Source organism: Citrobacter sp. Cm046, from assembly GCF_030333065.1.
In the GTDB taxonomy this organism is placed as follows: domain Bacteria; phylum Pseudomonadota; class Gammaproteobacteria; order Enterobacterales; family Enterobacteriaceae; genus Citrobacter; species Citrobacter murliniae.
Genome location: NZ_JAOWGP010000034.1, coordinates 173,015 through 230,685 on the forward strand (window position 1 = coordinate 173,015; position 57,671 = coordinate 230,685).

The 57,671-nt window shown below is 51.1% G+C and carries 45 protein-coding genes and 1 pseudogene (1 of these 46 cut by a window edge); 30 read left to right on the forward strand and 16 right to left on the reverse strand.

The genetic code is table 11. The annotated features are described in order from the left end of the window. The first annotated feature begins 122 nt into the window (after positions 1 to 122). From serC to OGX98_RS05700, 12 genes are all read left to right on the forward strand, one after another. Positions 123 to 1,211, forward strand: a complete 1,089-nt coding sequence (gene serC, locus OGX98_RS05645; protein WP_045441259.1) for a 3-phosphoserine/phosphohydroxythreonine transaminase — start codon at positions 123 to 125, stop codon at positions 1,209 to 1,211. Positions 1,212 to 1,281: 70 nt separating this feature from the next. Beyond that, complete coding sequence (aroA, locus tag OGX98_RS05650; RefSeq protein ID WP_284096523.1) at positions 1,282 to 2,565, forward strand: 3-phosphoshikimate 1-carboxyvinyltransferase; 1,284 nt, start codon at positions 1,282 to 1,284, stop codon at positions 2,563 to 2,565. A 182-nt stretch (positions 2,566 to 2,747) separates the two neighbouring features. Further along, positions 2,748 to 3,431 carry a (d)CMP kinase gene (gene cmk, locus OGX98_RS05655; protein ID WP_045441261.1) on the forward strand — a complete coding sequence of 228 codons (684 nt, stop codon included), beginning with the start codon at positions 2,748 to 2,750 and terminating at the stop codon, positions 3,429 to 3,431. 113 nt (positions 3,432 to 3,544) lie between these two features. Then, positions 3,545 to 5,218, forward strand: a complete 1,674-nt coding sequence (rpsA, locus tag OGX98_RS05660) for a 30S ribosomal protein S1 (protein ID WP_045441262.1) — start codon at positions 3,545 to 3,547, stop codon at positions 5,216 to 5,218. 161 nt (positions 5,219 to 5,379) lie between these two features. Then, positions 5,380 to 5,664, forward strand: a complete 285-nt coding sequence (gene ihfB / locus OGX98_RS05665; protein WP_003035780.1) for an integration host factor subunit beta — start codon at positions 5,380 to 5,382, stop codon at positions 5,662 to 5,664. A gap of 204 nt (positions 5,665 to 5,868) precedes the next feature. Then, a complete protein-coding gene (locus OGX98_RS05670) occupies positions 5,869 to 8,133 on the forward strand; it encodes a ComEC family protein (protein ID WP_286594947.1) in 2,265 nt (754 codons plus the stop codon). A gap of 36 nt (positions 8,134 to 8,169) precedes the next feature. Next, entirely contained in the window at positions 8,170 to 9,918 is a 1,749-nt protein-coding gene (msbA, locus tag OGX98_RS05675) for a lipid A ABC transporter ATP-binding protein/permease MsbA (RefSeq protein ID WP_048221756.1), read from the forward strand. Continuing rightward, a complete protein-coding gene (gene lpxK, locus OGX98_RS05680; RefSeq protein ID WP_200010749.1) occupies positions 9,915 to 10,892 on the forward strand; it encodes a tetraacyldisaccharide 4'-kinase in 978 nt (325 codons plus the stop codon). The genes msbA and lpxK overlap by 4 nt, the downstream gene beginning before the upstream one ends. 41 nt (positions 10,893 to 10,933) lie before the next feature. Then, positions 10,934 to 12,166 carry a winged helix-turn-helix domain-containing protein gene (locus OGX98_RS05685; RefSeq protein ID WP_286594948.1) on the forward strand — a complete coding sequence of 411 codons (1,233 nt, stop codon included), beginning with the start codon at positions 10,934 to 10,936 and terminating at the stop codon, positions 12,164 to 12,166. A gap of 51 nt (positions 12,167 to 12,217) precedes the next feature. Further along, positions 12,218 to 12,400, forward strand: a complete 183-nt coding sequence (gene ycaR, locus OGX98_RS05690) for a protein YcaR (RefSeq protein WP_045441267.1) — start codon at positions 12,218 to 12,220, stop codon at positions 12,398 to 12,400. Beyond that, positions 12,397 to 13,143 carry a 3-deoxy-manno-octulosonate cytidylyltransferase gene (gene kdsB / locus OGX98_RS05695; protein WP_284096520.1) on the forward strand — a complete coding sequence of 249 codons (747 nt, stop codon included), beginning with the start codon at positions 12,397 to 12,399 and terminating at the stop codon, positions 13,141 to 13,143. Before ycaR ends, kdsB begins: the two co-directional genes overlap by 4 nt. 153 nt (positions 13,144 to 13,296) lie before the next feature. After that, on the forward strand, positions 13,297 to 14,190 hold the full coding sequence (locus OGX98_RS05700; RefSeq protein WP_286594949.1) for a YcbJ family phosphotransferase: 894 nt from the start codon (positions 13,297 to 13,299) through the stop codon (positions 14,188 to 14,190). Here OGX98_RS05700 and elyC read toward each other — a convergent pair. Further along, positions 14,167 to 14,946: an envelope biogenesis factor ElyC gene (gene elyC / locus OGX98_RS05705; protein ID WP_286594950.1), complete on the reverse strand. Its 780-nt coding sequence runs from the start codon at positions 14,944 to 14,946 to the stop codon at positions 14,167 to 14,169. The two genes, OGX98_RS05700 and elyC, sit on opposite strands and share 24 nt — an antisense overlap. A 135-nt stretch (positions 14,947 to 15,081) precedes the next feature. Between elyC and cmoM the strand changes: the two are divergent. From cmoM to OGX98_RS05740, 7 genes and pseudogenes are all read left to right on the forward strand, one after another. Beyond that, positions 15,082 to 15,872, forward strand: a pseudogene (gene cmoM, locus OGX98_RS05710) (tRNA uridine 5-oxyacetic acid(34) methyltransferase CmoM). Beyond that, positions 15,865 to 17,187, forward strand: coding sequence for a chromosome partition protein MukF (gene mukF / locus OGX98_RS05715; protein WP_045441272.1), 1,323 nt, complete (start codon positions 15,865 to 15,867; stop codon positions 17,185 to 17,187). The pseudogene cmoM and the gene mukF overlap by 8 nt, the downstream one beginning before the upstream one ends. Next, a complete protein-coding gene (gene mukE / locus OGX98_RS05720) occupies positions 17,168 to 17,872 on the forward strand; it encodes a chromosome partition protein MukE (protein ID WP_045441273.1) in 705 nt (234 codons plus the stop codon). Before mukF ends, mukE begins: the two co-directional genes overlap by 20 nt. Further along, positions 17,872 to 22,332 (forward strand): chromosome partition protein MukB, encoded by a 4,461-nt coding sequence (gene mukB, locus OGX98_RS05725; protein WP_286594951.1) that lies wholly within the window; start codon positions 17,872 to 17,874, stop codon positions 22,330 to 22,332. Before mukE ends, mukB begins: the two co-directional genes overlap by 1 nt. Positions 22,333 to 22,597: 265 nt before the next feature. Beyond that, positions 22,598 to 24,349, forward strand: coding sequence for a L,D-transpeptidase (ldtD, locus tag OGX98_RS05730; RefSeq protein WP_286594952.1), 1,752 nt, complete (start codon positions 22,598 to 22,600; stop codon positions 24,347 to 24,349). 175 nt (positions 24,350 to 24,524) lie between these two features. Next, positions 24,525 to 25,073: a peptidoglycan L,D-endopeptidase MepK gene (gene mepK / locus OGX98_RS05735; RefSeq protein ID WP_016152461.1), complete on the forward strand. Its 549-nt coding sequence runs from the start codon at positions 24,525 to 24,527 to the stop codon at positions 25,071 to 25,073. A 28-nt stretch (positions 25,074 to 25,101) separates the two neighbouring features. Further along, complete coding sequence (locus tag OGX98_RS05740; protein WP_045441276.1) at positions 25,102 to 25,749, forward strand: MBL fold metallo-hydrolase; 648 nt, start codon at positions 25,102 to 25,104, stop codon at positions 25,747 to 25,749. A 55-nt stretch (positions 25,750 to 25,804) separates the two neighbouring features. Here the strand turns inward: OGX98_RS05740 and aspC are convergent, their stop codons facing one another. From aspC to pncB, 4 genes are all read right to left on the reverse strand, one after another. Continuing rightward, positions 25,805 to 26,995: an aspartate transaminase gene (aspC, locus tag OGX98_RS05745; RefSeq protein ID WP_045441277.1), complete on the reverse strand. Its 1,191-nt coding sequence runs from the start codon at positions 26,993 to 26,995 to the stop codon at positions 25,805 to 25,807. A 183-nt stretch (positions 26,996 to 27,178) separates the two neighbouring features. Further along, positions 27,179 to 28,252, reverse strand: a complete 1,074-nt coding sequence (gene ompF, locus OGX98_RS05750; protein WP_045441278.1) for a porin OmpF — start codon at positions 28,250 to 28,252, stop codon at positions 27,179 to 27,181. A 588-nt stretch (positions 28,253 to 28,840) separates the two neighbouring features. Then, entirely contained in the window at positions 28,841 to 30,241 is a 1,401-nt protein-coding gene (gene asnS, locus OGX98_RS05755; protein WP_048221751.1) for an asparagine--tRNA ligase, read from the reverse strand. A 166-nt stretch (positions 30,242 to 30,407) separates the two neighbouring features. Continuing rightward, positions 30,408 to 31,610 carry a nicotinate phosphoribosyltransferase gene (gene pncB, locus OGX98_RS05760; RefSeq protein WP_200013115.1) on the reverse strand — a complete coding sequence of 401 codons (1,203 nt, stop codon included), beginning with the start codon at positions 31,608 to 31,610 and terminating at the stop codon, positions 30,408 to 30,410. A gap of 265 nt (positions 31,611 to 31,875) precedes the next feature. Between pncB and pepN the strand changes: the two genes are divergently transcribed. Next, positions 31,876 to 34,488 carry an aminopeptidase N gene (gene pepN / locus OGX98_RS05765; protein WP_286594953.1) on the forward strand — a complete coding sequence of 871 codons (2,613 nt, stop codon included), beginning with the start codon at positions 31,876 to 31,878 and terminating at the stop codon, positions 34,486 to 34,488. Positions 34,489 to 34,525: 37 nt separating this feature from the next. Here the strand turns inward: pepN and ssuB are convergent, their stop codons facing one another. Genes ssuB through ssuE form a run of 5 tightly spaced genes read right to left on the reverse strand, consistent with a single transcriptional unit; the run spans position 34,526 to position 38,777 of the window. Beyond that, entirely contained in the window at positions 34,526 to 35,293 is a 768-nt protein-coding gene (gene ssuB, locus OGX98_RS05770; protein ID WP_045441335.1) for an aliphatic sulfonates ABC transporter ATP-binding protein, read from the reverse strand. After that, the gene (ssuC, locus tag OGX98_RS05775; protein ID WP_200013113.1) at positions 35,290 to 36,081 is read right to left on the reverse strand and encodes an aliphatic sulfonate ABC transporter permease SsuC; all 792 of its coding nucleotides are present in this window, start codon (positions 36,079 to 36,081) and stop codon (positions 35,290 to 35,292) included. The genes ssuB and ssuC overlap by 4 nt, the downstream gene beginning before the upstream one ends. Positions 36,082 to 36,092: 11 nt before the next feature. Further along, positions 36,093 to 37,238 (reverse strand): FMNH2-dependent alkanesulfonate monooxygenase, encoded by a 1,146-nt coding sequence (gene ssuD / locus OGX98_RS05780; protein WP_045441337.1) that lies wholly within the window; start codon positions 37,236 to 37,238, stop codon positions 36,093 to 36,095. Then, positions 37,235 to 38,209, reverse strand: coding sequence for a sulfonate ABC transporter substrate-binding protein (locus OGX98_RS05785; RefSeq protein WP_045441338.1), 975 nt, complete (start codon positions 38,207 to 38,209; stop codon positions 37,235 to 37,237). The genes ssuD and OGX98_RS05785 overlap by 4 nt, the downstream gene beginning before the upstream one ends. Beyond that, a complete protein-coding gene (gene ssuE, locus OGX98_RS05790) occupies positions 38,202 to 38,777 on the reverse strand; it encodes an NADPH-dependent FMN reductase (protein WP_045441339.1) in 576 nt (191 codons plus the stop codon). Before ssuE ends, OGX98_RS05785 begins: the two co-directional genes overlap by 8 nt. Before the next feature lie 244 nt (positions 38,778 to 39,021). On the opposite strand from ssuE, the gene pyrD reads away from it, so the two are divergent. Beyond that, positions 39,022 to 40,032, forward strand: a complete 1,011-nt coding sequence (gene pyrD / locus OGX98_RS05795) for a quinone-dependent dihydroorotate dehydrogenase (protein WP_045441340.1) — start codon at positions 39,022 to 39,024, stop codon at positions 40,030 to 40,032. Positions 40,033 to 40,198: 166 nt separating this feature from the next. Further along, complete coding sequence (zapC, locus tag OGX98_RS05800) at positions 40,199 to 40,741, forward strand: cell division protein ZapC (RefSeq protein WP_045441341.1); 543 nt, start codon at positions 40,199 to 40,201, stop codon at positions 40,739 to 40,741. On the opposite strand, the gene OGX98_RS05805 is transcribed toward zapC, so the two are convergent. Then, the gene (locus OGX98_RS05805) at positions 40,738 to 41,847 is read right to left on the reverse strand and encodes a YcbX family protein (protein WP_286594954.1); all 1,110 of its coding nucleotides are present in this window, start codon (positions 41,845 to 41,847) and stop codon (positions 40,738 to 40,740) included. The genes zapC and OGX98_RS05805 overlap by 4 nt on opposite strands. A gap of 98 nt (positions 41,848 to 41,945) precedes the next feature. Between OGX98_RS05805 and rlmKL the strand changes: the two genes are divergently transcribed. From rlmKL to rmf, 6 genes are all read left to right on the forward strand, one after another. Continuing rightward, complete coding sequence (rlmKL, locus tag OGX98_RS05810) at positions 41,946 to 44,054, forward strand: bifunctional 23S rRNA (guanine(2069)-N(7))-methyltransferase RlmK/23S rRNA (guanine(2445)-N(2))-methyltransferase RlmL (RefSeq protein ID WP_286594955.1); 2,109 nt, start codon at positions 41,946 to 41,948, stop codon at positions 44,052 to 44,054. Positions 44,055 to 44,066: 12 nt separating this feature from the next. Further along, the gene (locus tag OGX98_RS05815; protein ID WP_045441344.1) at positions 44,067 to 45,974 is read left to right on the forward strand and encodes an ABC transporter ATP-binding protein; all 1,908 of its coding nucleotides are present in this window, start codon (positions 44,067 to 44,069) and stop codon (positions 45,972 to 45,974) included. A 14-nt stretch (positions 45,975 to 45,988) separates the two neighbouring features. Beyond that, the gene (gene pqiA, locus OGX98_RS05820) at positions 45,989 to 47,242 is read left to right on the forward strand and encodes a membrane integrity-associated transporter subunit PqiA (RefSeq protein WP_045441345.1); all 1,254 of its coding nucleotides are present in this window, start codon (positions 45,989 to 45,991) and stop codon (positions 47,240 to 47,242) included. Between the two features lie 4 nt (positions 47,243 to 47,246). Continuing rightward, the gene (gene pqiB / locus OGX98_RS05825; RefSeq protein ID WP_045441346.1) at positions 47,247 to 48,887 is read left to right on the forward strand and encodes an intermembrane transport protein PqiB; all 1,641 of its coding nucleotides are present in this window, start codon (positions 47,247 to 47,249) and stop codon (positions 48,885 to 48,887) included. Beyond that, positions 48,884 to 49,447, forward strand: coding sequence for a membrane integrity-associated transporter subunit PqiC (pqiC, locus tag OGX98_RS05830; RefSeq protein ID WP_048221746.1), 564 nt, complete (start codon positions 48,884 to 48,886; stop codon positions 49,445 to 49,447). The genes pqiB and pqiC overlap by 4 nt, the downstream gene beginning before the upstream one ends. Positions 49,448 to 49,703: 256 nt before the next feature. Further along, on the forward strand, positions 49,704 to 49,871 hold the full coding sequence (rmf, locus tag OGX98_RS05835; RefSeq protein WP_003035871.1) for a ribosome modulation factor: 168 nt from the start codon (positions 49,704 to 49,706) through the stop codon (positions 49,869 to 49,871). Positions 49,872 to 49,978: 107 nt separating this feature from the next. Here the strand turns inward: rmf and fabA are convergent, their stop codons facing one another. Continuing rightward, complete coding sequence (gene fabA / locus OGX98_RS05840) at positions 49,979 to 50,497, reverse strand: bifunctional 3-hydroxydecanoyl-ACP dehydratase/trans-2-decenoyl-ACP isomerase (RefSeq protein ID WP_010429339.1); 519 nt, start codon at positions 50,495 to 50,497, stop codon at positions 49,979 to 49,981. Between the two features lie 68 nt (positions 50,498 to 50,565). Further along, entirely contained in the window at positions 50,566 to 52,326 is a 1,761-nt protein-coding gene (locus OGX98_RS05845) for an AAA family ATPase (protein WP_045441348.1), read from the reverse strand. Between the two features lie 185 nt (positions 52,327 to 52,511). On the opposite strand from OGX98_RS05845, the gene matP reads away from it, so the two are divergent. Then, positions 52,512 to 52,964: a macrodomain Ter protein MatP gene (gene matP / locus OGX98_RS05850; protein ID WP_045441349.1), complete on the forward strand. Its 453-nt coding sequence runs from the start codon at positions 52,512 to 52,514 to the stop codon at positions 52,962 to 52,964. 86 nt (positions 52,965 to 53,050) lie between these two features. Here matP and ompA read toward each other — a convergent pair whose 3' ends face one another. Both ompA and sulA read right to left on the reverse strand, forming a co-directional pair. Continuing rightward, on the reverse strand, positions 53,051 to 54,097 hold the full coding sequence (gene ompA, locus OGX98_RS05855; RefSeq protein WP_286594956.1) for a porin OmpA: 1,047 nt from the start codon (positions 54,095 to 54,097) through the stop codon (positions 53,051 to 53,053). A 355-nt stretch (positions 54,098 to 54,452) separates the two neighbouring features. After that, entirely contained in the window at positions 54,453 to 54,962 is a 510-nt protein-coding gene (gene sulA, locus OGX98_RS05860; protein ID WP_045441351.1) for an SOS-induced cell division inhibitor SulA, read from the reverse strand. Positions 54,963 to 55,178: 216 nt separating this feature from the next. Between sulA and OGX98_RS05865 the strand changes: the two genes are divergently transcribed. Then, positions 55,179 to 55,793: a TfoX/Sxy family DNA transformation protein gene (locus OGX98_RS05865; RefSeq protein ID WP_286594958.1), complete on the forward strand. Its 615-nt coding sequence runs from the start codon at positions 55,179 to 55,181 to the stop codon at positions 55,791 to 55,793. Here OGX98_RS05865 and yccS read toward each other — a convergent pair. After that, on the reverse strand, positions 55,771 to 57,671 hold the 3' portion of the coding sequence (gene yccS / locus OGX98_RS05870; protein WP_200013100.1) for a YccS family putative transporter. 253 nt of this gene lie beyond the right edge of the window; 1,901 of the gene's 2,154 nt are visible here — the last part of the coding sequence; its start codon lies off the right edge, out of view; it ends in the stop codon at positions 55,771 to 55,773. The genes OGX98_RS05865 and yccS overlap by 23 nt on opposite strands.

Consider the following 57,671-nt stretch of genomic DNA (forward strand, 5'->3'; position numbering starts at 1 on the left):
GGCGCGTGTCACTGAATGATAAAACCGATATCCACAGGAATAACTTATACCCAATGTCTGTCACAGGAATTATCGTAACGACAGGATGTTGATCGGATAACAACACAACGTGGTGAGGGGAAATGGCTCAGGTCTTCAATTTTAGTTCAGGTCCGGCAATGCTACCGGCAGAAGTACTTAAACTGGCTCAACAGGATCTTTGTGACTGGAATGGTCTTGGCACGTCGGTAATGGAAATTAGCCACCGGGGTAAAGAGTTTATTCAGGTCGCAGAGGAAGCCGAGCAGGATTTTCGCGATCTTCTCAGTATCCCCTCCAACTATAAAGTGTTGTTCTGCCATGGTGGTGGTCGTGGGCAGTTTGCCGGTATCCCATTAAATATTCTGGGTAATAAAACTACGGCGGATTACGTTGATGCCGGTTATTGGGCAGCCAGTGCTATTAAAGAAGCGAAAAAGTACTGCACGCCGAATGTTATTGATGCCAAAGTTACCGTTGACGGCCTGCGTGCTGTCAAGCCAATGAGCGAATGGCAGCTTTCTGATAACGCGGCGTACCTGCACTATTGTCCGAATGAAACCATCGATGGCATTGCGATCGATGAAACGCCGAAGTTTGCCAGCAATGTGGTGGTGACGGCGGATCTATCCTCCACCATTCTTTCCGGCCCGCTGGATGTTAGCCGCTATGGCGTTATCTATGCTGGTGCACAGAAGAATATCGGTCCGGCAGGGCTGACGATTGTTATCGTTCGTGAAGATTTACTGGGTAAAGCCCACGTGTCCTGTCCGTCGATCCTTGACTACACCGTACTGAACGACAATGACTCCATGTTCAATACACCACCGACTTTTGCCTGGTATCTTTCTGGTCTGGTCTTTAAATGGCTGAAAGAACAGGGTGGTGTTAATGCTATGGATAAAATTAACCAGCAAAAAGCAGAGCTACTGTATAGCGTGATTGATAACAGTGACTTCTACCGCAATGATGTCGCGAAGTCTAACCGCTCACGCATGAACGTACCGTTCCAGTTAGCTGACAGCTCGCTGGATAAACTCTTCCTGGAAGAGTCGTTCGCAGCGGGTTTGCATGCGCTGAAAGGACATCGGGTTGTCGGCGGTATGCGAGCGTCTATCTACAATGCCATGCCGCTTGAAGGTGTGAAAGCGCTGACCGATTTCATGATCGATTTCGAGCGTCGCCGCGGTTAATTTGTTGTTTCTTTTCATCCCCGCAGCCAGCCTGTGGGGTTTTTATGTCTGTTTTTGAGAGTTAAGTTTCATGGAATCCCTGACGTTACAACCCATTGCGCGGGTGGATGGCACCATCAATCTGCCTGGATCCAAAAGTGTTTCTAACCGCGCTTTGCTGCTGGCTGCATTAGCGAATGGTACTACTGTCCTGACAAACCTGCTGGACAGCGATGATGTTCGCCATATGCTCAATGCTCTGAACGCGTTAGGGATTAGCTATACCCTTTCAGCCGATCGCACTCGCTGTGAAATTACTGGCAATGGTGGCCCATTACATGCCGAAGGCGCTGTCGAACTGTTCCTCGGCAATGCCGGAACCGCGATGCGCCCTTTAGCTGCTGCGCTGTGTCTGGGAAATAATGATATCGTGCTGACGGGTGAACCGCGCATGAAAGAGCGCCCGATTGGTCATCTGGTAGATGCGCTACGCCAGGGTGGAGCAGAGATTGAATACCTTGAGCAGGAAAACTATCCGCCTTTACGTCTGCGCGGTGGTTTTGTTGGCGGGCAGGTAGAGGTTGACGGCAGTGTTTCCAGCCAGTTCCTGACAGCGTTATTGATGACCGCACCGCTGGCACCGCAGGATACGACGATCGCGATTAAAGGCGAACTGGTGTCAAAACCCTACATCGACATCACACTGAATTTGATGAAAACGTTTGGTATTGAAATTGAGAACCAGAATTACCAGCGCTTTGTGGTGCAGGGGGGGCAGCAGTACCAGTCTCCGGGTCATTACCTGGTAGAAGGGGATGCGTCATCAGCCTCTTACTTCCTCGCTGCCGGAGCGATTAAAGGCGGTACAGTAAAAGTCACTGGGATTGGCCGCAATAGTATGCAGGGCGATATTCGTTTCGCTGATGTGCTGGAAAAAATGGGCGCGACTATTACCTGGGGGGACGACTTCATAGCCTGTACGCGCGGCGAATTAAACGCTGTTGATATGGACATGAATCACATCCCGGATGCGGCAATGACCATTGCCACCGCAGCGCTTTTTGCTAAAGGTACGACGACCTTACGTAATATCTACAACTGGCGTGTCAAAGAGACCGACCGTCTGTTCGCAATGGCGACAGAGTTACGTAAAGTTGGTGCTGAAGTGGAAGAGGGGCATGATTTTATCCGTATTACACCGCCAGCATCGTTAACATTCGCGGACATCGCGACCTATAACGATCACCGTATGGCGATGTGTTTCTCTCTGGTGGCGTTATCTGATACGCCAGTTACTATTCTTGACCCTAAATGTACCGCAAAAACCTTCCCGGATTACTTTGAACAGCTGGCGCGTATTAGTACGCCTGTCTGATTTGATCGCCGCACCATCGGGTGCGGCACATTCTTACGCTTTCTGACATCCCCGATTGTCCATTTATTCTACACTCAGCTTCAATGACTCTGTATTTTTCACACAAAGATAACGATCGTTGACGTTGGCGCGTATAATGCGCGGCGTTCACGTTAACGGTATGCCTGTTTAAGGAGAAAAAGATGACGGCAATTGCCCCGGTTATTACCATTGATGGCCCAAGCGGTGCAGGTAAAGGCACCTTGTGCAAGGCAATGGCGGAAGCATTGCAGTGGCATCTGTTAGATTCTGGCGCGATTTATCGTGTACTGGCGCTCGCGGCGTTACATCACCATGTTGATGTCGCTTCTGAAGATGCGCTGGTCCCGCTTGCGTCGCATCTGGATGTGCGCTTTATCTCAACAGACGGCAATCTGGAAGTTATTCTGGAAGGTGAAGATGTTAGCGGTGAAATCCGCACCCAGGAGGTGGCTAATGCTGCATCTCAGGTGGCTGCGTTTCCTCGTGTTCGTGAAGCACTTTTACGTCGCCAACGCGCCTTTCGCGAAGCGCCGGGATTGATCGCTGACGGACGTGATATGGGGACAGTGGTGTTCCCTGACGCACCGGTGAAAATTTTTCTGGACGCGTCCTCGCAAGAACGTGCGCATCGACGTATGCTACAGTTGCAGGAGAAGGGCTTTAGTGTTAACTTTGAACGCCTTTTGGCCGAGATCGAAGAACGCGACGACCGCGATCGTAATCGTGCTGTAGCGCCATTAGTTCCTGCTGCCGATGCTTTAGTTTTGGACTCAACCCGATTAAGCATTGAGCAAGTGATTGAAAAAGCGTTACAATACGCGCGCCAAAAACTGGCACTCGCTTAAGTGCGACCGAATTTGCAGTACCCCCGTTGCAATGGAATGACAGCGGGTATGTTAAACAACCCCATCCGGCATGGAGCCAGGTGGACGTTAAATATGAAACCTGAAGATTAAACATGACTGAATCTTTTGCTCAACTGTTTGAAGAATCCTTAAAAGAAATCGAAACCCGTCCGGGTTCCATCGTTCGTGGTGTTGTTGTTGCTATCGACAAAGATATCGTACTGGTTGATGCCGGTCTGAAATCTGAGTCTGCCATTCCGGCAGAGCAGTTCAAAAATGCCCAGGGCGAGCTGGAAATCCAGGTTGGTGACGAAGTTGATGTTGCTCTGGATGCAGTAGAAGACGGCTTCGGTGAAACTCTGCTGTCCCGTGAAAAAGCTAAGCGTCACGAAGCTTGGATCACGCTGGAAAAAGCTTACGAAGAAGCTGCGACCGTTACTGGTGTTATCAATGGCAAAGTCAAGGGTGGCTTCACTGTTGAGCTGAATGGTATTCGCGCGTTCCTGCCGGGTTCCCTGGTAGACGTTCGTCCGGTCCGCGACACGCTGCACCTGGAAGGCAAAGAGCTTGAGTTCAAAGTAATCAAGCTGGATCAGAAGCGTAACAACGTTGTTGTTTCCCGTCGTGCCGTTATCGAATCCGAAAACAGCGCAGAACGCGATCAGCTGCTGGAAAACCTGCAGGAAGGCATGGAAGTTAAAGGTATCGTTAAGAACCTCACTGACTACGGTGCATTCGTTGATCTGGGTGGCGTTGACGGCCTGCTGCACATCACCGACATGGCATGGAAACGCGTTAAGCATCCGAGCGAAATCGTAAACGTTGGCGACGAAATCACTGTTAAAGTGCTGAAGTTCGACCGCGAGCGTACTCGTGTATCTCTGGGCCTGAAACAGCTGGGCGAAGATCCATGGGTAGCTATCGCTAAGCGTTATCCGGAAGGTACCAAACTGACTGGTCGCGTGACCAACCTGACCGACTACGGCTGCTTCGTTGAAATCGAAGAAGGCGTTGAAGGCCTGGTTCACGTTTCCGAAATGGATTGGACCAACAAAAACATCCACCCGTCCAAAGTTGTTAACGTTGGCGACGTAGTGGAAGTTATGGTTCTGGATATCGACGAAGAACGTCGTCGTATCTCCCTGGGTCTGAAGCAGTGCAAAAACAACCCATGGCAGCAGTTCGCGGAAACCCACAACAAGGGCGACCGTGTTGAAGGTAAAATCAAGTCTATCACTGACTTCGGTATCTTCATCGGCCTGGACGGCGGCATCGACGGCCTGGTTCACCTGTCTGACATCTCCTGGAACGTTGCAGGCGAAGAAGCAGTTCGTGAATACAAAAAAGGCGACGAAATCGCAGCAGTTGTTCTGCAGGTTGATGCAGAACGTGAGCGTATCTCTCTGGGCGTTAAACAGCTCGCAGAAGATCCGTTCAACAACTGGGTTGCACTGAACAAGAAAGGCGCAATCGTAAACGGTAAAGTGACTGCAGTTGACGCTAAAGGCGCAACCGTAGAACTGGCTGACGGCGTTGAAGGTTACCTGCGCGCTTCTGAAGCTTCACGTGACCGCGTTGAAGATGCAACTCTGGTTCTGAGCGTAGGCGACGACGTTGAAGCTAAATTCACCGGCGTTGATCGTAAGAACCGTGCAATCAGTCTGTCTGTTCGTGCTAAAGACGAAGCTGATGAGAAAGATGCAATCGCAACTGTTAACAAACAGGAAGATGCAAACTTCTCCAACAACGCAATGGCTGAAGCTTTCAAAGCAGCTAAAGGCGAGTAATATCGAGTACTCTCTCATTCCTTTGTGCTATCAACAGCACAAAGGGTGACGAGTAGCTTGACAGATGACAGGATTCGTCCTGTAATCAATGACAAAGGGCGGCTACGGCCGCCCTTAATCAATGCAGCAGCTAATTTTGCCTTTAAGGAACCGGAGGAATCATGACCAAGTCAGAATTGATTGAAAGACTTGCAACCCAGCAACCTCATATTCCCGCGAAAGCGGTTGAAGATGCAGTAAAAGAGATGCTGGAACATATGGCCTCGACTCTTGCGCAGGGCGAGCGTATTGAAATCCGCGGTTTCGGCAGTTTTTCTTTGCATTACCGCGCACCACGCACCGGACGTAATCCGAAGACTGGCGATAAAGTGGATCTGGAAGGGAAATATGTTCCGCACTTTAAACCGGGTAAAGAACTGCGCGATCGCGCCAATATTTACGGTTAAGTTTTAAAAGAAACTTAAGCGCGAAAAAGCACCTGAATGGGTGCTTTTTTCATTTTGACACCCATATTTGAATGCCTCCTCGCAGTTAATTTGCACGTTACATTTCCCATGTAAAAACCGCGGAACCCACCGCGTTTAACGGACAATTTTCACCAGACAACCGTTAAGCTGTACTGCACACTTCCGCCAACAGGGAGGTGTCTGATGAAAATAACAACGGTGAGTTTGTGTGCGTTGTGCGGCATGCTGCCACTTACGCTATTGCCAGTGCTGCCTGGAGCGCTGTATTTCAGTGGTCTGTTTTGTCTGGCATGTATGCTCTGTCTTATTCCTCGCAAATATCTGCAATACACCGGATTAACCCTGTTGTTCTTTCTCTGGGGAATACTGGCGGCGAAAGAAGCGATCTGGGCGAGTAATACGCTCCCTGCCAGGACCCAGCAGGCCATCGTCCAGATTACCAGTACGGACAATAAGACGACACACTACGGGAAAATAACGCACCTTCAGGGACGCCGGATATTTCCAGCAGTGGGGATCGTGCTGTACGGACAGTATTTACCCGGCGATGTTTGTGCGGGCCAGCAATGGGATATGACGCTCAAGGTTCGTGCGGTACATGGGCAGTTGAATGAAGGTGGATTTGATAGCCAGCGTTATGCGCTAGCACAGCATCAGGTGCTGACTGGGCGTTTTCTGCAGGCCACGGTTATCATGCCAAAATGCAGTTTGCGTGCTCGTTACCTCTCTTCACTCAATACCGCTCTGGCCACGTATCCCTGGCAGCAGGTCATACTGGGCCTGGGAATGGGGGAACGATTATCCGTTTCGCAAGAGGTGAAAACCATAATGCGTGATACCGGCACTGCACATTTGATGGCCATTTCCGGGCTGCACATTGCTTTTGCCGCACTACTGGTCGGCGGGTTGATACGCGGCGGACAATTTTTTATGCCGACACGATGGCTCCACTGGCAGGTACCGCTGGTTGGCGGAATAGCCAGTGCGGCATTCTATGCATGGCTAACGGGTTTACAACCTCCTGCATTACGTACGGTGGTTGCACTGATTGTGTGGGGAGCGCTTCAATTAAGTGGCAGGCAGTGGAGTGGGTGGTCGGTCTGGGTATGTTGCCTGGCCGCCATCGTACTGGTGGATCCAGTCAGTATTCTTTCTCAGAGCCTGTGGTTATCGGCTTTTGCTGTTGCGGCACTGATATTCTGGTATCAGTGGGTTCCAGTGTCGGATCGACCGCTATCCCGTGTCGGACATGTAATCCTGGCGCTGATCCATCTTCAGTTGGGTATTACCGTTCTGTTGATGCCTGTGCAAATCGCTTTTTTTCACGGCATCAGCCTGACATCTTTTCTGGCTAATTTATTTGCCGTCCCGCTGGTTACGTTCGTTACCGTCCCGCTGATACTCGCCGCAATGATTGTGCATTTAACCGGTCTGGTTATGCTCGAATCGGGACTATGGTATTTGGCTGACCGTTCTCTGGCGCTTCTATTCTGGACGCTCAACAAGCTGCCAGAAGGGTGGGTTAACATTGATGAACGCTGGCAATGGCTAGCATTATCTCCCTGGTTGATGCTTATCGCATGGCGGCTGAATATCTGGCGTACCCTGCCGATAGTCTGTATTTCTGGACTGTTTTTGCTGAGCGTGCCGCTCTGGATAACGCCGCGAAATGACGTATGGCAGGTGCATATGCTGGATGTCGGGCAGGGGCTGGCGATGGTGATTACCCGTAATGGGAAGGCGATACTTTATGATACCGGTCTGGCCTGGCCGGAAGGCGACAGCGCGCAACAGCTCATTATTCCCTGGTTACGCTGGCACAACCTGGAACCGGAAGGGATTATTCTCAGTCATGAGCATATGGATCACCGGGGGGGATTACGCTCACTACAAAAGACCTGGCCATCTTTGTGGACAAGAAGTCCGTTGGGCTGGGAAGGGCATCTTCCTTGTTTTCGCGGGGAGAGGTGGCAATGGCAGGGTTTAACGTTTAGCGCACACTGGCCAATCAGAAGAAATAAAGAGCAGGGAAATAATCAATCCTGCGTGGTAAAAGTTGATGATGGAAATCACAGCATCCTTCTGACAGGTGATATTGAATCTTCTGCTGAACAAAAAATGCTAAGTCACTACTGGCAGCATCTTCGGTCTACTTTTATTCAAGTTCCGCATCATGGCAGTAATACCTCCTCATCATTAGCGCTGATTCAGCGGGTTGGCGGACAAGGCGCTTTAGCCTCAGCGTCACGCTACAATGCCTGGCGCCTGCCATCCAGGAAGGTGAAGCAGCGTTACCTGCAACAGGGTTATCAATGGCTGGATACACCTCATCAGGGACAAGTTACACTGGATTTTTATCAGAAAAGTTGGCGAGTACGCAGTTTAAGGGATCAGATTTTACCCCGTTGGTATCATCAGTGGTTTGGCGTGCCGGAGGATAACGGGTAGAATATGCGGCTATTCTAACAAATGCTGGTTTTTTGAATGCATAACGATAAAGATCTCTCTACGTGGCAGACATTTCGCCGACTATGGCCAACCATAGCGCCTTTTAAATCGGGTCTGATCGTGGCGGGTATAGCGTTAGTCCTTAACGCGGCCAGCGATACCTTCATGTTATCGCTCCTTAAGCCATTACTGGATGATGGTTTTGGTAAAACAGATCGCTCAGTGCTGCTGTGGATGCCGCTGGTGGTTATTGGGCTGATGATTGTACGTGGCTTAACCAGCTACGTCTCCAGCTACTGTATTTCATGGGTGTCAGGCAAAGTGGTTATGACCATGCGCCGCCGCCTGTTTGGTCATATGATGGGCATGCCCGTCGCCTTTTTTGATAAGCAGTCTACCGGTACGTTACTGTCACGTATTACCTATGATTCAGAGCAGGTGGCGTCTTCGTCTTCCGGCGCGTTGATCACCGTGGTGCGTGAAGGGGCCTCAATTATTGGCCTGTTTATCATGATGTTTTATTACAGCTGGCAGCTGTCATTAATCCTGATTGTGCTGGCCCCTATTGTATCAATTGCGATTCGTGTTGTTTCCAAGCGCTTTCGTAGCATCAGTAAAAACATGCAAAATACGATGGGGCAGGTTACAACCAGTGCAGAGCAAATGCTGAAAGGCCACAAAGAAGTTCTGATATTCGGTGGTCAGGAAGTTGAAACCAAGCGTTTTGATAAAGTCAGTAACAAGATGCGCTTGCAAGGCATGAAGATGGTTTCTGCATCTTCCATCTCCGATCCTATCATCCAGTTGATTGCCTCTTTGGCTCTGGCCTTCGTGTTATACGCAGCCAGTTTCCCAAGTGTGATGGAAAACCTGACTGCGGGGACAATTACGGTTGTCTTCTCCTCTATGATCGCCCTGATGCGTCCGCTGAAGTCTCTGACTAACGTCAACGCACAGTTCCAGCGTGGTATGGCTGCATGCCAGACCTTGTTTACTATTCTGGATAGTGAACAAGAAAAAGACGAAGGTAAACGTGTGATTGAACGTGCTACCGGCGATCTGGAATTCCGTAATGTGACCTTTACCTATCCGGGTCGTGAAGTTCCAGCGTTGCGTAACATTAATCTGAATATCCCGGCGGGTAAAACCGTGGCGCTGGTAGGCCGTTCCGGTTCAGGAAAATCCACCATTGCGAGTCTGATTACGCGCTTCTACGACATTGATGAAGGGCAGATTCTGATGGACGGACACGATCTGCGTGAATACACCCTGGCATCCTTACGCGATCAAGTGGCTCTGGTCTCGCAGAACGTACACCTGTTTAACGATACGGTTGCGAACAACATTGCCTACGCGCGCACAGATATGTACAGCCGGGAGCAGATTGAAAAAGCGGCGCAGATGGCTTATGCCATGGATTTCATCAACAAAATGGATGATGGTCTGGATACGGTGATTGGCGAGAACGGCGTCCTGCTGTCCGGCGGTCAACGCCAGCGTATCGCTATCGCCCGTGCTTTGCTGCGCGACAGCCCGATTTTGATCCTTGATGAGGCAACGTCAGCTCTGGATACAGAGTCCGAACGCGCAATTCAGGCTGCACTGGATGAGTTACAGAAAAACCGTACTTCACTGGTCATTGCTCATCGCCTTTCAACTATCGAACAAGCGGATGAAATCGTGGTGGTGGAAGACGGGCTGATTGTTGAGCGCGGCACCCATAGCGAACTGCTCGAACAGCGCGGTGTGTATGCACAACTGCACAAAATGCAATTTGGCCAATGATTGCGCGCATCTGGTCTGGTGAATCGCCGCTGTGGCGATTATTACTTCCGCTCTCCTGGCTCTACGGACTGGTGAGCGGAGGTATCCGCTTATGCTACAAGTTGGGACTTAAACGTGCATGGCGCGCACCAGTGCCGGTTGTTGTTGTCGGAAACCTGACTGCGGGTGGCAATGGTAAAACGCCAGTGGTAATTTGGCTGGTTGAACAATTGCAGCAACGCGGCATTCGTGTGGGCGTTGTTTCTCGTGGCTATGGCGGGAAAGCACAGGCTTATCCGCTTTTACTGACAACAGAGACGACCACGGCAGAAGCGGGTGATGAACCTGTGCTGATCTTCCAGCGTACCGGTGTGCCAGTGGCTGTCTCTCCGGTAAGAGCGGATGCGGTAAAAGCCATTCTTGCCCGGCACGACGTGCAGATTATTGTTACCGATGATGGGTTACAGCACTATCGTCTGGCGCGTGATGTTGAAATTGTAGTGATTGACGGTGAACGTCGGTTCGGTAATGGCTGGTGGCTTCCGGCTGGTCCAATGCGCGAGCGTGCCGGACGCCTCAAATCAGTTGACGCGACGATCGTCAATGGTGGCACTCCATTGCCGGGGGAAATTCCCATGTGCCTTGAGCCAGGCCTGGCCGTTAATTTACGTACAGGTGAGCGGCGTAATGTAGCGCAGCTACCCAATATTGTTGCCATGGCGGGTATTGGTCATCCCCCCCGTTTTTTTGCCACACTTGAGGCATGCGGCGCCCGTCCGCAGAAGTGTATCGCGCTGGCAGACCACCAGTCTCTGACCTACAGTGACGTCAGCGTGTTGTCAGGTGAAGACCAAACGCTTGTCATGACGGAGAAAGACGCAGTTAAATGTCGCGCTTTTGCCGATGACAACTGGTGGTACTTACCCGTTGATGCTCATCTGTCGGGTGAACAACCTGGTGTCTTACTCGATAAGTTAACCTCGCTGACTCGCTAACAGATTCAAGCCGCGGCAGCGAATCATTTATGAGGTCATAAATGTCGTTGCCGCACCTTTCTTTGAAGGATGCCCGTCATCTTCACCTTGCTGCACAAGGTTTGCTGAAAAAAACTCGTCGCCGGGCAACCTCTGCTGACATTCTCGCGACCATTTCGCAAATGTCCTTACTCCAAATCGATACTATCAATATTGTGGCGCGCAGCCCTTACCTGGTGCTGTTTAGCCGTTTGGGTGACTATTCGCCGCAATGGCTCGATGAATCATTACTGTGCGGTGAGCTGATGGAATACTGGGCACATGAGGCCTGCTTCCTGCCGCGTAGCGACTTTATGCTGATACGCCATCGCATGCTGGCTCCTGAGAAAATGGGCTGGAAGTACAAAGCAGAGTGGATGAAAGAGCATGCCTATGAGATTGAACAACTGTTACAGCATATCCAGCATAACGGACCAGTAAGATCCGCGGATTTTGAGCACCCGCGTAAGGGAACCAGCGGTTGGTGGGAATGGAAACCGCATAAGCGTCATCTTGAAGGACTTTTCACCGCCGGGAAGGTGATGGTGGTGGAGCGGCGTAATTTCCAGCGAGTCTATGATTTAACGCATCGCGTCATGCCGCACTGGGATGATGATCGTGACCTTCTCTCAAAGGCTGAAGCGGAAATAGTCATGCTTGATAACAGCGCCCGCAGCCTCGGTATTTTTCGTGAGCAGTGGCTGGCAGACTATTACCGCTTGCAGCGTCCGGCGTTAAAAACCTGGTGTGAAGTACGGGCAGAGCAACAACGAATTATTCCTGTAGATGTTGAAGGCCTGGGAACTCTGTGGCTCCATAGCGACCTGCAACCACTTCTTGAGCAGGCACTGGCGGGTAAGTTAACAGCGACCCATACTACGGTTTTATCGCCATTTGATCCGGTGGTTTGGGATCGTAAACGGGCTGAACAGCTGTTCGATTTTAGCTACCGGCTGGAATGCTACACGCCAGCACCGAAACGTCAGTATGGCTATTTTGTCTTGCCCCTACTGCATCGGGGACAGTTGGTTGGGCGTATGGATGCCAAAATGCACCGAAAAACAGGCGTGCTGGAGGTCATTTCTCTTTGGCTGCAGGATGAGGCCAAACCTGGGGTTACCTTGCAAAAAGGATTATTCCAGGCGATCGATGATTTCGCTCGCTGGCAGCAGGCTGTGCGAGTCACGATAGGCAGCTGTCCTGACGGTTTATTTACTGACTTGCGTCAGGGCTGGGAAATAGACCCAGCCCTGTAAGCGATTATGTTAATATTTACGTATTCACAATCCGGTCCATCTGGAGGAACTATGGATCATCGTCTGCTTGAAATCATTGCCTGCCCGGTATGCAATGGCAAACTCTGGTACAACCAGGAAAAACAAGAACTGATTTGCAAACTGGATAACCTTGCTTTCCCACTGCGAGAGGGAATTCCCGTGTTGCTGGAAACGGAAGCTCGTGTCCTGACTGCTGATGAGAGTAAATCATGAGTTTTGTGGTCATTATTCCTGCGCGTTATGCGTCCACACGTCTGCCTGGTAAGCCGCTGCTGGATATTAACGGTAAGCCGATGATAGTACATGTGCTGGAGCGTGCGCGTGAATCTGGCGCTGAACGTATTATTGTTGCTACCGATCATGAAGATGTTGCGCGTGCTGTAGAAGCCGTTGGTGGCGAGGTGTGCATGACCCGCGCCGATCACCAGTCTGGTACGGAACGCCTGGCTGAAGTTGTCGAAAAATGTGGTTTTAGCGACGATACCGTCATTGTGAACGTTCAGGGTGATGAGCCGATGATCCCGGCGGTTATTATTCGTCAGGTAGCCGAGAATCTGGCGCAACGACAGGTCGGCATGGCGACGCTTGCAGTCCCCATTCACAGCGCGGAAGAGGCGTTTAATCCGAATGCGGTGAAAGTAGTGTTGGATGCTGAAGGGTATGCGCTTTACTTTTCCCGGGCGACAATTCCCTGGGATCGTGACCGTTTTGCAAAAAGCCTGGAAACCGTAGGTAATACTTTTCTGCGCCATCTGGGGATTTACGGTTATCGCGCGGGCTTTATTCGTCGCTATGTGAACTGGCAACCTAGCCCGCTTGAACAGATTGAAATGCTGGAGCAGCTTCGTGTGCTTTGGTATGGCGAACAAATTCATGTTGCCGTCGCCAAAGAAGTGCCGGGGACAGGGGTTGATACGGCCGAAGATCTTGAGCGCGTCCGCGTCGAAATGCGTTAATCTTTTCACGGCACTCCACCCGTTTTTGGGAGGGGTGTCGTATCGTTACTCTTTTCCCGCCACTTTTCTTTTCATCAATTGATCTCATCCGGGTGACATCTGTCTATTCGACGCTCATTATGAAAGCAGTAGCATTTATGAGGGCAATCTGAAATGGAACAGTTGCGTGCCGAACTCAGCCATCTGCTGGGCGAAAAACTCAGTCGTATAGAATGCGTGAACGAAAAAGTAGATACGGCGCTGTGGTCACTGTACGACAGCCAGGGAAATCCGATGCCGCTGATGGCCCGAAGTTTCACCACCCCGGGCATGGCACAGCAGTTGGCATGGAAAACTACCATGCTGGCGCGCAGTGGTACGGTACGTATGCCGGTCATTTATGGGGTATTAACCCACGAAGAACATCCCGGCCCTGACGTTCTGTTACTTGAACGCTTACGTGGCGTGCTAGTGGAAGCGCCCGCCCGAACGCCAGAACGCTGGGAACATTTAAAAGATCAGATCGTGGAAGGTTTGCTGTCATGGCATCGTCAGGATAGTCGAGGCTGTGTTGGCGCGGTGGATAACACGCAGGAAAATTTATGGCCATCCTGGTATCGCCAACGAGTTGAAGTGCTGTGGAGCACGTTAAACCAGTTCAACAATACCGGCCTTACAATGCAGGACAAACGGATTCTGTTTCGCACCCGTGAATGTTTGCCAGCGTTGTTTGAAGGCTTTAACGATAACTGCGTTCTGATCCACGGTAATTTCAGCTTACGCAGTATGCTCAAAGATGCCCGTAGCGATCAGCTTCTGGCAATGGTGGGGCCTGGTTTGATGCTATGGGCGCCAAGAGAGTATGAGCTGTTTCGACTAATGGATAATGCCCTGGCGGAAAGCCTGCTCTGGCAGTATCTGCAACGCGCGCCAGTGGCAGAGTCGTTTATCTGGCGGCGCTGGTTGTACGTATTGTGGGATGAGGTTGCGCAACTGGTTAATACCGGTCGTTTTAACCGTTCCAATTTTGACCTGGCGACCAAATCACTGCTGCCCTGGCTCGCCTGACGAGCCTTTCAGCCACTGCCAGATCCTGCCCAGTGTTTCGTAACCGACGCGATCGCTATGCATAAGCCAGACGGGCGATGGAATGGCACGTTCCCACGGATTCAGCGGCGAGTCTATTGCCAACTGGTTGGCTGGTGCTGGCAGTGGATGCAGCCCGGCTTGTTGGAAGAAAATCATCGCTCGCGGTAAATGCGACGCGGAAGTCACCAGCAGGAAAGGCGCGTTGCCGATAGCCTGTTTTACCGCAGCAGCTTCTTCCTCGGTATCTTTTGGTGTATCCAGCGTAATAATGTTACGGCGAGGAACGCCCAGCGACTCGGCCACGCGCGCCCCCGCTTCTGCGGTACTGACGTTGTTGGTCTTCGCTGCTGCGCCGGTAAAGATCAGCTTTGATCCTGGATTGGCTTGCCACAGACGAATTCCCTCATTTAGCCGTGGAAGACTGTTATTGATCAGATTAGAACTCGGTGCCCACAGCGGGTTCCAGGTATAGCCCCCGCCCAGAACCACAATGTATTCCACTTTTTGCGTATCTTGCCAGGTGGGATATTTGTCCTCAATAGGTTTAAGCAGACTATCAGCGACCGGTTGCAAGCTGAGCAGTAACAGCGCGAGCCAGCTCAGGCTGATGAACACTTTCCCTGTTTTCTGAAAGCGACTAAACCAGACCAGCGCTAGCCCTGTGCCCATAACAATTAGCATCAATGGAAGCGGCAGCATCATACCGCCAATCACTTTCTTCAGCGTAAAAAGCATCCTTTTTGGTTCCTTTTTTAACCATACAGCAGGGGATCTGCAGGGATATTACACCAGGAAGGTTCATTCTCGGCGTGGGTGTGACAAAATAGCGGTTTTACTTAGTCACCCTAAAGCCAGTATGCGGAGAGTCCGATGCGGGATCGCAATTTTGATGACATTGCAGAGAAGTTTTCCCGTAACATTTACGGTACCACCAAAGGTCAACTGAGACAGGCTATTCTTTGGCAGGATCTGGATCGCTTACTGACGACGTTTGGTGGGCAAAAACTACACATTCTGGACGCCGGCGGTGGTGAAGGACAGACGGCCATCAAAATGGCTGAATGTGGGCATTTCGTGACATTATGCGATCTGTCCGGCGAGATGATTGCCCGTGCGCAACAGGCGGCAGAGGCAAAAGGTGTGAGCGGAAACATGCATTTTATACAATGCGCCGCTCAGGACGTTGCTTCGCATTTGGAAAGCCCGGTTGATCTGATATTGTTTCATGCTGTGCTGGAGTGGGTGGCTGAACCGGTCAGCATGCTGCAGACTCTGTGGTCGGTATTACGTCCCGGCGGCGCGCTGTCGTTAATGTTCTACAATGCTAACGGTCTGTTGATGCATAACATGGTCGCAGGGAATTTTGACTATGTGCAGGTTGGGATGCCAAAACGTAAAAAACGTACGCTTTCACCAGACCACCCGCGTGATCCTCAGCAGGTTTACCAGTGGCTGGAGGATATCGGTTGGCAGATAACCGGTAAGACTGGCGTACGCGTGTTTCATGATTATCTGCGAGAAAAGCATAAACAGCGTGACGGTTATGAAATGTTACTTGAGTTAGAAACGCGCTATTGCCGCCAGGAGCCGTATATCAGCCTTGGTCGTTATATTCATGTCACCGCGCGCAAACCGCAGATGCAAGGATAACTTATGAGTGAATTTTCCCAGACAGTCCCCGAACTGGTTGCCTGGGCCAGAAAAAATGACTTCTCTATCTCTCTGCCGGTAGACAGACTTTCGTTCCTGTTGGCTGTGGCTACGCTAAACGGCGAACGACTGGACGGCGAGATGAGTGAAGGTGAACTGGTGGATGCGTTCCGCCATGTGAGTGATGCGTTTGAGCAAACCAGCGAAACCATCGGCGTTCGCGCCAACAACGCGATCAACGATATGGTGCGTCAACGTCTGCTGAACCGCTTTACCAGCGAACAGGCGGAAGGGAACGCCATTTATCGTTTGACGCCGCTCGGGATTGGCATCACCGATTACTATATTCGCCAGCGAGAATTCTCCACATTGCGGCTGTCAATGCAGTTGTCGATCGTGGCAGGTGAGCTAAAGCGTGCAGCAGACGCGGCGGATGAAGGCGGCGATGAGTTCCACTGGCACCGCAACGTTTACGCTCCGCTGAAATACTCGGTGGCGGAAATTTTTGACAGCATCGATCTGACGCAGCGCATTATGGATGAGCAACAGCAACAGGTTAAAGATGACATTGCGCAATTGCTGAATAAAGACTGGCGGGCTGCAATTTCCAGCTGTGAAATGCTGCTGTCTGAAACTTCCGGTACGCTGCGTGAGTTGCAGGACACGCTGGAAGCGGCGGGTGATAAGCTTCAGGCTAATCTGTTGCGTATTCAGGATGCCACGATGACGCATGACGACCTGCATTTCGTTGACCGTCTGGTATTTGACTTACAAAGCAAACTTGACCGAATTATTAGTTGGGGCCAGCAATCCATTGATTTGTGGATTGGCTACGATCGACACGTACATAAATTTATCCGCACCGCGATTGATATGGATAAAAACCGCGTCTTTGCCCAGCGCTTGCGCCAGTCTGTGCAGACATATTTTGACGATCCGTGGGCATTGACTTATGCCAATGCCGACCGATTGCTGGACATGCGTGACGAAGAGATGGTGTTGCGTGATGAAGAGGTTACCGGGGAGCTTCCGCCGGACCTGGAATATGAAGAATTTAACGAGATCCGCGAACAACTGGCGGCGATTATTGAAGAACAGTTGGCTATCTATAAATCCAGACAAACGCCACTGGATCTCGGTTTGGTAGTGCGCGAGTATCTGGCGCAATACCCACGTGCGCGTCACTTCGACGTAGCGCGTATTGTTATCGATCAGGCGGTACGCCTTGGCGTAGCGCAAGCAGATTTCACCGGACTGCCAGCCAAATGGCAGCCGATTAATGATTACGGAGCCAAGGTACAGGCGCATGTCATTGACAAATATTGAAAAAGTGATGCCGGTTAAGCTGGCGCAAGCGCTGGCGAATCCGTTATTTCCGGCGCTGGACAGCGCATTGCGTTCGGGTCGACACATTGGCCTGGATGAGCTGGACAATCATGCCTTCCTGATGGATTTTCAGGAATACTTTGAAGAGTTTTACAGCCGCTATAACGTGGAATTGATCCGTGCTCCGGAGGGTTTTTTCTACCTTCGTCCGCGTTCGACGACGCTCATTCCGCGTTCCGTCTTGTCTGAACTGGATATGATGGTGGGTAAAATTCTTTGTTATCTCTATCTCAGCCCGGAACGCCTGGCGAATGAAGGGATTTTTACCCAGCAGGAGCTGTATGACGAACTGCTGACGCTGGCTGACGAAGCAAAATTGCTCAGACTGGTGAATAACCGCTCTACGGGTTCGGACGTTGACCGCCAGAAGCTGCAGGAAAAGGTGCGTTCTTCTCTCAACCGCCTGCGTCGCTTAGGTATGGTGTGGTTTATGGGCCATGACAGCAGCAAATTCCGTATTACGGAATCTGTTTTCCGCTTTGGCGCGGATGTTCGCAGCGGCGACGATCCGCGCGAAGCGCAGCGTCGCTTAATTCGTGATGGTGAAGCGATGTCGGTCGAAAACCGCCTGCAACTCAATGATGAGCCAGAAGAGAATCAGCCGGACAGTGGAGAGGAAGAATAATGATTGAACGCGGTAAATTTCGCTCACTTACGCTGATTAACTGGAATGGTTTTTTTGCCCGTACGTTTGATCTCGATGAACTGGTTACCACCTTGTCGGGGGGTAACGGTGCGGGTAAATCCACTACCATGGCGGCGTTTGTTACGGCGTTAATCCCGGACTTAACCCTGCTGCATTTCCGTAACACCACGGAAGCCGGTGCGACCAGCGGTTCACGTGATAAAGGCCTGCACGGTAAGCTAAAAGCGGGTGTCTGCTATTCCATGCTCGATGTCCTCAACTCGCGTCATCAGCGCGTAGTCGTCGGCGTTCGTCTGCAACAGGTGGCCGGGCGCGACCGTAAAGTTGATATCAAGCCGTTTGCCATTCAGGGGCTGCCGATGTCGGTACAGCCAACCGAGCTGGTAACGGAAACGCTGAACGAGCGCCAGGCTCGCGTCCTGTCTCTTCCTGAGCTGAAAGAGAAGCTCGATGAGATGGAAGGCGTGCAGTTTAAGCAGTTCAACTCAATAACCGATTACCACTCACTGATGTTCGATTTGGGCATCATCGCCCGTCGTCTGCGCTCAGCTTCCGACCGTAGTAAATTCTATCGCCTGATCGAAGCTTCACTGTACGGCGGGATTTCCAGCGCCATTACCCGTTCACTGCGCGACTATCTGTTGCCAGAAAACGGCGGGGTGCGTAAAGCGTTCCAGGATATGGAAGCCGCATTGCGGGAAAACCGCATGACGCTGGAAGCAATACGCGTAACTCAGTCTGACCGCGACTTGTTTAAGCACCTGATCAGCGAGGCAACGAACTATGTGGCGGCGGACTATATGCGCCACGCCAACGAACGTCGCATTCATCTGGATAAAGCGTTGGAATATCGTCGCGAGTTGTATACCTCGCGCAAACAGCTGGCGGCGGAACAGTACAAGCATGTCGAGATGGCGCGCGAGCTGGGCGAACATAACGGTGCGGAAGGCGACCTTGAAGCCGATTATCAGGCGGCCAGCGATCACCTGAATCTGGTGCAAACCGCGCTCCGGCAGCAGGAAAAAATCGAACGCTATGAAGCGGATCTCGAAGAGTTGCAGATCCGCCTCGAAGAACAAAATGAAGTGGTAGCGGAAGCCGCTGACCGCCAGGATGAAAATGAGGCTCGTGCGGAAGCCGCCGAACTGGAAGTGGATGAGCTGAAAAGCCAGCTTGCCGATTACCAGCAAGCGCTGGACGTTCAGCAAACACGAGCCATTCAGTACACCCAGGCGATTCAGGCGTTGAGCCGGGCTAAAGAGCTCTGCCATTTACCGGATCTGACGGCGGACAGCGCGGCGGAATGGCTGGAAACCTTCCAGGCAAAAGAGCAAGAAGCTACTGAAAAACTGCTGACGCTGGAACAGAAAATGAGCGTGGCGCAAACCGCGCACAGTCAGTTCGAACAGGCTTACCAGTTGGTAGTGGCGATCAACGGCCCACTGGCGCGCGGGGAAGCCTGGAGCGTTGCACGTGAATTGTTGCGTGAAGGCGTTGAGCAGCGTCATCTGGCGGAACAGGTTCAACCGCTGCGTATGCGCCTGGGTGAGCTGGAACAGCGCCTGCGCGAACAACAGGAAGCGGAACGTCTGCTGGCGGAGTTCTGTAAACGTCAGGGCAAACATTTCGATATTGATGAGCTGGAAGCCCTGCATCAGGAGCTGGAAGCTCGTATCGCTGCCTTGTCTGATAGCGTGTCGTCTGCCAGCGAACAGCGTATGACGCTGCGTCAGGAGCAGGAGCAACTGCAATCCCGCATTCAGCATTTAATGCAACGTGCTCCTGTCTGGCTGGCGGCGCAAAATAGCCTGAATCAGCTCAGCGAGCAGTGCGGCGAAGAGTTCACCTCCAGCCAGGAGGTTACTGAATATCTGCAACAACTGCTGGAACGCGAACGTGAAGCCATTGTTGAGCGTGATGAAGTCGGTGCGCGTAAAAACGCCGTTGATGAAGAGATTGAGCGCTTAAGCCAGCCGGGTGGTGCGGAAGATCAACGTCTGAATGCGCTGGCGGAACGCTTCGGCGGCGTGCTGCTGTCTGAAATCTATGACGACGTTAGCCTTGAAGATGCACCGTACTTTTCCGCGTTGTATGGTCCGTCACGCCATGCCATTGTTGTGCCGGATCTCTCACTCATCACCGGGCAACTCGAAGGACTGACAGATTGCCCGGAAGATCTCTATTTCATCGAAGGGGATCCGCAGTCGTTCGATGACAGCGTCTTCAGCGTGGATGAGCTGGAAAAAGCGGTGGTGGTGAAAACCGCTGAACGTCAGTGGCGTTATTCCCGCTTCCCGACAGTACCAATTTTTGGTCGTGCCGCGCGGGAAAGCCGCATTGAAACCCTGCATGCTGAACGTGAGGGGCTGTCCGAACGTTTCGCCACGCTCTCTTTTGACGTCCAGAAAACTCAGCGTTTGCATCAGGCGTTTAGCCGTTTTATCGGTAGCCATCTGTCGGTTGCGTTTGAAGCCGACCCGGAAGCGGAAATTCGTCAATTAAACAGCCGTCGTGTAGAACTGGAACGTGCGTTGACCAATCATGAAAATGATAACCAACAGCAGCGTATGCAGTTTGAACAGGCGAAAGAGGGCGTCTCTGCCCTGAACCGCCTGTTGCCGCGATTGAATCTGCTGGCAGATGATACGCTCGCCGATCGCGTGGACGAAATTCGCGAACGCCTGGATGAAGCCGAGGAAGCGGCACGCTTTGTTCAGCAGCATGGCAATCAACTGGCCAAACTGGAACCGATCGTTTCGGTTCTGCAAAATGACCCCGAGCAGTTTGAACAACTCAAAGAAGACTACGCGTATTCCCAGCAGGTACAGCGTGATGCACGTCAACAGGCTTTCGCGCTGACCGAAGTCGTACAGCGTCGGGCGCACTTTAGCTATTCTGACTCTGCTGAAATGCTTAACGGCAATAGCGATCTGAACGAGAAGCTACGCGAACGTCTGGAACATGCGGAAGCGGAGCGTACTCGCGCCCGTGAAGCGCTGCGCAGCCATGCTGCACAGTTGAGCCAGTACAGCCAGGTCATGGCCTCACTGAAAAGCTCCTACGACACCAAAAAAGAGCTGCTGAACGATTTACAACGCGAACTGCAGGATATCGGTGTTCGCGCTGACAGCGGCGCGGAAGAACGCGCGCGTATTCGTCGTGATGAACTGCATGCACAGTTGAGTAACAACCGTGCGCGCCGAAACCAGCTGGAAAAAGCGCTCACCTTCTGCGAAGCAGAGATGGATAACTTAACCCGCAGGTTGCGTAAGCTGGAGCGGGATTATCACGAAATGCGTGAGCAGGTAGTCACGGCGAAAGCCGGGTGGTGCGCGGTGATGCGGATGGTGAAAGACAACGGTGTTGAACGCCGTCTGCACCGTCGTGAACTGGCTTATCTTTCCGGTGATGAATTGCGTTCGATGTCGGATAAGGCGCTGGGGGCGTTGCGTCTGGCGGTGGCAGATAACGAACATTTGCGTGACGTGCTGCGCATGTCTGAAGATCCAAAACGGCCAGAACGTAAAATTCAGTTCTTTGTAGCGGTTTATCAGCATCTGCGCGAACGTATCCGTCAGGATATTATTCGTACCGACGATCCGGTTGAGGCCATCGAACAGATGGAAATTGAGCTGAGCCGCCTGACGGAAGAATTAACCTCCCGCGAACAGAAGCTGGCGATCAGCTCACGCAGCGTGGCGAACATCATCCGTAAGACTATCCAGCGCGAGCAAAACCGTATTCGTATGCTGAACCAGGGGCTGCAAAGCGTATCGTTCGGTCAGGTGAACAGCGTTCGTCTGAACGTGAATGTGCGTGAAACGCATGCCACCTTGCTGGATGTACTTTCTGAGCAGCATGAACAGCATCAGGATCTGTTTAACAGCAACCGTCTGACCTTCTCCGAAGCGCTGGCGAAGCTGTATCAGCGTCTTAATCCGCAGATAGACATGGGACAACGCACGCCGCAAACCATCGGTGAAGAACTACTGGACTACCGTAACTATCTGGAAATGGAAGTCGAAGTTAACCGTGGTTCCGACGGCTGGTTGCGTGCTGAATCCGGTGCTCTGTCAACGGGTGAAGCGATCGGAACCGGTATGTCGATTTTGGTGATGGTTGTGCAAAGCTGGGAAGATGAAGGCCGTAGGCTGCGCGGGAAAGATATTTCCCCATGTCGCCTGCTGTTCCTTGATGAAGCAGCCCGACTGGATGCGCGCTCTATCGCGACCCTGTTTGAGCTTTGCGAGAGGCTGCAGATGCAGCTTATTATCGCTGCGCCGGAAAACATCAGTCCTGAGAAAGGCACCACCTATAAACTGGTGCGTAAGGTCTTCCAGAATACCGAGCACGTTCATGTGGTTGGCCTGCGCGGATTTGCACCTCAGTTACCGGAGCCGCTGCCGGGAATCGAAGATGCCTCCTCGCAGGCAAGCTAAGTATAAGTAATAAAGCGGCCAAAAGGCCGCTTTATTCTTTTATGAAAACCCGGTTTGCTGGGTGAAATTTCTTTAAACTTCTTTACATTAGGTCAGGCAAAAAATTTTTGATGTTTATATACTGAAGGTAAGCCTGACGAGTAAACCAGGCTTGCTCGTCATACTTTAGATTGTATTGGCGTTTTTCAGGTCCAGCCCATGATGAATGGATATGAGCATGTGGCCTGGCTATTCAGAGTATGATAAAGAAAACAGGGGGCAAGGGATGTTGCTTAATAAAATGTGTGGTCGTCGGCTGTCGGCAATCAGTTTGTGCCTGGCCGTAACATTCGCTCCACTGTTCAATGCACAGGCCGATGAGCCTGAAATGATTCCTGGTGACAGCTCTGCGGTTGTTAGTGAACAGCCAACCGCGCTATCACAACCGCAGGCACAATCTTTTGCGACAGCCATTATGGCGGGGATTCAACCTCTGCCGGATGGCGTGTCTGTGGATAAAGCCCGCGCAGAATTACAATCTCAACTTCCGGCAGGTTATACGCCAGTTTATATGAGCCAACTGGAACTGCTGTACGCCGCACGCGAAATGAAACCGATGTGGGAAAATCGTGATGCGGTAAAAGCTTTTCAGCAACAGTTAGCCGAGGTGGCTATTGCCGGTTTTCAGCCGCAGTTTAACACCTGGGTAGCGTTATTGACCGATCCAGGCGTAACGGGGCTGGCGCGGGATGCTGTTCTTTCTGACGCGATGATGGGTTATCTTCACTTCATTGCCAATATCCCCGTTAAAGGTAACCGCTGGCTTTACAGCGATAAGCCTTATGCGCTGGCGACGCCGCCGCTCTCGGTGATTAACCAATGGCAGGTGGCCCTCGATAATGGTCAGTTAACCTCGTTTATTGCCAGCCTGACGCCTCAGCATCCGCAGTATTCAGTGATGCATGAGTCATTGCTGAAGCTGGTGGGGGATTCACGCCCCTGGCCGCAATTAACCAGCACGACTACGCTGCGCCCGGGTGAGTGGAGTAAAGACATTCCGGCGCTGCGTGAAATTTTGCGGCGTACCGGGATGCTGGATGCGTCAGTCAGCACGGCAGCAAAAGAAGGGCGTAGCGCTTACGATCGTGAGCTTGTCGGCGCGGTGAAGCGTTTTCAGGCCTGGCAAGGTCTTGGGGCCGACGGTACGATTGGACCTGCCACCCGTGACTGGTTGAACGTGACTCCAGCGCAGCGTGCCGGCGTGCTGGCCCTGAATATTCAGCGTTTGCGCCTGCTGCCGGGTGATTTATCGACCGGTATCATGGTCAATATTCCCGCTTATTCACTGGTTTATTATCAGAATGGTAATCAGGTGCTGGCGTCCCGCGTTATCGTCGGGCGACCTGACCGTAAAACGCCGATGATGAGCAGTGCGCTGAATAACGTGGTCGTTAACCCACCATGGAACGTCCCACCGACGCTGGCACGTAAAGATATTCTGCCCAAGGTATGGAACGATCCGGGATATCTTGAGCGCCACGGATATACCGTGATGCGTGGCTGGAACAGCAAAGAGGCGATAGATCCATGGCAGGTCGATTGGGCAACCATTACGCCTTCAAATCTGCCGTTCCGCTTCCAGCAAGCGCCGGGCGCGCGCAACTCATTGGGACGATATAAATTCAATATGCCAAGTTCAGATGCTATCTATCTGCACGATACGCCGAATCATACGTTGTTCCAGAAAGATACTCGGGCGCTGAGCTCTGGTTGTGTGCGCGTCAATAAGGCTTCTGAACTGGCGAATATGCTGCTGCAGGATGCTGGCTGGAATGATACGCGGATCTCGGATGCTCTGAAGCAGGGGGATACCCGGTATGTGAATATTCGCCAGAATATTCCAGTCAATCTCTACTACCTGACTGCATTTGTTGGAGCCGATGGTCGTACCCAATATCGTACAGATATTTACAATTACGATCTGACGGCGCGATCCAGTGCACAAATTGTGTCAAAAGCTGAACAATTAATCAGATAAATTAAGCAGTTCGAGGAAAATGATTGTCGTAAGTTATGCTGGAAACGGGGCAAAATGGCTGTAAGCCCCGTGTTTCCTGGGGTTGGGAGCCTTGACGTGGACTACTTAGCCAGATAAGGTTTCCCGCGTGCGCTGAAGCATACATACGATAACATTGACCTGTAGACTTAATACCATGGACAAATTTGACGCTAATCGCCGCAAATTGCTGGCGCTTGGTGGCATTGCCCTCGGCGCTGCCATCCTGCCTACGCCTGCGTTTGCTACACTCTCTACCCCACGTCCGCGCATTTTGACTCTGAATAACCTTCATACCGGAGAGTCAATTAAAGCAGAGTTTTTTGATGGCAGGGGCTATATTCAGGACGAATTAGCTAAACTTAATCACTTTTTCCGTGATTTTCGCGCGAATAAAGTGAAATCCATCGACCCGGGATTGTTCGATCAACTCTTCCGTCTGCAAGGCCTTCTGGGCACGCGTAAACCCGTACAGCTTATTTCTGGTTACCGCTCTATTGATACCAATAATGAATTACGTGCGCACAGCCGTGGTGTGGCAAAGAAAAGCTACCACACGAAAGGGCAGGCCATGGATTTCCATATTGAAGGCATCGCATTAAGTAATATTCGCAAAGCTGCGTTATCTATGCGCGCAGGTGGTGTAGGATACTACCCACGCAGTAACTTTGTGCATATTGACACCGGGCCGGCGCGTCACTGGTGATCCATAAGCTTAATGAAACAGGAGCCGTATGAACTATCGTATTATTCCGGTCACTGCATTCGCCCAGAATTGCTCGCTGATCTGGTGTGAGCAAACCCGTCTGGCTGCGCTGGTCGATCCCGGCGGCGATGCTGAGAAAATCAAACAGGAAGTGGATGCCAGCGGCCTGACGCTAATGCAGATCCTGCTTACGCACGGTCATCTTGACCATGTAGGTGCAGCGTCTGAACTGGCGCAACACTACGGCGTACCGGTTATCGGTCCGGAAAAAGAAGATGAGTTCTGGTTGCAGGGGCTTCCCGCTCAGAGTCGTATGTTTGGTCTGGGAGACTGCGAGCCGTTGACGCCCGATCGCTGGTTGAACGAAGGCGATAGAGTAAGCGTTGGGAATGTGACGCTACAGGTGTTGCATTGTCCGGGTCACACCCCGGGACATGTGGTCTTCTTTGATGAACAGTCACAGTTACTGATTTCAGGTGACGTGATTTTCAAAGGTGGCGTTGGACGCAGTGATTTTCCACGTGGGGATCACAGCCAGTTGATCGATTCGATTAAACGTAAATTATTGCCGCTGGGTGATGATGTGACGTTTATTCCGGGGCACGGCCCACTTTCGACGTTGGGCAACGAACGGCTACATAATCCGTTCCTGCAGGATGAAATGCCAGTCTGGTAATCTACTCCGATAAATGAAAAAGGCCGCTATTGCGGCCTTTTTAGTGCTCAATAGCTTACAGCACAGCAACAATCGCTTCGCACAGTGGCGCCATGTTATCTGGCGTCATTCCTGCAACGTTTACACGTCCGGACGCTACGGCATAAACACCGAACTCTTCACGCAGACGCAGAACCTGCTCTTTTGTCAGGCCACTGAATGAGAACATGCCGTTCTGTTTAATGATAAAGCTGAAGTCGCGGTTTGCACCTTTCTCCTGCAGTGTATTAACAAACAGCAGACGCATGCGCTGAATGCGTTGACGCATATCGGTCAGTTCCTGCTCCCAGATAGCGCGCAGGGCATCATTGCTCAGGATGGTTGCCACAACTGACGCACCGTGTGCTGGTGGATTGGAATAGTTGGCACGAATGACAGACTTCATCTGGCTGAATGCGCGATCGACGGTTTCGGCATCGGCAGCAACCAGCGTACAGGCGCCTACGCGCTCATTGTACAGACCAAAGTTTTTGGAATAGGAGCTGGCGACAATAAGCTCTTTATGTAACGCAGCGAATGCGCGCAGGCCTTCAGCATCTTCTTCCAGGCCACGGGCAAAGCCCTGATAAGCGAAGTCGAACAGCGGTAACCAGCCTTTTTCGACAGACAGTTGCGCCAGCGTCTGCCACTGTTCCAGTGTAGGATCAATACCGGTTGGGTTATGGCAGCAACCGTGGAATAACACCACGTCACCTGCCTGCGCTTCACTAAGGCTTGCCAGCAGCGCATCAAAGTCTAAAGAATGGTTTGCCGCATCGTAATAGTTGTATTCACGTACTTCCAGACCAGCAGAGTTAAATACGCTCTTATGGTTTGGCCAGCTTGGATTACTCACCCATACGCGTTTGGTTGCGGTGTTTTTTGCCAGGAAATCAGCAGCCACACGCAATGCACCGGTACCGCCAGGGGTCTGTGCTGTACGTGCGCGTTTGTCGTTAATCAGAACGCTACCTTTACCAAACAGCAATTCCTGAGTGCAACGACCAAACTCTGGAATACCGTCAATGCCAAGGTAGTTTTTGGTGGTTTCATTTTCCAGTATATACTGCTCGGCTTTTTTAACGCTGGTCAGCACCGGCGTTTTGCCTGTCTCATCTTTATATACACCAATCCCAAGGTTGATTTTTCCTGGGCGGTCATCGGCACGAAACAAATCAGCCAGACCTAAAATAGGGTCGGCAGGAGCGGCGGTAATGTTCTCAAACATGACGAGGTTCCATTGTGATTACAGAAGGGAAGTCCGCTATCAGGTTAACGGTAGATTTACAAAATGCCAACCGTTACTGACAAAAAGCAGAGGGGTTTTTTGAAGACGCAAGAATCCGCTGGCACAGATAAAAAAACAGGACCGAAGTCCTGTTTTTTAGGCATTTAACAAAGAGGTCTGCTATTAGAACTGGTAAACGATACCAACTGCAACGGTGTCGTCAGAGCCTACGCCCAGTTTGTTGTCAGAATCGATCTGGTTGATGATGTAATCAACATAGGTGGACATGTTTTTGTTGAAGTAGTAAGTCGCACCCACTTCGAAGTAGTTCACCAGATCTACGTCACCGATGCCTTCGATATCCTTACCTTTAGATTTGGTATAGGCGATGGACGGGCGCAGACCGAAGTCGAACTGATACTGAGCAACTAACAGCACGTCTTCAGTTTTGTTAGCATAGCCATTAGAAATACGGGTAGCGTTGCGGGTTTCGCTGTAGTTCGCCGCCAGGTAGATGCTGTTAGCATCGTATTTCAAGCCGGTCGCCCATTGTTCAGCTTTATCGCCATGACCACGCAGAGTCGGGTTCTGTTGTGCATCAGTACGATCTGCTGCACCGTAAGCACCCACGATACCGAAACCATCGAATTCGTAGCTTACAGAACCGCCAACGCCGTCACCGTTAGAGCGACGAACGTCATCACGCTCGTTTTTGCCCAGGTACTGGACAGCGAAGCTCAGGCCTTCAACCAGACCGAAGAAGTTGGAGTTACGGTAAGTTGCGAGACCACCGTTACGCTGGGAGAAGAACTGGTCAGAAGCGGCAGTATCACCACCGAATTCTGGCAGCATATCGGTGTAACCCAGTGCATCGTAAACGACGCCATAGTTACGACCGTAGTCGAAGGAACCAGCATCACCGAATTTCAGACCAGCGAATGCCAGACGGGTTTTGTTACCGTCCTGAGCATTTGAGCCTTCAGCGTTGTTACCAGCAAAGTTGTATTCCCACTGACCGTAACCGGTCAGATCGGAATTGATCTGAGTTTCCCCTTTGAAACCAAGACGGGCATATGTCTGGTCGCCGTTAGCGGCGTAGGCATTGTCACCGTTGTGCTTGGAAAAATAGTGCAGACCTACTGCTTTACCATACAGGTCTACTTTGTTGCCATCTTTGTTGTAGATTTCTGCAGCGTTAGCTGCCCCGGCTACCAGCAGAGCAGGGATAACCACTGCCAGAATATTGCGCTTCATCATTATTTATTACCCTCATCGGTTTTTATATGACACCTGCCACTGCCGCCAATAAATTCCGTCAATAAAAATTTACGGAACTATTGATGAGAGTTTGGTGTCTTTATGTGTCTGACAGGCATCTTTCCATTCAAACTACCGTTCCGCTACCGTCAAAGTGCTACAAATATAAAGATTTAGTTTCAAAAAGAAAAAATGTGTAACTAAATGTTATTTTTGTGCAACTTTGTGAACGACTTCAAATTTCGGCTGTCTCTGTGCTTAAAATTGCTCCGTTTATTTCTATTTATATGATTTCCTTATACTTAATTTTGCTAATGGCATTTTCCCTGTGTCATATGAGAAAGATCCATTTTTACACTTGACTATTTATAGACGTCCAGAATGCCATGTAGTTGGTTAAAAAATGTGCTATATAATCAGAAAATGCTAATCCACAATAAAATCAGTGATTATTTTTTGTGCAAATATGTTGCAAGGAAATATTAAGTAACAGGATGGGAGAGTTTTGGGATTGTGTTTAAGGAGTAATGCGAGTCTGAATATAAAAAAGGCCAGCATTGCTGGCCTTATAGGTTTAAAAATTCTGGATTAGAAGCTGGCGTTACGCGGAGTACGCGGGAACGGGATAACATCACGGACGTTTTGTACGCCAGTGACATAAGCGATTAGACGCTCAAAGCCCAGACCGAAACCGGAATGCGGAACGGTGCCATAACGACGCAGATCGCGATACCACCAGTAATCTTCTTTGTTCAGTCCCATCTCCAGCATACGGGCATCAAGCACGTCCAGACGCTCTTCACGCTGAGAACCACCGATGATTTCACCGATTCCTGGTGCCAGTACGTCCATCGCAGCAACGGTTTTACCGTCTTCGTTAAGGCGCATGTAAAACGCTTTAATGTCTTTCGGGTAGTTTTTAACGACCACCGGTGCTTTAAAGTGCTCTTCGGCGAGGTAACGTTCATGCTCGGAAGATAAGTCCACCCCCCAGTAAACCGGGTTCTCGAACTTTTTGCCGCATTTTTCGAGGATGCTCACCGCATCGGTGTAATCAACCTGCGCAAAATCTGCCTCAATGAAACGCTCCAGACGTGAAACCGCGTCTTTGTCGACACGTTCTGCGAAGAATTTCATATCATCTGCACGTTCTTCCAGTACGGCCTTGAACGCGTACTTCAGCATGGCTTCAGCCAGTCCTGCTACATCGTTCAGATCGGCGAAAGCCACTTCCGGCTCCAGCATCCAGAACTCTGCCAGGTGGCGGCTGGTGTTGGAGTTTTCTGCACGGAAAGTTGGTCCAAATGTATAAATTTTGGACAGGGCGCAGGCGTAGGTTTCGCCGTTCAACTGACCGGAAACAGTCAGGAAAGCTTCTTTACCAAAGAAATCTTTGTCGAAATCGACTTTGCCCTGATCGTTACGCGGCAGGTTTTCCAGATCCAGCGTAGACACGCGGAACATTTCACCAGCACCTTCGGTATCGGAGGCAGTGATCAGCGGCGTGGAGACCCAAAAGAAACCCTGCTCATGGAAAAAGCGATGCAGCGCTTGCGCCAGCGTATGACGTACACGCGCGACAGCACCAATCATGTTGGTACGAGGACGCATGTGAGCCACTTCACGCAGATACTCAATGCTGTGACGCTTTGCTGCCATTGGATAGGTATCAGGATCTTCAACCCAGCCAGCTACTTCAACCTCAGTGGCCTGAATTTCAAAGCTCTGTCCCTGTCCCGGTGACGCAACGACTTTACCCGTTACGATAACTGAACAACCCGTCGTCAGGCGTAATACGTCCTGATTGTAATTGGGCAGAGAATTATTGATGACGGCCTGTACAGGATCAAAGCAGGAACCGTCATAAACGGCGAGGAAGGAGATGCCAGCTTTTGAATCTCGGCGGGTACGTACCCATCCGCGCACGGTGACTTCGCTGTCAACGGCTACGCGGCCCTGGAGTACGTCGGCTACAGGCACAACGCTCATAATATTCTCTCTGTTAATAGTCGGATATATAAACACATGTCCACCCGTAATGGGGGGGATACCTATGTTACCTGGCATCTGCAATCAGACAAGCAGAATTCGTAGCTGGAGTGAAAGATTTCAGAAATAAACGTTAAAAGGGAGTCGAAACGACTCCCTGAAGGGATTAACTGGCTTTTTTGATATGTGGAAGGTCAAAGGCTTTGCGCAATGCGCGGACAAATGCTTTATCGTGGCAGATTGTTTTACCCGGACTGTCAGATAACTTTGCCACCGGCTTACCGTTGCATTCAACCAGCTTGATTACAATATTCAGCGGCTTAACCTGGGGGATGTTGCAGGTTAAGCGCGTCCCGATGCCAAAACTCAATTGTACGCGAGAAGAGAAGTGACGATAGAGTTCAATCGCTTTCTTCAAGTCGAGATTATCTGAGAACACCAGCGTTTTGCTGAGCGGATCAATCCCCAGTTTCTCGTAATGCGCGATGGCTTTTTCACCCCATTCCACCGGATCGCCTGAGTCATGGCGTAAGCCCTGATAGCGGGTAGCAAACTCAACGCCAAAGTCGCGTAAAAACGCGTCCATGGTAATGCAGTCGGTCAGAGCGATGCCGAGTTGGTCGGGGTATTCATTAAGCCATGCAGCAAGCGCAACGCGCTGGCTGGTAGCCAGTTCGGGGCTGATTTGCTGATGCGCCTGGAACCATTCATGCGCCTGGGTTCCCATCGGCGTTAATGACAGACGACGGGCAAGATCGTAGTTACTGGTGCCAACAAACCACGGTTCCTGCTGGAGACGTTCAACAATTGCCTGCTGTACTTCACGAGAAAAACGACGACGCGTGCCGAAATCCATCAGATGGAAGCGGGACATATCGATATCTTTCGTTAAAGCAGAGAATTCGACTAGTTTGCCTTCCAGCTCATCCAGTGCCTGCGGTACGCCAGATTCTGGCGAACGGTAACGGTGCACCAGTTCGCTGATGACCGCGAGCAGAGGGACTTCCCACATGATCACTTCACGCCACGGGCCGGTTAAGCGGATATTCAACTTACCATTATCGTTGGTGACGCAGACTTGTTCCGGGTTGTAGCGGAAATCGCGTAACCAGGTAAGGTAGTCAGCTTTAAAGAAGGGCAGGCCGGAGAGCCACTGGTACTCGTCCTCCTGAAGTCGCAGGTGCTGCATAGCATTCACCTGCTCTCGAATAGTATCGGCATAAATACCGAGCAGGTCATCGCCACGGCAACGAAATTCAGCCGCTACTTGTACATCATAGTAGTGGTGAAAAACGGCTTGCTGCATATGCAACTTATAAGCGTCTGTATCCAGCAGCGAGTGCAGAACAGGAGAAGCGAATTGTGTCATAGGTGCGCAGTAGCATCCTCTCACGGGAGCGTTTAGTACAATAAACAACTAAGAAAACCGCTGGAGTATACCCTGTTTAGCGATTTATTGAACCCCGATCACACCATAAGCGCTCTTTCTGGTCGAGGGCATTTTGTGCCTCGTGTTATTAAAATGTAGCAAAAAGGGTGTTTGTGCCTGAAAAGATAAACATTCTGCGTAGCGCGATTTACGCAACAGGAATAGACTGAAGCCGAGACTCTACAAAAGATGCTAAAGGTTTTTTATGACACAACAGCCACAAGCCAAATACCGTCACGACTATCGTGCACCGGATTACCAGATTACTGATATTGACTTGACCTTTGACCTGGATGCTGAAAAAACCGTGGTCACAGCACTGAGCCAGGCTGTCCGCCATGGTGCGTCTGATGCTCCTCTTCGCCTGAATGGCGAAGACTTGACCCTGGTGTCAATCCACGTGAACGATGTGCCGTGGACAGAGTATAAAGAAGAAGAGGGTGCTCTGGTCATTAGTCACCTGCCGGAACGTTTTACCCTGTGTATCGTAAATGAGATCAGCCCGGCGACAAATACCGCGCTGGAAGGGCTGTATCAGTCCGGCGATGCACTTTGTACACAGTGTGAAGCGGAAGGTTTCCGTCACATTACCTGGTATCTTGACCGTCCGGACGTGCTGGCGCGGTTTACCACTAAGATCATCGCTGATAAAACCAAATATCCTTTCCTGCTTTCTAACGGAAACCGTATTGCTCAGGGTGAGCTGGATAACGGTCGTCACTGGGTCCAGTGGCAGGATCCGTTCCCGAAACCGTGTTATCTGTTCGCGCTGGTAGCCGGTGATTTTGACGTGCTGAGCGACACCTTTACGACCCGTTCCGGGCGTGACGTGGCGCTGGAATTGTACGTCGATCGCGGCAATCTGGACCGCGCACCGTGGGCAATGACCTCCCTGAAAAACTCCATGAAATGGGATGAGGAGCGTTTTGGCCTGGAGTATGACCTCGACATCTACATGATTGTCGCAGTGGACTTCTTCAATATGGGCGCGATGGAGAATAAAGGTCTGAACATCTTTAACTCCAAATATGTTCTGGCGCGTACTGATACCGCCACCGACAAAGACTACCTCGATATTGAGCGCGTCATTGGCCATGAATATTTCCACAACTGGACTGGCAATCGCGTGACCTGCCGCGACTGGTTCCAGTTAAGCCTGAAAGAAGGTTTAACCGTGTTCCGCGATCAGGAGTTCAGCTCCGATCTGGGTTCCCGTGCGGTCAATCGCATCAGCAATGTGCGTACCATGCGTGGTCTGCAGTTTGCCGAAGATGCCAGCCCGATGGCGCATCCTATCCGCCCGGACATGGTTATCGAAATGAACAACTTCTATACCCTGACGGTGTACGAAAAGGGTGCAGAAGTGATTCGCATGATCCACACCTTGCTGGGTGAGGCTAATTTCCAGAAAGGGATGCAACTCTATTTCGAACGCCATGACGGTAGCGCCGCGACCTGTGACGATTTTGTTCAGGCGATGGAAGATGCCTCAAATGTCGATCTCTCACATTTCCGCCGCTGGTACAGCCAGTCCGGAACGCCCATTGTGACAGTGCGTGATGACTATAATCCAACAAAAGAGCAGTACACGCTGACTATCAGTCAACGTACGCCAGCTACGCCGGATCAGGCGGAAAAGCAGCCATTGCACATTCCTTTTGCCATTGAGTTGTACGACAACGAAGGTAAAGTGATCCCATTGCAAAAAGGCGGGCACCCGGTGAATTCGGTGCTCAACGTCACGCAGGCTGAGCAAACATTCGTCTTTGATAATGTCTACTTCCAGCCAGTTCCGGCACTGCTGTGCGAATTCTCCGCACCGGTGAAGCTGGAATATAAATGGAGCGATCAGCAGTTGACGTTCCTGATGCGTCACGCACGCAACGATTTCTCTCGTTGGGACGCAGCGCAAAGCCTGCTGGCGACGTACATTAAGCTGAACGTTGCCCGTCATCAGCAGGGACAGCCATTGTCGCTGCCGGTACATGTTGCCGACGCATTCCGCGCGATTCTGCTGGATGAGAAAATCGATCCGGCTCTGGCGGCAGAGATCCTGACGCTACCTTCGGTGAATGAAATTGCTGAGCTGTTTGAGATTATCGATCCAGTGGCGATTACGGAAGTACGTGAGGCGCTAACCCGTACGCTGGCAGCCGAACTGGCAGATGAATTCCTGGCAATTTATAACGCCAATCATCTTGATGAATACCGTGTTGAACATGCCGATATTGGTAAGCGCACTCTGCGCAATGCCTGCCTGCGCTTCCTGGCTTTTGGTGAAACCCATCTGGCGGATACCCTGGTTAGTAAGCAGTACCGCGAAGCCAATAATATGACTGATTCGCTGGCGGCTCTGTCTGCAGCAGTAGCAGCGCAGTTGCCGTGCCGTGATGCATTGATGCAGGAGTATGACGACAAGTGGCATCATGACGGCCTGGTAATGGATAAATGGTTTATCCTGCAATCCACCAGCCCGGCGGACAATGTGCTGGGAACGGTACGTGGCCTGTTGCAGCATCGCTCCTTTAGCATGAGCAACCCAAACCGTATCCGTTCTTTGATTGGCGCTTTCGCGGGCAGCAACCCGGCGGCATTCCATGCAGAAGATGGCAGCGGTTATCAGTTCCTGGTCGACATGCTGACCGAGCTGAACAGCCGAAATCCACAGGTTGCCTCTCGTCTGATTGAACCGCTGATTCGTTTAAAACGTTATGATGCAAAACGACAGGCGAAGATGCGAGCGGCACTGGAACAGTTGAAAGGACTGGAGAATCTCTCTGGCGACCTGTTCGAGAAGATCACCAAAGCGTTAGCCTGATAATTTTGCCGGATGGTTGCATCACCATCCGGCATTATCAGCCGTGTCGACGAACCGGCTGCTCCGTATATCCGCGTTGCATGACCCGATTCAATACCTCCGCTTCAAGCTCGGCTAATCGTACCGACCCCAGCCGACGCGGACGCGGAATATCTACAGTCAGATCCAGTCCGATTTTCCCGTCTTCAATCAGCAACACGCGATCGGCCATTGCTACAGCCTCGCTGACATCATGCGTCACCAGCAAAACGGTAAATCCGTGTTCCTGCCACAACGAAACAATCAGATCCTGCATTTCGAGGCGGGTTAATGCATCCAGCGCACCGAGCGGTTCGTCGAGCAGCAGTAGGCCGGGCCGGTGTATCAATGCACGCGCCAGTGCGACGCGCTGTTTTTGTCCACCAGAAAGAGCAGCAGGCCACTCTGTCGCCCTGTTTTCCAGCCCTACTGCGGTTAGTGCCTTGCAGGCAGCATCTCGCCAGTTACCTTTGAGGCCCAGACCCACGTTATCGATCACGGATTTCCACGGCAGCAGGCGGGCATCCTGAAACATCATTCGGGTGTCATCCTGAATATCAGCCAGTGGAGTGATTCCGGCAAGTAACTCACCTGCGGTGGGCGATTCCAGCCCAGCAAGCAGTCGCAATAAAGTACTTTTTCCACCGCCGCTGCGACCGACTACCGCAACAAATTGCCCTGCGGGAATATGCAAATCTAACTGATTCAGTACCGTATTCCCGGCGTAGCGTTTCGTCACGGCGCTTAGCAAAAGCGGCGTTCCCTGATTTAAACGAGCAGTATTCATACTGTAGCCTCCTTCACGTGGTAAGCCGGGTTCCAGCGTAGCCAGATACGCTCCAGCAATTGCGCGCTGACGTCGGCAAGTTTGCCAAGCAGGGCGTAAAGAATGATCGCCACCACCACCACATCCGTTTGCAAAAATTCGCGGGCGTTCATCGCCAGATAGCCAATTCCGGCATTAGCGGAAATTGTTTCTGCCACGATCAGCGTTAGCCACATCAGCCCGAGGGAAAAACGCACACCGACCATAATTGAGGGCAGGGCACCGGGTAAGATGACATGAATAAAAAGTGAAACGCCGGATAAACCATAGCTGCGAGCCATCTCCACCAGCCCGCGATCGATATTGCGGATCCCGTGCCAGGTGTTAATGTAAATCGGGAACAGGGTACCCAACGCGACGAGAAAGATCTTGGCGGATTCATCTATACCGAACCACAAAATCACCAGTGGGATCAGCGCCAGGTGTGGCACATTACGCAGCATCTGTACGGAGGTATCCAGCAGGCGTTCGCCCCAGCGGGATAAACCACTTATCAGCCCCAGCGTCAGTCCAATGGATCCACCGATTGAAAACCCGATCAGCGCCCGCCAGGAGCTGATCGCCAGATGCTGCCAAAGTTCACCGCTGGATGAGAGCGTCCAGAAGGCCTCTATAACACCCTCTGGAGAGGGCAGAATACGGGTGGACAGCCAGCCCATTGAGGATGCCAATTGCCAGAGCGTCACCAGACTTACTGGTAAAAACCAGGGGGCAAGACGCAGCAGCCATGTATTTTTCGGCGTTGCCATCAGCATACTCCTTAGCTTTGAGCGGCTTTACGCGGGATAAATTCATTAGCTACCGCTTCGCCTTGTTGATGCAGGTGCTGGGGTTGCGGTATTTCCGGGATCGCAACATCCAGATGCGGGAACAGCAGTTCACCGACTCTCCAGGCTTCCTCCAGGTGCGGATACCCGGATAAGACAAAACTGTCGATACCCAGTGCGGCATACTCGTTAATACGTGCTGCAACTGTGGGACCGTCACCAACCAGCGCCGTGCCTGCGCCTCCACGCACCAGACCTACGCCAGCCCACAGATTTGGGCTAATTTCCAGTTTGTCGCGCTTACCGTTGTGCAATGCCGCCATTCGATGCTGGCCGACAGAGTCCGTTCTCAAGAACGCAGCCTGAGCTTTTGCAATAGTTTCATCATCAAGATGGGCTATCAGACGATCTGCCGCCTGCCACGCCTCTTCAGTGGTTTCACGTACAATCACATGCAGGCGAATACCGAAACGGATCTTGCGTCCCTGTGCCGCTGCTTTTTCCCGGACCTGTTCAATTTTCTCCTTCACCAGTTCAGGCGGTTCACCCCATGTCAGGTAGAGATCGACCTGTTCAGCGGCAAGATCCTGTGCCACATCGGAAGAACCGCCAAAGTAAAGTGGAGGATGAGGTTGTTGTATCGGTGGAAAAAAGAGCTTCGCCCCGCGAACGTGAATATGTTTGCCGTTGAAATCCACGGTTTCGCCCTGCAACAGACGTCGCCATACCCGAGTGAACTCAGCAGAGGCTTCATAACGCTCAGTGTGATCGAGAAAAACACCATCACCCGCCAGCTCTTGCGGATCACTACCTGTAACCAGGTTAAACAGCGCCCGACCATTAGACAGTCGGTCAAGCGTTGCGGCCTGGCGAGCGGCAACCGTTGGCGACGTCACGCTTGGACGCAGAGCGACCAGAAATTTTAACCGCTGCGTAACCGGGATCATTGAGGCGGCGACCAACCAGGCATCTTCGCATGAGCGACCAGTTGGGATCAGTACGCCGGTAAAACCCAGACGATCGGCAGTTTGCGCGATTTGTTGCAGATAACTGTGATCGACCGGACGTGAACCTTCTTCTGTCCCCAGATAGTGCCCATCACCGTGTGTAGGTAAAAACCAAAACATATTCAGACTCATAATTTTGCTCCTGCCTGCTGAGTGGGTTGCCAGATGCGTTGGCGAATATCGATTTTTTTCGGTACCAGACGGTTGTCATAAAACAGATCGGCGGTTTGCTGCTGTAATGCGGCGACTGTGGTACTGACGGGCGTAATGGTGGTTGGTGGGCGATGATCCAGCCAGGAGGCAATAACCGGTTCTGGCAGCCCAATGGTTTTAGCCAGCAGCGTGATGCTCTGCTGACGTTGGCTGAGCGTTAAGGCATCGGCCTGGCTAAAGGTGTCGAGGACGCCGAGGATAAAAGCGCCATTTTTCTCGGCATAAGGACGTGCGGCGAGATAAAAAGAACCGGTCTGCTTGAGGTCGGTACCGTCTTTCAGCACGCGAACGTCACCTTGCAGCAAGGCTGCGGAGTAGTACGGATCCCAGATAGCCCAGGCATCAACGTTTCCCTGTTCGAAGGCGGCACGGGCGTCAGCGGGCGTCAGATAAGTAGCTTGAATGTCGGTAAATTTCAGCCCGGCCTGTTGCAGGGCACGGAGCAGTAGATTGTGTGAACTTGAGCCTTTCTGGAAGGCGACTTTGTGTCCTTTCAGTTCTGCAACGGTTTGAATTGGGCTATTTTTCGGCACCAGAATGACTTCGGCTTTCGGCTTGGCGGGTTCGACGCCCACGTAGACCAGGTCGGCTCCGGCAGCCTGGGCAAAGATCGGCGGAATATCACCGGTGCTGCCCAGATCGATGCTGCCGATATTCAATGCTTCCAGCATTTGCGGGCCGGCTGGAAATTCTACCCAGGAGATTTTCGTCTGCGGATAGCGTTTTTCCAGTAGCTGATGGTTTTTTGCCAGCACCATGCTGATGCTACTTTTCTGATAGCCGATACGCAGTACGTCTGGCGCCGCGTCTGCGGCGTGAGCCAGTGTTGACAGAGAAAGCAGTCCGCTCAGCGCCAGCCACGAAGTGTGACGCTTTAGTAAATTAAACATGGGCCGCACCTCGCAGAGCGTTCAACGGTGGAAGTTGCACATCGCGGCGATGCAACGCCAGCCAGAAAGTGTCGAGCGCGCTGTCCAGGCGCAATTGCAGGTTTGGCGTAAACTGCGGCTTATGTTGATAATCGATGATCTGCGAATCGTCGGCAAAAACGCCGTGCAGGATCTCCTGGGCTTTGAGTGCGCTCAGCACCGGTTTCAGCGCGTAATCGACAGCCAACAGATGTGCAACTGTGCCGCCGGTCGCCAATGGCAGAACAACTTTTCCTTCCAGCGCGCGTTCAGGAAGCAGGTCGAGCAACGTTTTCAGAGCGCCAGAGTAAGCGGCTTTATATACAGGAGTGGCAACAATCAGTCCGTCAGCATCTTTTAACTGTTCGATAAACGCCTTCAGGGCTGGGCTGTCAAAGCGTGCATAGATCAGATCTTCTGGCTCAAAATTGTGAAGGTTCCAGTGGTAAACATCGACATCCTGCCCGTTCAGTTTTTCTCGTGCATATTCCAGTAAGGCACTGGAGCGAGAGGGAAAGCGTGGGCTTCCCGCCAGGGTGATAACGCGCATAATTTATAAACTCTCCTTATAACTAATTGTTCGCTTTTATTTAACATTGATAACAATTTGTGCAGTCTGGCAGAGAGATTTTGTTTATCGAAATGATTTATACGGAATAGAAAAGCTGAAAAATGCATAAAACGAACCTCGGGAGGGAAACGTTTGCTATTTATTGCCACAGGTCAATTCCCTTTTTGCTCGCGATCGCACATAATACGCCCCCGGTTTGCACACCGGGAATCCAGGAGAGTTCATGTACTACCCCTTCGTTCGTAAAGCCCTTTTTCAGCTCGATCCTGAGCGCGCTCATGAATTTACATTCCAGCAATTACGTCGCATTACGGGCACGCCGCTTGAAGCGCTTGTCCGTCAGAAAGTACCCGCAAAGCCGGTTACCTGTATGGGGCTGACGTTTAAAAATCCGCTTGGCCTGGCAGCCGGGTTGGATAAGGACGGGGAGTGCATTGATGCACTTGGCGCAATGGGATTCGGCTCGATTGAGATAGGCACCGTGACGCCACGACCTCAACCGGGTAACGATAAGCCGCGCCTTTTCCGTCTGGTGGATGCAGAAGGTCTGATCAACCGTATGGGGTTTAATAATCTGGGTGTTGATAACCTGGTGGAGAACGTTAAGAAATCGCATTTTGACGGTATTCTGGGGATTAATATTGGTAAGAATAAAGATACCCCGGTAGAGAATGGCAAAGATGACTATCTGATTTGTATGGAAAAAGTCTATGCTTATGCTGGTTATATTGCGGTGAATATTTCCTCGCCAAATACCCCAGGATTACGCACGCTGCAATACGGCGAAGCGCTGGATGATTTGCTGACGGCAATTAAAAATAAACAAAACGATCTGCAAGCGATCCATCATAAATATGTTCCAGTGGCGGTAAAGATCGCGCCGGATCTTTCTGAGGAAGAACTGATCCAGGTGGCTGATAGTTTAGTTCGCCATAATATCGATGGCGTTATTGCCACTAACACAACACTCGATCGTTCTCTGGTTCAGGGAATGAAAAATTGCGATCAAATGGGTGGGTTGAGTGGTCGACCGCTGCAATTAAAAAGTACGGAAATTATTCGCATGTTGTCTCGTGAATTAAAAGGGCAACTGCCAATTATCGGTGTGGGCGGTATCGACTCCGTTATTGCTGCGCGTGAGAAAATAGCAGCGGGTGCTTCGCTGGTTCAGATTTATTCCGGCTTTATTTTTAAAGGTCCGCCGTTGATTAAAGAAATCGTCACCAATATCTGAACTTTGCCTTAATCAGACAACCAGGGCTTTATTTCTAGTCCTGGTTGTTTTATATTCCTTTACTGTTGCTTATTTAAACATTTTAGGCTTTTATTATTAGGGCAATTAACGAAGCGGAAAAAGGATACTACCGCGACGGCGATGATTAAGGAAAGGAGAGAAACTGATGCGAATTAAACCTGACGATAACTGGCGCTGGTATTATGATGAAGAGCACGATCGTATGATGCTCGATTTAGCCAATGGCATGTTATTTCGCTCGCGTTTTGCTCGCAAAATGCTCACCCCTGATGCATTTTCTCCGTCCGGTTTTTGTGTTGATGATGCCGCACTTTATTTTTCTTTTGAAGAAAAATGCCGTTACCTGGATTTAGCCAAAGAACAAAAAGCTGAACTGGTGCTTAATGCGCTGGTGGCTATTCGTTATCTCAAACCGCAGATGCCAAAAAGCTGGCACTTTGTAGCGCATACCCTTAACTGGTCTCCGACCGTGGGAGATGCTGCCTGTGTCTGGTTAAGTGATACCGAAGAACAGGTGAATTTGTTAGTGGTTGAACCTGGTGAAAATGCCGCGCTTTGTCTGCTCGCACAGCCTGGAGTCGTTATTGCCGGACGCACGATGCAACTCGGTGACGCCATCAAAATTATGAACGACAGACTGAAACCGCAGATCCCTGCCGACAGTTTCAGCCTGGAGCAGGCGGTTTAACTCTCCAGCCTGATTGCCGTTTTCGGCACACAACTGCAGCAAAGAATCGTCCCGTCATCACCAATTGCTGTTTTTTTCAGCGGGCTGACTTCACCTTCTACCAGTCGAATTCGACAGCATCCGCAAATCCCCGCCCGACATGAATAGGGTACACGGATCCCCTGGTTTTCCAGTTGCTCAAGTAATACCTGCTGATTGTTTCCGCGAAAGGTTTGTCCCTGCCAGTCAATAAGTAGTGTTGCATCAGGAGACTGTTTTTCCGGTACGGTATCGTCAGATTCTGCCGCGCCATAGACTTTAGCTGGGGCGGTTGCCAGGATTTCGACTTCATCGCCAACACGGATCACGCCGCTGTTACGGGCAATGAGGTTTTGACCGAAATCGACGTCGCCGTTATCTGGCGCAGTACGGAAAGTTTGCAGTGTAGCCAGCGGTTCACCAGACGGGTGCTTCTGACCTTTTTCTGGGCTGACGGTGGTAAAAATACAACGGCTGCAGGGTTTGACGACGTCAAAGATAACGTCGCCAATGCGTATAACCTTCCAGGTATCTTCTTCCCATGCCGCGGCTCCCAAGACTACGAGATTGGGGCGAAACTGCTCCATCTTGACGCTTGCCGGGCAGCGCTGTTGTACGTCACGCAGTGATGCTTCATTAGTCAGGAGATAAGGAAAACCATCGGCGAAAGATAAAGGCACGCCAGCGTGGCGTTTTACCCGACGCGTCAGATGCGGACCAACCCAACGCAATTGTACTTCGCGGGAGAAAAAGCCGCTGAGCCACTGGTTGATCTCCACCGGTGCGATACGCGCGGTAAAATGGTTTCCCCAGACTTCCGTTGGTGCATCCTGCGTGGCGAAGTCGGCAAAACGAACCAGTGCGCTACTGCCGTCTGGAGCTGTGAGATGCAGCCCGTCATGCAAAGGTGAGGGGGTGAAGCGTACCATCTGTGGGAACTGTCGGGCGGTGATGAACGTTCCGTCAGGTTCGGTAATCATAAATATGCGATCAAAGGCCAGACCGCTAACGTCTGCCAGGGCGTGTGTAAGCCCAATGCCGCGCATTGATTTAACCGGATGAATAAAAAGTCGGGTTAACGTTACCACTGTAAAGTCCCTCGAACGAAAATAAGCCTTCAACTTTATGACATGCGCGTGAGATTGGCTATAATGCGCAGCAATTTTCCTGGAGTAAATGTGACATTATGAATTCTCTGTTTGCCAGTACGGCCCGTGGGCTGGAAGAGCTGTTAAAAACTGAACTGGAAAACCTCGGCGCCGTGGAGTGTCAGGTAGTTCAGGGTGGGGTCCATTTTAAGGGCGACACGCGGCTTGTTTACCAGAGCCTGATGTGGAGCCGCCTGGCCTCGCGCATTATCCTGCCGATGGGAGAGTGCAAGGTCTACAGCGATCTTGATCTGTACCTCGGTGTTCAGGCAATCGACTGGACAGAGATATTTAATCCGGGGGCTACATTCGCAGTTCACTTTAGCGGCCTGAACGATACGATTCGCAACAGCCAGTACGGCGCGATGAAAGTAAAAGATGCGATTGTCGATGCCTTTACCCGAAAAAATCTCCCGCGACCGAATGTGGATCGCGAATCTCCTGATCTACGTATCAACGTCTGGTTGAATAAAGATACCGCCAGTATTGCGCTTGATCTGAGCGGTGATGGTCTGCACCAGCGCGGCTACCGTGAGCGTGCAGGGCAGGCACCAATCAAAGAGACGCTGGCTGCCGCGATTGTTATGCGTTCTGGCTGGCAGCCGGGGACACCGTTACTCGATCCAATGTGTGGTTCCGGTACGTTGCTGATTGAAGCGGCGATGTGGGCAACCGATCGTGCACCTGGCCTGCATCGTGGCTACTGGGGTTTTAGCGGCTGGGCACAACATGATGAAGCTGTCTGGCAAGAGGTTAAAGCTGAAGCACAGGTTCGTGCGCGTAAAGGACTGGCGGACTATACGTCGCATTTCTATGGATCCGATAGCGATGCTCGCGTCATTGAAAAAGCGCGCAGTAACGCCCGTCGCGCCGGTATTGGCGAGCTGATGACTTTTGATGTCAAAGATGTGGCTAAACTGAGTAATCCGCTGCCGAAAGGGCCGTATGGTACGGTTATCAGCAACCCGCCATACGGTGAACGTCTGGATAGCGAACCGGCGCTGATCGCGTTGCACAGCCTGCTGGGACGCACGATGAAAAACCAGTTTGGCGGCTGGAACCTGTCGTTGTTCAGCGCCTCCCCGGATTTGCTCAGCAGCCTGCAGCTTCGTGCTGATAAGCAGTTCAAAGCGAAAAATGGTCCGCTGGATTGTGTACAGAAAAACTATCACGTTGCGGAAACGACAGCGGAGAGCAAACCTGCAACGGTGGCAGAAGACTATGCTAACCGTCTGCGTAAGAATATTAAGAAGCTGGAAAAGTGGGCGCGCCAGGAGGGGATTGAGTGCTATCGCCTGTATGACGCCGATCTGCCGGAATACAATGTTGCGGTAGATCGCTACGGTGACTGGGTAGTGGTTCAGGAATATGCGCCGCCGAAGACGGTTGATGCGCAGAAAGCGCGCCAGCGTCTGTTCGACATCATTGCCGCCACGCTGTCGGTGTTGGAGATCGCACCAAACAAACTGGTGCTGAAAACCCGTGAACGGCAAAAAGGGAAAAACCAGTATCAGAAGATGAATGAAAAGGGTGAATTCATTGAGGTTAGCGAGTACAACGCGCGCCTGTGGGTTAACCTGACCGACTATCTTGATACCGGTCTGTTCCTCGATCACCGTATTGCACGCCGCATGCTGGGCCAGATGAGCAAGGGTAAAGATTTCCTCAATCTGTTCTCTTATACCGGCAGCGCCAGCATACATGCGGGATTAGGCGGTGCACGTAGCACCACAACGGTAGATATGTCACGCACCTATCTGGAGTGGGCGGAACGCAACCTGCGACTCAACGGGCTGAGTGGTCGTGCACACCGCTTAATTCAGGCCGACTGCCTGGGCTGGTTACGTGAAGCCAATGAACAGTTTGATCTAATCTTCATCGATCCACCGACGTTCTCTAACTCTAAACGTATGGAAGACTCGTTTGACGTGCAGCGCGATCATCTGGCGCTGATGAAAGATCTGAAACGTCTGCTGCGTAAAGACGGCACGATCATGTTCTCCAACAACAAACGTGGGTTCCGTATGGATCTTGATGGGCTGGCCGAGCTGGGGCTGAAAGCACAAGAAATTACCCAAAAAACGCTTTCTCAGGACTTTGCCCGTAACCGTCAGATCCACAACTGCTGGCTGATCACCTCAGCCTGAAAGGAAAAGTAAATGTCATTAATCAGTATGCATGGTGCATGGCTGTCGTTTAGCGATGCACCGCTTCTTGATAATGCAGAACTGCATATCGAGGATAACGAACGCGTCTGCCTGGTTGGCCGTAACGGCGCAGGCAAGTCGACGCTGATGAAGATCCTTAACCGTGAGCAGGGTCTTGACGACGGACGTATCATTTATGAGCAGGATTTGGTTGTGGCGCGTCTGCAACAGGATCCGCCGCGTAACGTGCAGGGTAGTGTCTACGATTTCGTCGCTGAAGGGATTGCAGAACAAGCGGTTTACCTCAAGCGTTACCACGATATCTCGCATTTGGTGATCACCGATCCGAGCGATAAAAACCTGCAGGAACTGGCGAAGGTTCAGGAACTACTGGATCATCACAATCTGTGGCAGTTGGAAAACCGCATTAATGAAGTACTGGAGCAGCTTGGGTTGGAGCCAGACATGGAGCTGGCATCGCTCTCTGGCGGCTGGCTGCGTAAAGCGGCGCTGGGCCGGGCGTTAGTCAGCAATCCGCGCGTATTGTTGCTGGATGAACCGACAAACCACCTGGATATTGAAACCATTGACTGGCTGGAAGGGTTCCTGAAAACCTTCAACGGAACAATTATTTTCATTTCCCACGACCGTTCGTTTATTCGCAATATGGCAACGCGTATCGTCGATCTCGATCGCGGCAAGCTGGTGTCATATCCGGGGGATTATGATCAATATCTGCTGGATAAAGAAGAAGCGCTGCGAGTAGAAGAGTTACAGAATGCGGAGTTTGATCGCAAACTGGCACAGGAAGAAGTCTGGATCCGCCAGGGTATTAAAGCGCGTCGTACCCGTAATGAAGGTCGCGTCCGTGCGCTGAAGGCAATGCGTAGGGAACGTGGCGAACGCCGAGAAGTGATGGGCACGGCGAAGATGCAGGTTGAAGAGGCGAGCCGCTCAGGCAAGATTGTCTTCGAGATGGAGAATGTTGATTACCAGGTTGAGGGTAAACAGCTGGTGAAAGACTTCTCCGCGCAGGTGCAACGTAGCGACAAGATTGCCTTAATTGGACCTAACGGCTGCGGTAAAACGACGCTGCTCAAGCTGATGTTAGGTCAGCTTCAGGCAGACAGCGGTCGTATTCATGTCGGGACAAAACTGGAAGTTGCTTATTTCGATCAACATCGTGCGGAACTCGATCCCGATAAAACCGTAATGGATAACCTTGCTGAAGGTAAGCAAGAAGTCATGGTTAATGGTAAGCCGCGTCATGTTCTGGGCTATCTTCAGGACTTCCTGTTCCATCCGAAACGTGCGATGACACCTGTGCGTGCTCTTTCCGGCGGAGAACGAAATCGTCTGCTGCTGGCGCGTCTGTTTTTGAAGCCCAGTAACCTTCTGATCCTCGATGAACCAACTAACGATCTCGACGTCGAAACTCTGGAACTGCTTGAAGAACTGATTGACGGCTATCAGGGCACCGTTCTGCTGGTGAGTCACGATCGTCAGTTTGTCGATAACACGGTAACCGAGTGTTGGATCTTCGAAGGCGGCGGCAAAATTGGTCGTTATGTGGGCGGTTACCATGATGCGCGTGGTCAGCAGACACAATATGTGGCGTTTAAACAGCCTGTAGCGAAAAAAACAGAGGAAGTTGCTGCCCCTAAAGCAGAAATTGTAAAACGCACGACTAGCAAACTAAGCTATAAACTACAGCGCGAACTGGAGCAGCTCCCCGTATTGCTTGAAGAGCTGGAAGCTAAACTGGAAACGTTACAGGCTCAGGTTGCTGACGCTGACTTTTTCAGCCAGCCGCATGAGCAAACGCAACAGGTACTCGCTAACCTGAGCGAAGCGGAACAAGAACTTGAGCAAGCCTTTGAGCGCTGGGAGTATCTTGAGTCTTTGAAGAATGGCGCATAATTAAAGGAGCACATATGTGCGAACATCACCATGCCGCGAAGCATATATTATGCTCGCAGTGTGACATGCTGGTGGCGTTACCTAGCCTTACGCATGGTCAGAAAGCGGCATGTCCACGATGTGGCACTACGTTAACCGTTGAGTGGGACGCGCCAAGACAGCGTCCCACTGCCTATGTTTTAGCGGCGCTTTTTATGCTGCTTTTATCCAACCTCTTTCCCTTTGTAAACATGAACGTAGCAGGGGTGAGAAGTGAAGTGACGCTGCTGGAGATCCCCAGCGTTCTCTTTTCAGAGAACTATGCCAGCCTCGGGACTTTCTTTTTATTATTCGTTCAACTGGTTCCCGCTTTTTGCTTGCTGACCATCTTGCTGCTGGTGAATCGGGTTCAGATGCCTGGCCGGCTTAAAGCCCGGTTAGCACGTGTCTTGTTCCAGTTAAAAAGCTGGGGAATGGCGGAAATCTTTCTTGCAGGGGTGTTAGTCAGCTTTGTTAAGTTGATGGCCTATGGCGATATTGGCGTGGGCAGCAGCTTCATTCCGTGGTGCTTCTTTTGTATTTTGCAACTACGCGCATTTCAGTGTGTCGATCGTCGCTGGCTTTGGGATGATATCGCACCCATGCCGGTTATTAAGCAAGTTTTAAAGCCTGGCGTTCCCGGTATTCGACAGGGGTTACGTTCATGTTCCTGCTGCACGGCTATTCTTCCTGCTGATGAACATGTCTGCCCCCGCTGTCAGACAAAAGGCTACGTTCGACGTAAAAACAGCCTACAGTGGACGCTGGCGTTATTGTTCACGTCGATCATGCTTTACCTTCCAGCCAATATTTTGCCGATCATGATCACCGATTTGTTAGGGTCAAAGCTGCCGTCAACGATTATTGAGGGTGTTGTTTTAATCTGGAGCGAAGGTTCATACCCGGTGGCTGCGGTAATATTTATCGCCAGTATTCTGGTGCCAACGTTAAAAATGATCGCTATTGCCTGGTTGTGTTGGGATGCGAAAGGGCATGGTAAACGTGACAGTGAGCGGATGCATTTCATTTATGAGGTCGTAGAGTTTGTTGGCCGCTGGTCAATGATTGATGTCTTTGTTATTGCGGTACTCTCTGCGCTGGTGCGCATGGGAGGGTTGATGAACATTTATCCTGCAATGGGTGCTTTGATGTTTGCTTTAGTCGTCATTATGACAATGTTTTCTGCGATGACGTTCGATCCACGTCTGTCGTGGGACCGTGAACCAGAACCAGATCATGAGGAGTCCTGACAGCATGGAATCTAAAAGTGGGGAAGCCAAAGTGCAGAAGGTGAAGAACTGGTCACCCGTATGGATATTTCCGATCGTCACTGCGCTCATCGGCGCATGGGTGCTGTTTTATCATTACAGTCATCAGGGGCCGGAAGTCACGTTGATCACGACCAATGCTGAAGGTATCGAAGGTGGTAAGACAACGATTAAAAGCCGCAGCGTTGACGTCGGCGTGGTTGAGAGCGCGACGCTGACAGATGATTTAACTCATGTAGAGATTAAAGCCCGCCTCAATTCTGGTATGGAAAAGCTGCTGCATAAAGATTCAGTCTTTTGGGTGGTGAAGCCACAGGTGGGACGTGAAGGCATCAGCGGTTTAGGTACGTTGTTATCCGGGGCTTATATTGAACTGCAACCCGGGAATAAAGGTAGCAGACTGGAAAACTATCAACTGTTGGACTCTCCTCCGCTGGCACCACCAGATGCGAAGGGGATCCGTGTGATCCTCGACAGTAAAAAAGCCGGCCAGTTAAGCCCTGGCGATCCGGTACTGTTCCGGGGATATCGCGTGGGGTCGGTTGAGACCAGTATGTTTGATGCGCAAAAACGTACGATCAGCTATCAGCTTTTCATCAATGCACCAAACGATCGCCTGGTGACAAGCAACGTACGCTTCTGGAAAGACAGCGGAATTGCAGTGGATCTCACCTCGGCAGGCATGCGTGTGGAAATGGGTTCTCTTACCACGTTGTTTGGCGGCGGAGTCAGTTTTGATGTACCGGAAGGACTAGAGCAAGGCCAGCCGGTTGCGCAGCAGGCCTCATTTACTCTCTATGATGATCAAAAAAGTATTCAGGATTCCCTGTACACAGACCATATCGATTACCTGATGTTCTTTAAGGATTCGATTCGTGGGTTGCAACCAGGAGCACCGCTTGAGTTCCGAGGTATTCGCCTTGGTACAGTAAGCAAAGTGCCTTTCTTTGCACCGAATATGCGCCAGGTCTTCAACGATGATTACCGCATTCCGGTGCTGGTACGTATTGAGCCTGAACGCCTGAAAGCGCAGTTAGGTGAAGATACTGATGTCGGTGCCCATCTGGCTGAATTGCTCAAACGTGGATTAAGAGGATCGTTGAAGACAGGGAACCTGGTAACGGGGGCTCTGTATGTCGATCTCGACTTCTATCCGAAAGATCCGCCGATTACGGGTGTGCGTGAGTTTAATGGTTATCAAATTATCCCGACTGTTAGCGGTGGCCTGGCGCAAATCCAACAGCGTTTAATGGAAGCGCTGGATAAGATAAACAATCTGCCGTTGAACCCGATGATTGAGCAGGCGACCAGTACACTGACGGAAAGCCAGCGTACGATGAAGCATTTGCAAACCACGCTGGATAACATGAATAAGATAACCGGTAGCCAGTCGATGCAGCAGCTTCCGGCGGATATGCAGAACACGCTGCGCGAGCTTAATCGTAGTATGCAAGGCTTCCAGCCTGGTTCCGCGGCCTACAACAAGATGGTGGCAGATATGCAACGTCTTGATCAGGTTCTGCGTGAACTGCAGCCGGTGCTGAAAACGCTGAACGATAAGAGCAATGCGCTGGTATTTGAAGCGAAGGATAAAAAAGATCCAGAGCCGAAGAGGGCGAAACAATGAAAAAGTGGCTAGTGGTGATGATGGCGGTCTGGCTGACGTCATGCAGCTCCAGTGGAGAAAATAAAAGCTATTACCAGCTTCCCATTGCGCAGGGCGGTGTGCAGAGTACGGCCAATCAGGGGAACCGTCTGCTGTGGGTTGAGCAGGTAGCGGTGCCGGATTATCTGGCGGGAAATGGGGTTGTGTACCAGACCAGCGATGTTAAGTACGTCATTGCCAACAGTAATCTTTGGGCCAGTCCGTTAGATCAGCAATTGCGCAATACGCTTGTCGCCAACCTCAGTATGCAGTTGCCGGGATGGGTTGTTGCTTCTCAGCCTCTGGGAAGCACACAGGACACGCTTAATGTGACGGTGACAGGCTTCCATGGCCGCTATGACGGGAAGGTGATAGTGAGCGGCGAATGGCTGCTGAACCATCAGGGACAGCTGATCAAGCGTCCGTTCCACATCGAAGCCGTACAGACTCAGGATGGCTATGATGAGATGGTGAAGGTTCTGGCTGCTGCCTGGAGCCAGGAAGCGACGGCTATCGCTCAGGAGCTGAAAAGGATCCCTTAAGTTTAAATAATTGTAAATTTTACCGCCTCTGGTTTAGTGCCCGGGGCGGTTTTTTTTATTTTTTTAGCGGTTGAGATAGCTGTTCTGACAGCAAATTTTTGTACAAATGATTTACCAGCTAGCTCACAAATATGACACTGGCGTGAATTTTGCGCATTGACGGGCATGATGTTTCGGGGTATTCGTTTAGTGTGATTGCATACTTAGTAATCACTGTTTTCTTTTCCACCAGACCTAAAAATGAGGGAAACGAGGCATGAAGAGACAAAAACGAGATCGCCTGGAACGGGCACATCAACGTGGTTATCAGGCCGGCATTGCCGGACGCTCAAAAGAAATGTGTCCCTATCAGACGCTGAATCAAAGGTCATACTGGCTGGGAGGCTGGCGAGAAGCCATGGGGGATAGGGTGTTAATGGCCTGATTCTGTCTCTTTAGATAAAAGAAACCTCCGCACGCGGAGGTTTCGCCTTTTTGTAGGCCCGATAAAACGTAATAACGTCGCTATCAGACAGTCTACGCAGTCCTGAATCAGAACGCAGAAGTATCCTGGAAAAGACCTACTTTCAGATCATTAGCCGTGTAGATCAGACGGCCATCAACCAGCACTTCACCATCAGCCAGGCCCATGATCAGACGACGGTTAACGATGCGTTTGAAGTGGATGCGGTAAGTGACTTTCTTCGCGGTCGGCAGAACCTGGCCAGTAAACTTCACTTCGCCTACGCCCAGTGCACGGCCTTTACCTTCGCCGCCCAACCAGCCGAGATAGAATCCAACCAATTGCCACATAGCGTCCAGACCCAGGCAGCCTGGCATCACCGGATCGCCGATAAAGTGGCATCCGAAGAACCACAGGTCCGGGTTGATATCCAGTTCAGCTTCAACATAACCTTTGTCGAAGTTACCACCGGTTTCGGTCATCTTGACGACACGGTCCATCATCAGCATGCTTGGTGCAGGCAGTTGTGGGCCTTTTGCGCCAAACAGCTCACCGCGACCAGAGGCAAGAAGGTCTTCTTTTGTATAGGATTCGCGTTTATCTACCATGTTCTCTGTAAGCCTTATTTTATTGAAGCACGCAGGATAGCTAACACGTGTACGCTGAACAAGTCCGATCAGTTCGGAATAAATGCATTCAGCCAACGTAGCGGCCAGGGGAAACGATGACGACCTTCCTGTTGCGTTGCCGTGGCAATGCGCTCCTGGATAGTTTGCATCAGCGTTGTCTGGCCTTCACCATCCCACACAAGATTTAACAAAAGCGGCAGCGCATCGGTCACGTCGTCCACCGCCCAAATAGTGAATTTCTCTTCTTCAACGGCCTGTAGCAGAGCTGGTTGTAGACTCAGGTGCCTGACGTTGGCTGAAGGAATAATGACACCCTGAGTACCGGTTAATTCACGCTGCTGGCAGATAGTAAAGAAGCCCTCAATTTTCTCATTCAGGCCACCGACAGGCTGTGCGCGACCAAACTGATCAACAGAGCCGGTGATCGCAATGCTTTGATTTACAGGCACATCTGCGAGAGCGCTGATCAGCGCGCACAGTTCTGCCATTGATGCACTGTCGCCATCCACTTCGCTGTACGATTGCTCGAAAGTCAGTGAGGCAGAAAACGGGATCTGCTGTTCAAGCTGCAGCTCCGACATCAGGAAAGCCTGCATTATCATCATGCCTTTAGCATGAATATTTCCGCCAAGCTCGGCTTTACGCTCGATATCAGTAAATTCGCCATCGCCAATATGAACGACGCAACTGATACGTGAAGGTTCACCAAATGCGCGTGGATGACCCGGAAATTCAATCACTGACAGGGCATTGATTTGACCAATACGCTCACCTTCAGTCTCGATAAGGATCTGCTCTTGCAGGATCTCATCCTGCATACGTTCGGCGAGAAAACCTTCGCGCCATTCACGCTGTGCAAGCATCAGGCTGAACTGTTCGGCGTTGCAAGTATCCCCATCGCATAAAGGAGCTACTTCCTTAAGCTGTCGGATGATCCACAGTGGGTTAAGCGGCAAAGTATCCTGCTCACCGGTGTAGCGAACAGCTTCACGGATCAATACCTGCCAGGCATCAGGGGCGGGGTAAGGCAGAGCGTTGCGTCTGGCGGTATGCGTCACCCATTGACACCATTGCGTCATGGTTTCGGCATCCACTATCTGCAAATTATCTTCAAACTCGCTATAAATTGCCTGCTCTGCCAGTTCCGGCTCCATTTCCTGGAAGTCTGCCAGTGATTCGCGCTCTCCCACTAACACCACTTTCATTTTAAGCGGCATAGAAGGAACGGAGACAGGAAGTGGGCGAGACTCATCAAAGGCCACCCAGTCAAAGCGCTCGTGGCTGACAATGGCTTTCAGGCGCATCCACAGCAGTGGTTGAGCCAGAAGCGTGCGTAATGAGATAACCAGTACGCCGCCGTTGGCCTTATGTACCAGACCCGGTTGCAGGGTAATTTCGCCATTAAACTGACGCAGGCAGCCAAACAGTTGTTCGGCTTCAACCCAGTCAGCATTTACTACCTGAGTTAAGGTCGCAAAATTGTCTTCTGCATTTTCTGCTTCACGGTAACGAATAGTGTGGCCAGAGATATCGTAGTGACCCCCGGTCAAGCTTCCGGCATCCGTGTGCAATGTGCGTGCAGCTGATGAAATAAGATTGAGATACTCAAGCTCTTCCGGCGCTTTCACCAGCATAAAGGAGGACGTCGTCCAGTGCTGAAGAAGCTGCTCTAGCGCAAATTGTAAACGTGGCTGAGTATCACTGAGTAAGGTGTCGGTTTCGTCAGTGACGTGCGGCTGTGCAAATATTTCCTGATAACTGTCGGTATCAGGAACCAGATCACGCCATGCAAGTTTCGTAATGGTCAAAGTTGATGTTTTTTAGTCTGTTGTAAAAAACGAGATTATACCGTAACCGTCAGCACTGCACACGCGGAAAGCACGGCTAAACAGATGCGATGACGCGCGACAGTTCACAGGCTGGATATTCTTTTCTTCAGATGCCCAAAAAGCTGATATTCTGATAAGAGTTACACGGTAACATTGAGATCGCAATGAAATATCAACAACTTGAAAACCTTGAAAGCGGCTGGAAATGGAAGTACCTGGTGAAGAAGCATCGTGAGGGGGAGTTGATTACCCGTTACGTGGAAACCAGCGCTGCCGAAGAAGCCGTTGATTTGTTGCTAACCCTCGAGAATGAGCCGGTTCGGGTCAATGCCTGGATTGATGAACACATGAACTCTGCGCTGCAAAATCGTATGAAACAGACTATACGGGCGCGGCGTAAACGGCATTTTAATGCTGAACATCAGCATACGCGTAAGAAATCTATCGATCTGGAGTTCATCGTCTGGCAGCGATTAGCCGGACTTGCGCAACGGCGCGGCAAAACGCTTTCAGAAACGATCGTGCAACTGATTGAGGATGCAGAGCATAAAGAGAAGTACGCCAACAAAATGTCCACGTTGAAACAGGATTTGCAGGCATTGTTGGGAAAAGAGTAGGCAATGACATTTTCAATGTGTTGAGCAATGGTGTTCTTCAGATAAAAAAAACCCCGCTATGCGGGGTTTTTTTATAAGACGAAAACTTAAGCCTGAGGCTGAGTTACAACGTCTTTGATGCCTTTAACTTCGATCTCAACGCGACGATCCGGAGCCAGGCAGTCGATCAGTGCAGCGCGAGCTTTCACGTTGTCACAGGTGTTGCCGGTAACCGGGTTGGATTCGCCCATACCACGTGCGGAGATTTTGTCAGAAGGAATACCTTTAGAGATCAGGTAATCAACAACGGACTGAGCACGTTTCTCAGACAGACCCTGGTTGTAAGCGTCAGAACCGATGCGGTCAGTGAAGCCCAGAACCACTACGGAACCGTCTTTCGGATCCAGGTTGCTCAGCTGGCTGTACATCTGATCCAGAGCCTGCTGGCCTTCTGGTTTCAGAGTTGCTTTGTTGAAGTTGAACAGAACGTCAGACTTCAGGGTGAAGTGCTTGGTCTGTACTTCTGGAGCCGGAGCCGGAGCCGGAGCAACTACTGGAGCTACTTCACCCTGGCCGAAGCGGTAAGAAACACCAACGCTCAGCAGGCCGTTATCCGGACGACCACCAACGGTGTTCGCGTCACCGATGTTGTTAGTCCACTGGTATTCCAGACGGGTAGCGATTTCAGGAGTAATTGCATACTCTACGCCGCCAGCGAATACTGGGGATACACCAGTGTCGTGGTCTTTGAAGCCAGTGTTGTTTTTAGCATCAGCACGCCAAACCATACCACCCAGACGAGTGTAAACGTCCAGATCGTCAGTGATTGGGTAACCCAGTTTAGCGGTCAGCTGAACGCCCTGAGCTTTGAATGCGCCATTTTGAACGCTGCCTTTGTACGGCATACGACCTAACCAGTCGTAACCCATTTCAAAACCAACGTACGGGTTAACCTGATAACCACCGAACGCACCAGCACCCAGTTGGCTTTCGTGGGTTGGGCCGTTGTTGTCGATCTGGTTGTTGCCGATATCATGGAACTGAGACCAGCCCAGTTTAGCACCGGTGTACCAGGTGTTATCTTTCGGAGCGGCCTGCGCCACGGTAGCGAAACCAGCCAGTGCCACTGCAATTGCGATAGCTGTCTTTTTCATTTTATGCGCCTCGTTATCATCCAAAATTTGCCATGAATATCTCCAACGAGATAACACGGTTAAATCCTTCACCCGGGGACCAGTTCAATAGTTACTCTACCGATATCTGCGGCTTAAGCCGAGCACCCCTGGCGATGTAAAGTCTACAACGTAGTTGAAAACTTACAAGTGTGAACTCCGTCAGGCATATGAAAAAAAAAAGCTTGTATACACAATATTTAACATTTATGGATGATTAATTGTACTGCAAACATCGCGGAAACCGCTTCACACAGGCGTTCTCACAAAAAAAGTGTTAAAGCTCAAAGTCGAATTTGGACATGAAAAAAAATTCCAGGATAATTCCTAATTTTACTCAATGATACAAATTCGAGTGAATTTTTAGCCCAGAATGCTGTCTCCCGGCAAGAGACTGCGCACGAACAGGACGCATGATAAATCCCATCGCATTTCCCTCATCTGCAGCTTTTACCAGTTCAGTATGTTCATCTTCCGTTAATTCTTCGGTCAGCCAGCCGATTACCACACTGTAATTGCCTGTTCGCAAAGCGCGAACCATTGACTCCAACGTATGGCACGGTGAGAGTTGGCTAATTTGCATGACTTTTGTTAAAGGCAGCCCTGCAGACTGTACCCATTCACGGCTCAATTTTTGCTGAGGTGTAAGCCAAAGCTGCCAGCGCGATTGCTGCCCTAATTGCTGAAGCAGGGGGAGCAGCAGTAATTGCGTCATCATGGGCTGGTCCTCGCGATAGACCACTTCACTGATAAGCCCGGCGGTAACGTTCTCTGAAGAAACGCGCGCAATATTGCTTGATGTGGAAGAGAACGACGAAGAACGATTTGCGTAGCCTGAAGTGTACATAATCAATCCAGCCCTGTGAGTTACTGTATGGATATACAGTAACCCTGCTATCCATAAAGATCAACTTTATTTTCGGAAACTGGTTCGCAATTTTTCGCTGTCATAACAGCAAAAACAAAATTCATCTTGCTCCCTGAGAATAAGTTGCCTATTTTCGTCATTAACGGATCCGCTACTGCAAATCATTCTCTTATATTATGATTTAAAAGGATTTTTATGAAAAAGCTCTCTTATGACAAGATCTATAAATCACAAGAATGCCTGGCCTCTTTGGGGACGATTCGCTATCGCTCATTGTTTGGTAGCTACAGTCTAACGGTTGAGGATACGGTCTTTGCAATGGTCGCTAGCGGTGAGTTGTACCTTCGAGCTTGTGAGCAGAGCGTACAGTACTGTGTAAAACATTCGCCAGTCTGGCTGACGTTTATGAAGCGCGGACGCCCGGTTATTCTCAATTACTACAAGGTGGACGATGCTTTGTGGCGAAACCAGCAACAGTTGGTGTCTTTATCGAAGTTTTCGCTGGATGCAGCAGTGAAGGAAAAACAGAGCCGCTTTTTGCAACACCGCCTGAGAGAGCTGCCGAACATGACATTTCATCTCGAGACTCTGCTTAACGAAGCGGGTGTTAACGATGAAAGTACATTGCGTATGCTGGGAGCTCAAATGTGCTGGCTTAAATTACGGCAGATTAATCCTGCTCTGACAGTGAAAATACTCTATGCCCTCGAAGGGGCGATTCGCGGGGTCCATGAGGCGGCGCTCCCGGCGATTCGTCGCCAGGAGCTTGTTGAGTGGGTACGCTCACTTACTCCGGAACTGGAGTATTAGACGGCAAGGCGGCAATTTGCTGCTGGAGTCGCCTGATTTCCGGTAGCAATGCAATCAATAACCCAACTTGCTGAACGACCAGCGGTTCTTTACTGTCCGGGCGCGGTTCAAGATGCTGAATCCGTTGCTTCAGACCTTCAAGTGCCTGGTATACGCGTTGCTCATCAGCTGGCTGATGATGAAGCGCATCATCTACATAGCAGACGGCATCATCCAGTAACGCCAGAACGTCCGGGTTGGTCAGTTGTTCCCGGTGTGCACCCAGAGCCGAAATATAGCTGGTAAAAGTATGGTTGAGGCACAGCAAGCGGAATGCTGTTTCCCGCGTTTGCGCTGTGACGTCAGGTTCACTCGACATATTCGACACTACGGACGCAAGCTCAGCATCGCGATTATGTGCATCACGTCGGGCAATACGGTATGCGAGCCGATTATCACGACCCTGATGATATTGTTCGAGAATAGCGTCGAGGTAGCGACAGTTAGCGTCAGTTGCTCGTTCAATTACTCGTGGCAGATTACGAAAACGCCAGTCTGGCCAGATAAAACTGACGGCCGCCCAGGCGATTGCGCAGCCGATCAGCGTATCAATTACGCGTGGCAGGGCGACTTCGAAACCTTCGCCAAGCAGGTTAAAGCACAGCAGTACCAACAGAGTGATAAACATAGTTGCATGAGCATACTGTACGTTGCGAAATGCAAAAAAGAGCACGCCAGTAATCACTAATAGTATCAGTTGCCCTTCAAGTGAGGGAACGAACCACAAAATGGGCAAGCCGATGGCTATTCCCACTAGTGTGCCGATAATCCTTAGTGCCAGGCGATGGCGGGTGGCGTTGTAGTTAGGCTGACAGACAAACAGACTGGTCAGCAGGATCCAGTACCCATGGTTCATTCCAGTGATCTGAATAATGGCGTAACCGACGCAGAGCACCAGTGACATGCGGATAGCATGGCGAAAAAGGGCGGATTCAGGTGTGAAATTACGGCTCAGACGCAACCAGATGTCGCTGAAACCATGTGGGCTGTCATCAGCAAGCTGATTTTCTGATTCATTACGCGAGATTGCCTGAGCCTGTTCGGACTCAATGGTAGCCAGCTGTGCGTCGATGGCACGCAGGTTTGAGAGCAAAAATCCCAGTGTATTGAGCAGATCTGAAGGGGCACCGTTAGTGCGCATACGCTCGAGTGCGGCGTCTATATGCGTAAAGGCGCGTTCAAAGTGTGGATCGTGCTGGTATGGGGTGCGCAAGATAATGCAGCGCGACAACTGTGTGCAGGCTTGTCCCTGCATTGACATTAATCTCTGGAAGCGAAACATCACGTCGCTGTGACGGAAATGGTCGCGCAGCGTTTGGTATTGAATATGCGAGGAGCTTGCGCGCTCGTGGATATCCTGTGCCACAAAATAATAATGCAGTGTACGACGTGTTCCCCGCTGCCCTCGGTCACCGCGCAGGCGGGTCAGTAATGACACTTTAGTTTGGTTTAGCGTGGCCATTAGTTGCCCATTGGCCAGCGCTAAGTCATAGAGTGGTGCCTGACTTTCATCTTCGATATCAGGATCGAAAAGACGCGATTTCAGCTCCAGATAGTGCGCTAATTGTTCGTAGCTACGAGCCAAATTATCCTGCAGGGGGCGAATCGGGAACAAGAGATGTCCGGTCAGCGTAAGCAGGTTGTACCAGATGGCGCCAGCGAGCAGAAGTATTGGTTGCTGATACCACTGATCGTAGAGTGAAGTCCCCAGCATGGTATAAATCGCGATGAGCAATGCCCCAAAGGCGATTGTCGCATAACGCTGGCCTAATCCACCCAGCAGAATAAATCCGCTGGTGGAGATGGTTAATCCAATGGCAAAAAGCCATGGCCAGGGGA

Bases quoted from the DNA above. Each gene is read 5' to 3' on its own strand.
- serC (WP_045441259.1), top strand. From the start codon at position 123: ATGGCTCAGGTCTTCAATTTTAGTTCAGGTCCGGCAATGCTACCGGCA.
- aroA (WP_284096523.1), top strand. From the start codon at position 1,282: ATGGAATCCCTGACGTTACAACCCATTGCGCGGGTGGATGGCACCATC.
- cmk (WP_045441261.1), top strand. From the start codon at position 2,748: ATGACGGCAATTGCCCCGGTTATTACCATTGATGGCCCAAGCGGTGCA.
- rpsA (WP_045441262.1), top strand. From the start codon at position 3,545: ATGACTGAATCTTTTGCTCAACTGTTTGAAGAATCCTTAAAAGAAATC.
- ihfB (WP_003035780.1), top strand. From the start codon at position 5,380: ATGACCAAGTCAGAATTGATTGAAAGACTTGCAACCCAGCAACCTCAT.
- OGX98_RS05670 (WP_286594947.1), top strand. From the start codon at position 5,869: ATGAAAATAACAACGGTGAGTTTGTGTGCGTTGTGCGGCATGCTGCCA.
- msbA (WP_048221756.1), top strand. From the start codon at position 8,170: ATGCATAACGATAAAGATCTCTCTACGTGGCAGACATTTCGCCGACTA.
- lpxK (WP_200010749.1), top strand. From the start codon at position 9,915: ATGATTGCGCGCATCTGGTCTGGTGAATCGCCGCTGTGGCGATTATTA.
- OGX98_RS05685 (WP_286594948.1), top strand. From the start codon at position 10,934: ATGTCGTTGCCGCACCTTTCTTTGAAGGATGCCCGTCATCTTCACCTT.
- ycaR (WP_045441267.1), top strand. From the start codon at position 12,218: ATGGATCATCGTCTGCTTGAAATCATTGCCTGCCCGGTATGCAATGGC.
- kdsB (WP_284096520.1), top strand. From the start codon at position 12,397: ATGAGTTTTGTGGTCATTATTCCTGCGCGTTATGCGTCCACACGTCTG.
- OGX98_RS05700 (WP_286594949.1), top strand. From the start codon at position 13,297: ATGGAACAGTTGCGTGCCGAACTCAGCCATCTGCTGGGCGAAAAACTC.
- elyC (WP_286594950.1), bottom strand. From the start codon at position 14,946: ATGCTTTTTACGCTGAAGAAAGTGATTGGCGGTATGATGCTGCCGCTT.
- mukF (WP_045441272.1), top strand. From the start codon at position 15,865: ATGAGTGAATTTTCCCAGACAGTCCCCGAACTGGTTGCCTGGGCCAGA.
- mukE (WP_045441273.1), top strand. From the start codon at position 17,168: ATGTCATTGACAAATATTGAAAAAGTGATGCCGGTTAAGCTGGCGCAA.
- mukB (WP_286594951.1), top strand. From the start codon at position 17,872: ATGATTGAACGCGGTAAATTTCGCTCACTTACGCTGATTAACTGGAAT.
- ldtD (WP_286594952.1), top strand. From the start codon at position 22,598: ATGTTGCTTAATAAAATGTGTGGTCGTCGGCTGTCGGCAATCAGTTTG.
- mepK (WP_016152461.1), top strand. From the start codon at position 24,525: ATGGACAAATTTGACGCTAATCGCCGCAAATTGCTGGCGCTTGGTGGC.
- OGX98_RS05740 (WP_045441276.1), top strand. From the start codon at position 25,102: ATGAACTATCGTATTATTCCGGTCACTGCATTCGCCCAGAATTGCTCG.
- aspC (WP_045441277.1), bottom strand. From the start codon at position 26,995: ATGTTTGAGAACATTACCGCCGCTCCTGCCGACCCTATTTTAGGTCTG.
- ompF (WP_045441278.1), bottom strand. From the start codon at position 28,252: ATGATGAAGCGCAATATTCTGGCAGTGGTTATCCCTGCTCTGCTGGTA.
- asnS (WP_048221751.1), bottom strand. From the start codon at position 30,241: ATGAGCGTTGTGCCTGTAGCCGACGTACTCCAGGGCCGCGTAGCCGTT.
- pncB (WP_200013115.1), bottom strand. From the start codon at position 31,610: ATGACACAATTCGCTTCTCCTGTTCTGCACTCGCTGCTGGATACAGAC.
- pepN (WP_286594953.1), top strand. From the start codon at position 31,876: ATGACACAACAGCCACAAGCCAAATACCGTCACGACTATCGTGCACCG.
- ssuB (WP_045441335.1), bottom strand. From the start codon at position 35,293: ATGAATACTGCTCGTTTAAATCAGGGAACGCCGCTTTTGCTAAGCGCC.
- ssuC (WP_200013113.1), bottom strand. From the start codon at position 36,081: ATGGCAACGCCGAAAAATACATGGCTGCTGCGTCTTGCCCCCTGGTTT.
- ssuD (WP_045441337.1), bottom strand. From the start codon at position 37,238: ATGAGTCTGAATATGTTTTGGTTTTTACCTACACACGGTGATGGGCAC.
- OGX98_RS05785 (WP_045441338.1), bottom strand. From the start codon at position 38,209: ATGTTTAATTTACTAAAGCGTCACACTTCGTGGCTGGCGCTGAGCGGA.
- ssuE (WP_045441339.1), bottom strand. From the start codon at position 38,777: ATGCGCGTTATCACCCTGGCGGGAAGCCCACGCTTTCCCTCTCGCTCC.
- pyrD (WP_045441340.1), top strand. From the start codon at position 39,022: ATGTACTACCCCTTCGTTCGTAAAGCCCTTTTTCAGCTCGATCCTGAG.
- zapC (WP_045441341.1), top strand. From the start codon at position 40,199: ATGCGAATTAAACCTGACGATAACTGGCGCTGGTATTATGATGAAGAG.
- rlmKL (WP_286594955.1), top strand. From the start codon at position 41,946: ATGAATTCTCTGTTTGCCAGTACGGCCCGTGGGCTGGAAGAGCTGTTA.
- OGX98_RS05815 (WP_045441344.1), top strand. From the start codon at position 44,067: ATGTCATTAATCAGTATGCATGGTGCATGGCTGTCGTTTAGCGATGCA.
- pqiA (WP_045441345.1), top strand. From the start codon at position 45,989: ATGTGCGAACATCACCATGCCGCGAAGCATATATTATGCTCGCAGTGT.
- pqiB (WP_045441346.1), top strand. From the start codon at position 47,247: ATGGAATCTAAAAGTGGGGAAGCCAAAGTGCAGAAGGTGAAGAACTGG.
- pqiC (WP_048221746.1), top strand. From the start codon at position 48,884: ATGAAAAAGTGGCTAGTGGTGATGATGGCGGTCTGGCTGACGTCATGC.
- rmf (WP_003035871.1), top strand. From the start codon at position 49,704: ATGAAGAGACAAAAACGAGATCGCCTGGAACGGGCACATCAACGTGGT.
- fabA (WP_010429339.1), bottom strand. From the start codon at position 50,497: ATGGTAGATAAACGCGAATCCTATACAAAAGAAGACCTTCTTGCCTCT.
- matP (WP_045441349.1), top strand. From the start codon at position 52,512: ATGAAATATCAACAACTTGAAAACCTTGAAAGCGGCTGGAAATGGAAG.
- ompA (WP_286594956.1), bottom strand. From the start codon at position 54,097: ATGAAAAAGACAGCTATCGCAATTGCAGTGGCACTGGCTGGTTTCGCT.
- sulA (WP_045441351.1), bottom strand. From the start codon at position 54,962: ATGTACACTTCAGGCTACGCAAATCGTTCTTCGTCGTTCTCTTCCACA.
- OGX98_RS05865 (WP_286594958.1), top strand. From the start codon at position 55,179: ATGAAAAAGCTCTCTTATGACAAGATCTATAAATCACAAGAATGCCTG.